Source organism: Herbaspirillum sp. Her2, from assembly GCF_057961375.1.
Genome location: NZ_CM176331.1, coordinates 1315945 through 1373308, shown reverse-complemented (window position 1 = coordinate 1373308; position 57364 = coordinate 1315945). Strand labels below are relative to the sequence as shown.

The following is a 57364-nucleotide window of genomic DNA, read 5'->3' as shown; positions in this document are numbered from 1 at the left end:
GCTCCATATGAAACTCCTTGTCTGAAGTGCAACCGGACCATGGCGTCAGCCTGATCTCGCATGTTTCCACATCCCCCCACCATGGTTGATCAGGCTTTACGTCATGGGTAAATGTGTTAGCGGCAGGCAAGCAGACAGTCTTGACGGGAGTTGCCCAGTCCTTACCTGCTTTTGCATGTGTAAACCTCAAGTCGGAACAAGGTCCGCCGTAAGGTGCTCAGCGTGACGGCGCGGGCGGCAATGGCACCAGTTGCTCGTAGACCGAACTGGCAATGCGCGACAGTTCCGCGCGTGCAACGCCGCCCGACAGCGCATAACCGAACTGGCCATCGATCCAGTAGAAGACGTTGACCTTGCCTTCCTGAGCGAAGCGGAAGCCGGTCTCGCTGTTCTGCACCTGGTCGTGCGAGACATACAGGGTCAGCCGCTGTCCGGCCGCATCCTGATACATGAACTGCGCCACCGGACCGCTCTGCCCCGGCAGCAGCCGGCCACCGATCAGGTCGTACCCCAGCGGCGCCAGCTTGGGGGCGCGCACGTTCACGCCCAGCCGGCGCGACAGCCAGGTCACCAGGGCCTGTTCCTGATCGGCTCCGACTTCCACCGGCCGCCGCAAGTCGGCACTGAAGACGGTATGGGCCACCGCGGCCTGACGTGCCAGCATCACGGGCGCGGATGCCAGCGTGCGGGCGCGGCCGCCGCCGGTCAGGTCATGCGCCAGCCAGCCGCCCGCAGCCCCCGCCAGCGTGAGCAACAGCATGGCCGCATAACGCCACCAGAACGGTCCATTGGCCGCCCCCTCGCCAGCCTCATCGCGGCGGCGGTGCGGTTCGCCCGCCCCGGCCAGCACCGCTGCAGCCAGACGCGGCGGCAGGGGCTCTTCGAGGACCGGGTCGTAATGGGCATGCAAGGCGCGGTTCTGGGCGCGCCAGGCGCGCACGCGGTGCAGATCCCCGGCGTGTGCCGGGTCTTGCTCCAGCCAGGCGGCCATCTCGCTGGCACGCGCCGCCGGCAGCTGGCCGTCGGTGTAAGCGTGCAAATCTTCTTCGGGGAATGCCGGGGTCTTCATTTCACCACCTTCAGGGTCGCACCGGCTTCACCCTGCCCGCCGGGTCCCTCCATCCATTGCCGCAGACGCTCGCGGGCGCGCGACAGGCGGGACATCACGGTCCCGGTCGGAATGCCCAGCGTGGCCGCGACTTCTTCATAACGCATCTCTTCCAGCACCACCAGCAGCAGGACTTCCCGCTGCTCCGCCGGCAGCAGCTGCAGGGCCGCTTCCAGATCCAGGGCCAAGCCGTGTTCGGCCAGCGACGCCGGGGCCGCAGCGTCTGCCGCCTGCTCCAGGTCCACCGTGACCAGCGTCGGCTGGCGGCGCTGGTCGGCGTGCAGGTTGTGCATGATGGCAAACAGCCAGGGCCGCATGTCGCTGCCGCGTTGCCAGCTGTCGAGCTTCTGCCAGGCGCGCTCCAGGGTGTCCTGCACCAGGTCGTCGGCACTGTCGCGCCCGCCCGTCAGCGCGCGGGCGTACCGCCGCAGGCGCGGCAGGCAGGCGAGCATGGCTTGCTCGTCGGCCTGACGTTCCCGTTGCTGGCGCTGCAGCCTGGCGGTGCGTCCGAACATGGCGGGCCGGAGGGTCTGAAGGACGATCAGGGCTTGACGACGTGCCAGACGTCCTTGAAGTTGTCGCCGGTACGGTCACCCGGCTTCTTGTCGGGCTCGTACAGGTACAGCGGCTTGCCCTGGTAGGCCAGTTGGGCGCTGCCATCGTCGCGCGTCACCGTGGAATACGGCGCAGCCGGCATGCCCATCGGTGCGACCGGCGGCCACAGCTTGGCACAGGGGCCGTTGCAGACGCTCTTGCCGCTGTTGGCGGTGTCCTTGTCGAAGGTGTAGACGGTCATGCCGCTGGCGTCGACCAGGATGCCGTCCATGGTCTTGACACCGGCGCTCTGGGCCGAGGCGGTGAAAGAAACCGAGGCGCAGGCCAGCGCCAGCAGGGAAGTTGCGAGCAGTCTCATGATGTTTCCTTTTCGTGGTCGGGTTGCGCGATGTGCCATACCCATGCCGACGTATACGGAAGGCGGCCCTGCTTTATTCCCGCCGCCACAAAATATTTTTTGCTATCGGCTGACCGTCTCGCGCTGCATGGGTGCCAGCAGCGCCAGCAGGCGGTTCTGGGTGCGGGAGGGGATGCCATTCTTGTCCATGGCCAATTGCAGATCTTCCACCAGGGCATTGAAGTCGGCATTGCTCAGTTTGAGACCCTGGTGCACTTCGCGCATGGGATCCCCGGTGTAGATGCAACCACCGCCGCTGAGCTGGCAGAACTGCTCCACCAGCTTTTCCCTGACGCGCTTGACGCTGGAATTGTCGAAGGTATGGCGGATGCGGGCATCCGCCAGCATGTTGTCCATGAAATCCTGCACCACCCGCTCAATCACGGGCAAGCCGCCCAGTGCGCGAAACAGGCTGTCATCGGGCGTGGCCGGAGTCCGGGTCTGGGCCTGGGCCTGCGCCAGGCCGAGGGCACAGGCCAGGGCCAGTCCGAGCGCGGCTTGCTGCATTCTGAACTTGTTCATCGCGGCTCCCGTGCGCTCAGAAACCGGCCTGCAGCGACAGATAGACGCCGCGTTGCCGCTTGGGGTTGTAGACGGTGATGTCACCCAGCGCCACGTAGGCCAGGGTCATCGACAGGTTCTTGCTGGGGAACCAGGCCAGGAAGGCATCGTAATAATCCTTCTCATGGTCGGCCGCCAGGTTGCGCGGCTTCATGCGGTATTCCATACCCAGCGCCAGCTTGCGGTTGATCATGTAGGCCGCCGAAAACTCGCCCATGGCCTGGTAGCGGTCATTGAGGTCGCCGCCGAAACCGAGCAGTCCCATCTGGTTGGCCTTGGTCAGCCGCAGCGTACCGTTGAGCAGCAGGCTCTGCTCCAGCAGCAGCTTGGTGGCCGAGAGGTAATAGTCGATGCCGGCATCACTGGCCGCGCCAAGCTGCTTGACGCTGGTCACCGTGCCCAGCCCGCCGATGCCGTTGTTGTGCTTGAACATGGCACCGACGGCGATCTGGGGCAGCCAGCGGTCCTGATCATAGACGGCGTCACCGGCCAGCTTGAGCTTGATGCCCACGATGTCCTGCGTGATCTTGAGATCGGCCAACGGGGCCAAGCTGCCGTAGAACTCCTGCTTGGCCAGCGACAGTTCCAACCGGTCCAGTATCCCCACGGCCACGCCGTAGGATTTGAGCGTGTAGTCCTGGGTCGACAGATAGGTGTAATGGGCGTTGGCACCATAGCTGTCGCGCGTGCCATAGCCGGTGATGAGCGCCCAGGGCGTCAGACCACCGCCGCCGGCCCCCTCGACCTGGATCACGCCGCCGGTGGCGGTGAGCTTGCCGAGATCGGGCATCCAGCGTGTCTTGTCCTGATCGGCAGCGGGTTCGGGGGCAGTGGCTGCCGCGCCGGAACTGACGGGGCCCGGCGCGGCGCGCATGGCTTGGGCGGCTTTGCGCTGCTGGGCCTGCATCCAGGCCTCGCGGTCAGCATCGCTGAGCTGCGCCAACGCCGGCGCAGACAGTGTCGCCAGCAGCGCGAACGCGCCACTTTTGGTGATTTTCTTCATGCTGTCCCCTGCCCCCTCTTGGTGATTCTTTGCTGGCGCGACCCCTCGCGCCATCCTTCATATTGCGACGTTTTCCGACTGATCCAGCATCTCCGGCGCCCGCCATTGCTGCAGCCACTCCAGGAAGCGCTCCACCGGCATCGGCTTGCCCATGAAATACCCTTGTCCCTGGTCGCAGCCCATCTGTCGCAGCAGGAACCAGACCTCTTCGCTTTCCACCCCTTCGGCCACCACCCGCAAGCCCAGGTTGTGGCCCAGGTCCACGGTGGAGCGCACGATCTTGGCGTCATCCTGATCCTGCGCCATCTTCATGACGAAGGACTTGTCGATCTTCAGTTCATCCACCGGCAAGCGCTTGAGGTAGGCCAGCGAGGAATAGCCGGTACCGAAGTCATCGATGCTCAGGGCAAAGCCCATGGCGGCCAGCCGGTCCAGCGTGCTCTGGGCGCGCGCCGGATCATCCATGATGGCGCTCTCGGTGATTTCCAGGCAGAGCGCGGCGGGCGTGAGGCGATGGCGTTCGAGGATGGCCCCGAAGGCAGTCGGCAATTCCTGATCCAGCAGATCGCGCGTGGAGAGGTTGACCGAGAACTTCAGGCGCAGCCCCTGCGCCTGCAACCGGGCCGACAGCTCCGCCACCTTTTCCATCATCCAGATGGTCAGCATGCGGATGAAACCGGTGGTCTCGGCAAACGGAATGAAGTTATCCGGACCGATGAAGCCCTTCTCCGGATGCACCCAGCGCACCAGGGCTTCGCCGCCGACGACGGCACCCGTGGCCAGGTCCAGCTTGGGTTGGAGATAGAGCATGAATTCGTCGCGTTCCAGCGCACGGCGCAGTTCGGACAGCAGCGACAGGCTTTCCTGGCTGCTCTGGTCGATGGCCGGATCGTAGATCGTCACGCCATTGCCCTTGCGCTTGGCGGTATACATCGCGACCTCGGCCCGGCTGAGCAGCACTTCGCTGCTGTCACCGTGGGCCGGATAGCCGGCCACGCCGATGCCGGCCCCCAGGTCCACGGTCTGTTCCTGCAGCGACAAGGGCTGTTCCAGCGCACGCAGGATGTGTGCCGCCTGATCCAGCGCGCCAGCGAGATCGACGCCCGGCAGCAGGATGGCGAACTCATCCCCGCCCAGGCGCGCCACCTTGGCCCCCGGATACAGTAGCTGCGCGTCCAGGCGTGCCGCTACCTGGCGCAGCAGGTCGTCGCCGAAGCTGTGGCCGAGCACATCGTTGACCTGCTGGAAGCGGTCCAGGTCCATCATGAGGATGTGGCAGCTGCCTCCCGGCAGCGCCTGCGCCTGGCCAATCGCTTCGCGCAGCAGGTCGCCGAATTGCACCCGGTTGGGCAGGCCGGTCAATTGGTCCTGATACGCCAGCCGGCTGATCTTGAGTTCGCGGCTGGCGATTTCCGAGCGCATGGTTTCGAAGGCCGCACCCAGACGGCCGATTTCATCCTGCCGGCGAATGTAGAGCCCTTCGCTGTAATCGCCCTCCCCCAGCCGCTTGGCCACAGTGGCCAGGTCACGCAGGGGACTGGTGATGCGGCGCGCCATCACGGCGCTGGCGACCGCCGCACCGAGCACGCCCAGCACGGTGATGCTGAGCAAGATCAGTTGCAGACGCTGATATGGAGCCACCGCCTCGCTCACCGAGCGCTGCAATACGGCCACCGCTTCCTGGCCATTGCTGGCGCGTGCCAGCGGCAGCACGCGGGCACGATACTGGTTGCCGTCGATCTGCAGGTCGGTGGCACCCGCCTGGCCCATCTGCGGGCTGCTGGCCTCCTTGGCCATCATCTGCGCTTCTGCCTTGGGCAGGGTCGATACATCGGCCGTCCAGCCCGCGCTGCCACGCTGGCGCACCAGGATGGAGACCTGCAGTTGCGACAGCGCACGCATGTCGTTGACCAGGTCGCGGTCCACGGGGAAGCCCATCACCACCCACGCGATGGTGACCGGAGCCTTGATCGGCACCGCCACGATCTGGAACAGGTTGTCGCCGACCACGGCACTCTCGGCCGCACCATTGCCGTTGCCGGCCTTGCGTACCAGTTCCAGGCTGCTGCGCTGCAGGTCGGTATCGGGATATTCGAGGGTGGACGCGTGGATGAGGCCATCGGTGCCGACCAGCATGCCCATGGTGGCACCGATGCGCGCCCCGTGGTTGGCCAGTACCGAGGCGATGGTGTCGCGGTCATCGGTGCCGATGGCCTGCCGGAAGCCGAAATCGGAGGCCAGCAGACGTGCGCCCTGGGTCAGCTTCTGGGCATTCTGGTCCAGCAGGCGCGTGAAGACGCGCTCGCCAATGATCAGCTCCTCGCTGATGGCGCTGCGCGCATTGCGATCAATGGCGGTACGGATCGCCACGAAGCCGGCCAGTTGCACCACCACGATGAGGATGATGAACAGCGCGACGATCTTGCTTTCCAGACGGTAAAGACGCACCCCGGCCCCGATTCCTGTTGTTCAGATTGGCATGATGCCGCCGCTTCAGAGCGGCACCGCCTTGACGTTGAGTTTGATGACGGCCCGGCCGTCTCCCTGTACTTCCAGTGGCTGCTCTACGGCGGCCTGGTTCGGTCCCATGGTGAAATACCAGGCCTTGAGCGTGTAGCGGCCATTGGCGATGCCCTCCAACTTCACCACGCCGTTACGTTCGCTCACGCCGAAATGCGGAGTGTTGACCACCTGCACGTAGGCCACCATTTCATCGTGGATGTTGCAACCCAATACCACGGTACCGGCCTTGTCGAACACTACCGGACTGCCCGGCACGCCCGAATACAGCTTCAGTTCGAAGGTCTTGGCCGGGGAAAACGAATAGACATGGTGCCGGACGTTGTCATGGTTGGGGAACAGGATCGCTGTCCCGGTCTGCACCACCGTCACCAAAGGAATGAAGGTCTTGTTCTTCTGCTCGATCTCGACCTGGCGCGCCGCCTTGATGGCTCCTCCGCCACCCGCCGGTTCGGCATAGACCACGGCATTGGGCACGGGCTGGCCGGCGCTGTCGAGCACCTGCACAGAGACGGCGGCCTGAGCGCTCAGGGCCCACGTTCCTGCCCACAACAGGAAGAGAGCCAGGAGGGGGGCGCGGCGCATGTTCTTTTTCTGCATATCGCTGTCATTGAAAAATAAGGGCAATGAAGATGACCGGCGGCGACCGTGGCAACAGCGCATCCTGCCATCCATCCCCGCACTATACGGAAACCCTGAGAGTTGCATATCGGGGAGTTTCTGACTTGCTGCCGTGCAATATTTCAGGATCAGCGGCCTTCCCTCCCTCGGTGGCCGCCTCGATTCGCCGTTTTAATCTTCACTCTGACAATTATGCCCGTGAATTTCAATACTGGATGCCCCTCAGCAACCAGATCATTTGATGTCGCGCTACTGACTGCGCGGAGCGGTCAGATAGCCGATCACTGCGGGCAGGATCTCGGTCCGCACGCTGGCCGGGGAGACACCGCCATAACCGGTCAGCACCACCGCCTTGATGAGCGCCTTCAGCATGCGCTGGACCACGAAGGTCGCCACATCCAGATCGGGGGGCGTGATGGTGGCGCGGTGCTTTTCCAGCACCCGGCGGATGGAATCGAAGAAGCCCTGGCGGATTTCCTGCGAGACCGGCAGGTTGAAGGCCGGAAATTCCTCTTCGAGAATGCGATTGAGTTCCGGCTCCAGCAGGTGCGCCGCTACCAGTGCGTTGATCAGTTTCTCGAAATCGCCCGAGAGCGTCCCGGAGGCATCGATGTGCGCCACCACGTCTTCGAACAGCGTAAGCATGCGCGTGCTGTGGCGCTCGCGCAGCGCGAAGATCAGCGCATCCTTGTTGGGGAAATACTGGTACAGCGAACCGACGCTGATGCCGGCCGATTCGGCCACGAGATTGGTATTGGTCTTGGCATAGCCACGCTCGACGAGCACGCGCGACATGGCATCAAGGATGGTATCGACCATCGCCCGGGAACGTGCCTGGCGTGGTTCTTTTCTGGGTTGCAGTTTCATTGGCAGCTTTGGTGAGGAATTCGCCCGCCCCCGACGCGAATTCGCAACGTGAGTGATTGTTCGTATATCGAAGTATAATACGAAAAATGAGTTTTTACTCGCCCGACCCCGTCATGGTACTCGTAAATCCAGGCAAGCGCTGCCTGCCCCATCGGCCCGGTCCTGCGAGTCTTCGCGACTGAAGGCTGTCGGAACGTCGCGGCGCGTATCGCAAAACTCGAAAAACAACTCGTATCGCCAAACATTCTTCGTGGAGAATTCTATGCAACGCATCATCTCGCCCGCCACCCGGCCGCGGGCGAAGGCAGCCCGCGCCGTGCTGGCCGCGCTGATCGGGGCCATCGGCCTGGCGGGCTGTGCCAGCTTCGAGGGCATCGGCAGCGACAAGCAGCTGGCTCAGGCGCGCGACTTCAGTACCACACGCAGCCTCTCCGATCCAAATCCGGGCGCCCCCAACGGGCAATGGCCGGGCAGCGACTGGGTTCGCCAGTTCGGTGACGCCCAGCTCACCGCATTGATCGAGGACGCTCTCGCCGCCAATCCCGGCCTGCAACAGGCGCGCGCCCGCATCGGTGCAGCGGCCGCACTGGCTGAGTCACGCGGTGCACCGCTGCTGCCGACCGTGAACGCCGAAGCCTCGGTCATCCGCAATCAGTTTTCCAGTACCTCGATCTACCCGCCGCCTTACGGTGGCAACTGGTACAACGAAAAAAAGGCTGGCCTGAACGTCGGCTATGAGCTTGACCTCTGGAACAAGAACCAGTCTGCCCTGGAGCAAGCCATCTCCAGCGAGAAGGCGGCCCAGGCCAGCGAGCAGGAAGCACGCCTGGCACTCACGGCCTCGATCGTCTCGGTCTACAGCCAGCTGGCGGCGCAATATGCGGTACAGGACATCCTGCAGCGCACGGTACAGCAGCGCAGCAATCTGGAGACCATCACCGCCGACCGCGTCAAGACCGGTCTGGACAGCCAGATCGAACGCAACCAGTCGCGCACCAGCAGTGCCGATGCCCGCGCCCAGCTGGAACAGAATGCCGGCCAGATCGTGCTGCTGCGCCAGCAGCTGGGCGCGCTCAGCGGCAAGGGACCGGACCGCGGCCTGCAACTGGCCCCGCCCGCCCTGCAGAACCTGGCCACGCCGGGCCTGCCGGCCGACCTGCCGCTGAACCTGCTGGGCCGCCGTCCCGACATCGTGGCCGCGCGCTGGCAAGTGGAAGCCGCCAGCCGTGGTGTGGATGTCGCCAAGGCGCGTTTCTATCCGGACATCAACCTGAGCGCCATGATCGGTTTCGACAGTCTGGTCGATGCCAATCCCTTCACGGCCGCCAGCAAGAGCATCGCCTTCGGTCCGGCCATCACGCTGCCGATCTTCGAAGGCGGCGCACTGCGGGCCGGGCTCAAGGGCGAATACGCCAACTATGAGCTGGCCGTCGCCACTTACAACAAGACCTTGAACGATGCCTATGCCGATGTGGCGCGCCAGATTGCGGCAATCCACTCCATCGAGCGCCAGCTGCCGATCCGCCGTGAAGCGCTGCAAGCCGCCGAGCGTGCCTACGACCTGGCGCGCGAACGCTATCGCCTGGGCCTGGTGTCGCAACTGACGCTGCTGTCCTCAGAAACCGGCGTGCTGGCCCAGCGCCAGTCGCTGGTGGCGCTGGAAGCCCAGCGCCGTGAACAGCAGGTGGCGCTCTACAAGGCCCTGGGCGGCGGTTTCGACGCCCAGCAGGCCGGACTGGCGGCAGCCCCCCCGCCGTCGCGATGAGCCTGCCCCAAGACGACCTGAGCCAATGAACTGAACCCAGCCCGCCACCGGCTTCTCCACCCTGCCGCCGGTGACCGGGACGGCCCCGCTGCTGCGGCGGGGCTGATCGACCGACTACAAAAAGATAGAACGGAGTCCTCCATGAGTGACAGCACCACCCAACAAAACCCGCAAGCCAACAGCAATGGCAATGGCAATGGCAACGGAAATGGCAACGGCAAGCGCAAGCGTCAGCTGATCCTGCTCACGCTGGTCCTGCTGGTGATCGCCATCGCCTGTTTCCTGTACTGGTTCCTGCATGCCCGCTTCTTTGAAGAAACCGATGACGCCTATGTCGGCGGCAACGTCGTGCAGATCTCCGCCCAGGTTGGCGGCACCGTGGTGGCCGTCAAGGCCGACGACACGCAAGTGGTCAAGGCCGGCCAGCCGCTGGTGGCACTCGATGCAGCTGACACCAAGCTCGCGCTGGAGCAGGCCCAGGCCGCACTGGCCCAAGCCGTGCGCCAAACGCGCCAGCTGTTCCTGAACAACGACACGCTCGCCGCCAATGTGGCCGCAGCCGACAGCAACCTGGCCCGTGCCCGGGAAGACCTGCAGCGTCGCCAGGCTGGCCTGTCTTCCGGTGCGGTCTCGCAGGAAGACGTCTCGCACGCGCGCGACGCCGTCAAGAGCGCCGTCGCCGCACTCGACCAGGCCCGCGCTGCTGCAGCCGCCAACCGCGCCCTGACCGACCACACCAGCGTGACCGAGCACCCCAACGTGCTGCAGGCGGCCACCGCCGTGCGCAATGCCTACCTGAACTATGCCCGCGTGAACATCGTGGCACCGGTCTCCGGTTTCGTCTCCAAGCGTTCGGTGCAGGTCGGCCAGCGCATCGCGGCCGGCAATCCGCTCATGGCCATCGTGCCGCTGGAACAGATCTGGATCGACGCCAACTTCAAGGAAAGCCAGTTGCAGCACATCCGCCTGGGGCAGCCGGTGGAAGTGATCGCTGACGTCTACGGTTCCAGCGTCAAGTACAAGGGCACCGTGATCGGCTTCTCGGCCGGGACCGGTGGCGCCTTCTCGCTGCTGCCGGCACAGAACGCCACCGGCAACTGGATCAAGGTGGTGCAGCGCGTGCCGGTGCGCATCGCGCTCGATCCGGAACAGGTGCGCGCACATCCGCTGCGCATCGGCCTGTCCACCACCGCCACCGTGGACATCCATGGCGATGGCCGTGCGCTGGAAGCGGTGCCGACCAATTACCAGACCAATGTCTATGACGACCTCGGCAAGCAGGCCGATGCCATCGTCGAGCGCATCATCAGCGACAACGCCAGCGGCCTGCCGCAGGCGCGCAAGAGCAAGGCGGCCGCCGCACCGGTGGCGGTGCCGCACACCTGATGGGGTGCGGCTGTCCCTACCCGACCTTCACCGGACATTGATCAAGCCTTATGGCCACTACTCCCCCCAAACCCTACACGCCGCCACCGCCGCTGACGGGTGCCAACCTGGTGCTGGGCACCTTGTCGGTGTCGCTGGCGGTGTTCATGAACGTGCTGGATTCCTCCATCGCCAACGTCGCCATTCCGACCATCTCGGGCAACCTGGGTGTATCGGTCGATGAGGGCACCTGGGTCATCACCTCATTTGCCGCAGCCAACGCCATCTCGATCCCGCTGACCGGATGGCTGACGCAGCGCCTGGGCGCGGTGCGCCTGTTCGTGACCTCGGTGCTGCTGTTCGTGCTGGCCTCCTGGCTGTGCGGCCTGGCGCCCACCCTGCCCATCCTGCTGGCCGCGCGCGTGCTGCAAGGCCTGGTGGCCGGCCCCATGGTGCCGCTGTCGCAATCGCTGCTGCTGGGGGCCTACCCCAAATCGAAATCCTCCTTCGCCCTGGCGCTATGGGGCATGACGGCGGTGGTGGCACCGGTGGCTGGCCCCGCGCTGGGCGGCTGGATCACCGACAGCTACACCTGGCCCTGGATCTTCTACATCAACATCCCGGTGGGCCTGATTGCCGCCGGCGTCACGCTGGCCATCTACCGCTCGCGCGAGACGCCGACCCACAAGCTGCCCATCGACAAGATCGGCCTGGCGCTGCTGGTGACCTGGGTCGCGGCCTTCCAGATCATGCTCGACAAGGGCAAGGACCTGGACTGGTTCTCCTCGCCCACCATCGTCACGCTGGGCATCATCGCGCTGATCGCCTTTGCCTACTTCGTCGTGTGGGAACTGAACAATGACCATCCGGTGGTGGACCTGCGCCTGTTCGGCCGGCGCAATTTCGCCGGCGGCACCATCGCCATTTCCATCGGCTACGGGGTCTTCTTCGGCAACCTGGTGATCCTGCCGCAATGGCTGCAGCAATACCTGGGCTATCGCTCGATCGACTCGGGGCTGTCGACCGCACCGATCGGCATCTTCGCGGTGATCCTGATGCCGCTCATCGGACGCTTCCTGCCGCTGGTGGATGCGCGCAAGGTGGCCACGGCGTCCTTCATCGGCTTTGCCATCGTGTTCTGGCTGCGCTCGCGCTACAACCTGCAGGTGGATCAGATGACGGTGATCCTGCCCACGCTGCTGCAGGGGATTCCGACGGCCATGTTCTTCGTGCCGCTGACGGTGCTGCTGCTCTCCGGCCTGCCACCGGAACGCATCCCGGCGGCGGCCGGCCTGTCGTCCTTCGTGCGCGTGTTCTGCGGCGCGGTCGGCACCTCCATTTCGACCACGGCCTGGAACAACCGCACCATCATGCACCACGCACAGCTGACCGAACACGCCACCCCCTACAGCCCCTGGCTGCAGGAGACCGTCAACAACATCAGCAGCACCTTGGGCCTGAACGCCGAGCAGACGGCCGGCATGCTGGAGCGGACCATCACCTTCCAGGCGGCGATGCTGGGCATCAATGACATCTTCTATGTCTCGGCGGTGATCTTCATCGTCATCATCCCGCTGATCTGGATCATCAAGCCCTCCAAGGGCGGCGCGGGTGCGGCCGAAGCGTCGGCGGCACACTGAACTGGCCGGCCTGTGGCGGCTACCGCAGCCGCGACAGGCCGTGCTGCAGGCGGATGATGTCGATGAGCTTGCGCAAGGCCGGATGCGCATGGCGGCGGCTGCTGTAGTACATGTGAAACGGCTCGCTGGGGGCCGCCCATTCTTCCAGGATGGCTTCCAGCGAGCCTTCATCGATTTCCTTGCTGATCCTTCCCTCCAACAGATAGGCGATACCCACCCCGGCCTTGGCCGCCGCGATGGTGGCTGCCGTATTGTTGATCGTCACCAGGCCCGGCACGCGAATGCGCTGGCGGTGCTTGCCACGGCCGAATTCCCACTGGTAGCTCGAGTTGTCGCCCAAGAGCAATTGCAGGCAGGTGTGCTGCTGCAGGTCTTCCAATGTGAGTGGCCGTCCATGCCGATCCAGATACGCCGGCGAGGCCGCTGCCACCCAGCGATGCGCGCGCGTGAGCGGCGCGGTCACCATGCCCTCCGGCACGTAGTGGCCGTAGCGGATGCCGGCGTCATAGCCTTCGCTGACGATGTCGATGGGCTTGTCATCGACCACGATGGTGAGCTTGACCTTGGGACATAGCCGCACGAATTCGGGAATGGCCGGTTCGATCAGCAGATGGGCGGCATCGGCGAAGACGTTGATGCGCAATTCGCCCAGGCTCCCCTCTGCCGAGCTTTCCAGCTGGCCCAGCGCCTGCGCGATCTGCTCAAACCCTTCTTCCAGCCGGGCCGCCAGTTCACTGCCGGCCGCCGTGGGCGAGATCGCGCGGCTGGACCGGTACAGCAATTGGGTCGACAGCCGCTCTTCCAGCCGCTTCATGGCATGGCTGGTGGCCGAGGGCGTCAGGCCAAGCTGGATCGCGGCGGCCTTGAAACTGCCGGTACGCAGGATGGTGACGAAGATCCGCAGATCGGAAAATTCGATATGGTCGAGGAGGGACATGAATGAATTGAAATCACTTCAGGAATGAATCTGGCTCATCTTAAACCAGCCACCTTCGCGCGTGGTGCGCGGTATAACTACGGCTTTTGGAATGCTCAAAAGGAGTACCGGCATGAAAACAAGACGCTTTGGCCGCACGGGTGCGGAAGTTTCCGAAATCGGATTTGGCGCATGGGCCATTGGCGGTTCGTGGGGTGACGTTTCCTCCCAGGATGCCAAGGCCGCGCTGCACGCCGCACTGGATGCGGGCGTCACCTTCATCGACACGGCCGATGTCTATGGCGATGGCCGCTCCGAGCAGTTGATTGCGCAAGTCCTGAAGGAACGCGGCGGCGCACGTCCGTTCGTGGCCACCAAGGCCGGCCGCCGGCTCTCGCCGCATGTGGCCAGCGGCTACAACAACAAGGACAATCTCACCGCCTTCGTCGACCGTTCGCTCAAGAACCTGGAGGTCGATTGCCTGGACCTGGTGCAACTGCACTGCCCGCCCACCGAGGTGTATTACCAGCAGGAAGTGTTCGCTTACATGGATGAGCTGGTCGCGGCCGGCAAGATCCGCCATTACGGCGTCTCGGTGGAGAAGGTGGAAGAAGCGCTCAAGGCCATCGAATATCCGAACGTGAAATCGGTGCAGATCATCTTCAACATCTTCCGCCAGCGCCCCATCGGGCTGTTCCTGCAGGAAGCGCAGCGCCGCGACATCGCCGTGATCGCCCGCGTGCCGCTGGCCTCGGGCCTGCTGACCGGCAAGATGAATGCGCAGACCACCTTTGCCGCCGACGACCATCGTCAGTTCAACCGCCACGGCGAAGCCTTCGATGTCGGCGAGACCTTCTCGGGCGTGCCATATGAGGTCGCACTGGCCGCCGTGGAGAAGATCCGCGCGCTGCTGCCGCAGGGTGTTCCCATGGCGCAATTCGCGCTGCGCTGGATCCTGATGGAAAGCGCCATCAGCACCGTGATCCCCGGTGCACGCAACGTCGCGCAGGCGCAGTCCAACAGTGCGGCCAGCGCCCTGCCGCCGATCACGGATGAGGTGATGCAGGCGCTGCGCGAACTCTATCTGCATGACATTGCACCGTACGTGCATCAACGCTGGTAATCTGTGGCCCCTCCCCTTCATGTAACCAATAATAAGCAAGGACACCATGACACCCATCCAGCTCGCCATCGCCGGCGTCGGCAAGATCGTTTATGACCAGCATGCCCCGGCCATTGCCGGCAATGCCGATTTCAAGCTGGTCGCGACCGCCAGCCGCAACCACAGCATCGAGGGCGTGACCGCCTACAAGAGCATGGCCGAGATGCTCGCCTCGGGCACGGCCATCGAGGCCCTCTCCCTGTGCATGCCGCCGCAGTACCGCTATGAAGCCGCACGAGAAGCACTGAGCGCGGGCAAGCACGTATTCCTGGAAAAGCCGCCCGGTGCCACGCTCTCCGAAGTCGAGTCGCTGAAGAACCTGGCGGCGGACAAAGGCGTGACCCTGTTCGCCAGCTGGCACTCGCGCCATGCGCCGGCGGTGCAGGTGGTCAAGCGCCATCTGCAGGAACATGCGCCGCGCCAGGTCAAGGTGATCTGGCGTGAAGACGTGCGCCACTGGCACCCGGACCAGGAATGGATCTGGCAGCCGGGCGGCCTGGGCGTGTTCGATCCGGGCATCAATGCCTTGTCGATCGTCACCGAGATCCTGCCGCAGGCGATGTTCCTGAAGCAGGCCACGCTGGAAGTGCCATCCAACCGCCAGACGCCGATTGCCGCGCGCCTGGGCTTTACCGATGCCCTGGGCACGGATGTACAAGCGGACTTCGACTGGCGCCAGACGGGTGAACAGACCTGGGACATCGTCATCGAGACCGACAGCACCCGGGTCCACCTGAAAAAGGGCGGACATGAACTTTGGATCAACGATGCGCCGTGCGAGCTGCCGGTGGAGGGGGAGTATCCCTCGCTGTATGCACATTTCTGCCAATTGATCCGCAGCGGATCGTCCGATGTGGATGTGGCGCCGCTGCGGCATGTGGCCGATGCGTTCATGCTGGGGGAGCATGTTGTGACGGATGCTTTCGTCTGATCATGTACAGGCGGGTTGGCCGCCTTGTTTCCATGGAACCGGTCCGATTGGGCCGGTTTTTTTCATGAATGGGCTGAAATTGTCTCTAGCATTGGCGTATTCGCTAGGGACGTCCATGATTTCAACCGCGCTCGATATCACGGGCATTGGAGAAAGATCAAGCCAGTCTTTGTTCGGCTCTATGCCCTGGGCGAATCAAGAGGAACTTGTCCTCATGATTAACAAACTCAGAACGTTCTATTGAATCAGTACTTGTTTTAAGCCATGCCATTTAGACGTTCTACAAAACTGTTTGCTTTAGTTACCCTCGCACTCCTGGCGAGCTATCTCCTTTTGCGCAAATTCCCTCAACTGATCCGCCCCGCCATCGAACCGCAGACCATTCTGGTCAATCCGGGGGCCAAGTGCGCCCTGATCGAATACGCATTCCGCGGCGGCGAAAGGTGGTCTTGGCTGGATCCTTACGCCCTGTTCACGCTCTCCGACGGCGATGCGTTTTACACCGTCGTTGACCTGCGCTCCAAGAAAGTCGTGAGAGACAGTACCTGGCCCATCATTCCGATTACCGCGTATTCCCAAGGGTCGGTCGGGATGGGCCGCTCCGTATTTTTCTGGAGTGCCGATGGGAGAAGCGCAGCTTTTCCCGGCGGCGAAGGTCCAGCCTATATTTGGGAGCACATCCACGAGTGCGCGGGCGAGAAATCGGCATCACCTTATTCCAATCTCGAATGCTCCCTGGACAAGCAATCGCCCCAATGCAGCGCTATCAGAAACATGATTGAGTGAATTTTCAATCTCACGCACAACCAGAATCGCCGGCCATTCCCTTGATCTTGTCTGCGGCAACTGTGCTGCCCGCGGCAGCGGGTGGAGCCTGCCGCGATACAAACAGCACAGCCCGGCAGAGCGTGTGGAAGGCCGCAGAAAAAATAAGGGCTGACGATGTGGATCGTCAGCCCTTCATTCCAGCTCAAGCGAGTTCAAGCCATCAAATTGGCATGATGGAAGCGCAAATGATCTTCCACAAAACTCTCGATGAAGTAATACCCATGGTCATACCCCGCATGCCGACGCAAGGTCAGCGGCTGTGAGGCTTCCTTGCAGGCTGCCTCGAAGCGTTCCGGCTGCAGCTGCTCGATCAGGAATTTGTCTGCAAGCCCCTGATCGATCAGGATCCCCTGCGGGAAAGGCGCATAGAGCTTGCGCATCAGCTCGCTGGCGTCATGCGCCTGCCAGCTTTCCTGATCCTCGCCCAGATAGTGACTGAAGGCCTTCTGCCCCCACGGGCAGTGCACCGGCGCGGCGATCGGCGCGAAGGCCGATACCGAGCGGTACAGATCACGATGTCGCAAGGCCAGCGTCAGTGCGCCATGCCCGCCCATGGAATGACCGAAGATGCCCATGCGCTGCGGGTCGGCCGGGAAGTGCTCCAGCACGGCAAGGCGCAAATCCTCGACCACGTAACTTTCCATGCGGTAGCGCTGACTCCACGGCGTCTGTGTGGCATCCAGGTAGAATCCCGCACCCACGCCAAAGTCCCAGCTGTCGCTTTCACCGGCAATGCCCGCGCCACGCGGACTGGTGTCGCAACTAACCAGGATCAGCCCCAGCTCGGCCGCCACACGCTGCGCACCAGCCTTGATCATGAAGGTTTCTTCGGTGCAGGTCAGCCCGGCCAGGTAGAACAGCACGGGCAACTTGCCACCGCCCTGCCCCGCCTGCGGCGGCACGAACACCGAAAAGCGCATATCCAGCCCGATGGCGGGCGAGGCATGGCGATAAAAGCCCTGCACGCCGCCAAAACAGCCGTGCTCGGAGAGAGTCTCCAGCATCGCGCTCTCCTCAGAACTCGACCACGGAGCGGATCGACTCGCCGCTCTTCATCAGGTCGAAGCCCTCATTGATGCGCTCCAGCGGCAGCTTGTGCGTGATCAGGTCATCAATGTTGAGCTTGCCTTCCATGTACCAGTCGACGATCTTCGGCACGTCGGTACGGCCACGCGCGCCACCGAAGGCCGAGCCCTTCCACACGCGGCCGGTCACCAGCTGGAACGGACGGGTCGAGATCTCCTGGCCGGCTGCGGCCACGCCGATGATGATGGACTGGCCCCAGCCCTTGTGGCAGCACTCCAGCGACTGGCGCATGGTGGTGGTGTTGCCGATGCACTCGAAGCTGTAGTCGGCGCCGCCATCGGTCATGCCGATGATGGCATCAACCACGTTGGGCACGTCCTTGGGATTGATGAAGTCGGTCATGCCGAACTTGCGCGCCATGGCTTCACGCGCCGGATTCAGGTCGACGCCGATGATCTTGTTGGCCCCCACCATCTTGGCCGCCTGGATGACGTTCAGGCCGATGCCGCCCAAACCGAACACCACCACGTTGGCACCCGCTTCCACCTTGGCGGTGAACAGCACCGCACCTACGCCGGTGGTCACGCCACAGCCGATGTAGCAGACCTTGTCAAAAGGCGCATCCGAACGGATCTTGGCAAGAGCGATTTCCGGTACGACGATGTAGTTGGAGAAAGTCGAGGTGCCCATGTAGTGGAACAGCGGCTTGCCGTCCAGCGAAAAGCGGCTGGTGGCATCCGGCATCAGGCCACGGCCCTGGGTGGCGCGGATGGCCTGGCACAGGTTGGTCTTCTGCGACAGACAGAACTTGCACTCGCGGCATTCCGGCGTGTACAGGGGGATGACATGGTCATCCTTCTTGAGCGACTTCACGCCCGGGCCGACATCGACCACCACGCCCGCGCCTTCGTGGCCGAGGATGGCCGGGAAGATGCCTTCCGGGTCGGCGCCCGAGAGCGTGTAATAGTCGGTATGGCAGATGCCGGTGGCCTTGATCTCGACCAGGACTTCGCCGGCCTTGGGGCCGCCGAGTTCGACTTCCTCGATGGTCAAGGGCTTGCCTGCCTGCCATGCTACCGCTGCTCTTGTCTTCATAGGGATGGGTCCTTTGCGTGATGATTGAAGTAAAACTTCCCGACCGACCAGTTGGGCCTCGTCAGGAAAATTCAGTAAAACTGGTGATGCCTGTGAAACTTCCGACTGAGCGGTATTATCGCATTGCAAACGAAAACGCATCTGCCACGCTTAACATCCTTCATGTTGATGCCAGAACAAGTGAAAATTTCCATCTGACATGAAAATCACGCTGTCGCGTTGCAGCGACGTTGCGCGCAGGATGACAAAGCCCTGAGCTTGCGGTAAGGTTGCTACAAAACAAACGGTGAACGTGGCTGGCGCAGCGGCCATTGATCAGCGCACAACAAGGGCACAAAGCAAGGACAAGCGCCAACAAAGCGCAGCAGGACACGAGGTGGCATACTGACACCTCGCGTATCACGAAGTGGGGGCATCCACGTAATTTTGGCGTAAGCGCGATCACACCGTGTGAACGCGCGCGGCTTGCCGCACTGACAAGGGCTATCCACCATGCCCGCGTCAGCCGCCGCCGTTCCGCTGGCAGGAACGTGCCGATTGCGTGCGAGGGCTGTCGAAACGGTCGTCCGGCATCTTTCCGGGCCAAGGGACGTGCAGCAATCTGCTGCCTAACGACAGGTAATGTGATAGTGGGTCACATGGGAAAACAGAACAAATCGCCAGGACGCCCAGGCTACACCCTGAAAACCTTGCTGCTGTTCGTCGGCTTCGTCGGGTCGTTCATTGTCGTGCAGACCTGGTGGGAAATCCGCCAGGACCGCCAGCTGACCATCGATGCCGAGCGCGCCAGCTCGATGGCGGCCGTGCGCAGCGTGCAGGAACACGCTGAACGCATCTTCGGCGAACTCGACAAGTTGCTCTGGTCCGCCGCCGAGCAAATCCACGTCGCCGGCCCCGACCTGCTGGACGACGACCAGGCGCTGTACCGACTGCTGTCGGACACGCAACAGCGGCTGTCCACCGTGATGGTGCTGCGCTACATCGACCGCAACGGCAACACCCGTGCCAGTTCGCTGCGCCCCTTCGACACCACCAGCATCCCCGAAGACCACAAGCTGACCCACGTGGACGGCAATCCGGCCCGGCCCAACCTGTTCGTGGGCCAGCTCATGCGCAGTCGCTACAACCGCGACCTGGTGCTGCCGGTGGCCATGAATCTCTACGACCGCAGCAGCCGCCCGATCGGCCTGCTGGTGGCCGAACTGAAGGCTGCAACCTTCTTCGACTTCTACAAGCGCATCACCAATTTCGAGGCCATCGTCTCGCTGCGCACCGACAGCGGCTCGATGATGCTGCGCTCGCCTTTCGAAGAGCGCTGGCTCAGCGTCAGCCTGGCCGATGCCAAAAGCATGGCACGCATCCGTGCCGGGGCCGAGGAAGGGTCGTTCGAAGAGATCTCGCATCTGACCGGCGAACCGCTGTCGTTCTCCTACAAGCGCCTGGACAAATGGTCATTGGTGGCGGTCTATGCGCGGCGCATGGAAGACGTGCTCTCGCCATGGCGCAGCCGCACCGAAAACCGCATCCTGCTGACCACCGGCATCCTTGGTTTCATCCTCATCGCGCTCATTGCCTTCCTGGTGTACTACCGCTACCAGCGCCGCCTGGATCACGCCCTCTCGAGCAGCGAATACCGCTACCGCAAGCTCTACGAAGAAGGCAGCGATCCCATCGTGCTGATCTCCTCGGAGCTGCGCTACCTCGACTGCAATGCGGCCGCGCTGCGCTTCTTCGGCGTGCCGGACAAGGACCGCATCATCGGCCGCAAGGTCGGCCTGTTTTCTCGCCACAAGGCGCGCCAGCCCGACCAGCCGGACATCGATGAGCTGGTCGGCCGGGTACTCGCGGGGCAACCCCAGCAGTTCGAATGGGTAACGGTCCGCCGCAACAAGATCATCCATACCGACGTTACCCTCAACCGCGCCGAATTCGATCGTGGCTATGCGATCTTCGCCATCCTGCGCGATATCAGCGCCCGCAAGCGCGCCGAGCTGCTGCAGAGCGAACAGAACCGGGTGCTGCACATGGTAATGGCCGACGATGACCTGGACGGCATCCTCAACGAGATCATCGGCTTTGCCGATGCGCAGATTCCTTATGGGGCCAGTTGCGTGATGCTGGTCAATGAGCAAGCCTCGCATTTCACTTCCGTGCTGAGCAAGCGCTATCCGCCACGCCTGCTGCGTGCCTTGCAGGGCATGCCGATCCGTCATGGCTGCGGCGTCGGCGCTGAAGCGGCTTTGCGGCGCGGACCCTGCATCGTCACCGACATCGCGCGCGATCCGGTGACCGAACACCTGCGGGTGCTCATCGATGTAGAGATCTACCCGTCCTGCGGGGCCTGGCCCATCATGGGCAAGGAAGGCCAATTGCTGGGCGTGTTCGCTGCCCTGCTCAAGGAAAACCAGGCCCCCAGCAATGAATACCTGCAGCTGGCCAACATCGCCGCCGACCTCGCCAGCGTGGCCATCGAGAGCCGCCGCGCCGACGAGCGCATCCGCCACCTGGCGCACTATGACGAGCTGACCGGCCTGCCCAACCGCTTCCTGTGCACCCAGCACGTTTCCAATGCCATTACCCACGCCGAGCACCGCAACGGCATGGTGGCCGTGCTGCTGATGGACCTGGATCGCTTCAAGAACATCAACGATACCTTCGGTCACGAGGCCGGCGAAGCGGTGCTGCAGGAGATCGCCCAGCGCTTCCGCAATACCCTGCGCGAGCTGGATATCCTGGCGCGCGTGGGCGGCGATGAATTCATCGTGCTGGTGGATGACTTCGACGATCCGCTGCAACTGGGCGAGATTGCACAGAAGCTGCTCACCGAGGCGCGCAAGCCCTTCATCATCGACGGCCAGGAAGCCATGCTCTCGGCCAGTATCGGCATCGCCACCTATCCGGGCGATGGCGACAATGCGCAAACGCTCATCAAGAATGCCGACATTGCCATGTACCGCGCCAAGCACCATGGCAAGGATGACTATCGCTTCTTCTCCGACGAGGTCAACACCAATACGGTAGAGCGCATCGCGCTGGAAGCCGAACTGCGCCGCGCCATCGAACGCGCCGAGTTCGTGGTGCACTACCAGCCCAAGATCAACCTGGCCACCGGCGGCATCGTCGGTGCGGAAGCCCTGGTCCGCTGGCAGCATCCGGTGCGCGGCCTGGTGCCGCCCGGTGAATTCATCCCGCTGGCTGAGGAGACCCGCCTGATCGACCAGATCGGCCTGGTGGTGCTGGACGTGGCCTGCCGCGACATCGGCCTGATGCTGGAACGCGAACTGGTGTGCGGACGCATCTCCATCAATCTGACCGGCAGCCAGTTCGGCGATGAACGTCTGCTGGAAGACATCAAGAGCGTGGTCCAGCGCCACGGCACGCCACCGGCCTGCCTGGAGTTCGAGATCACCGAAAGCATGGTGATGCACAACCGCGACCGTGCGATCGCGATCATGGATGGCATCCGTGCAGAAGGCTTCACCATTTCCATTGACGACTTCGGCACCGGCTATTCCTCGCTGGCCTATCTCAAGCGTTTCCCGGTCAATACGCTGAAGATCGACAAATCCTTCATCAACGACATTCCCGACGATGCCAACAGCAGCGCCATCGTGCAGGCCATCATCGCCATGAGCCATGCATTGAACCTGAAGGTGGTGACCGAAGGCGTGGAGACGGAGAAACAGTTGCAGGCGCTGCGCGAGTTCGGCTCGGATGAGTACCAGGGCTATTACTTCAGCAAGCCGGTTCCCTATGCGCAGTTCCTGCAGATGCTGGTGATGCAGCAGGAGCTCACGCGCCAGTCCAGCCAGATGCTGGTGACCGAGGGCGATCCGCCGTGAGCGCGCGACTGCTTGCCGCCGGCTTCAGGACTGGCGTGCGGCCAGCCGGTCGACCTGATAGAGCGAGGGGAACAGGCGCATCCACAGCAGCACGATCAGCAGCGTGCCGATCCCGCCGATGAGCACGGCCGGCACCGCACCGAACCAGGCGGCGGTGAGGCCCGATTCGAATTCTCCGAGCTGATTGGACGTTCCGATGAAGACCGAATTGACGGCCGAAACGCGGCCGCGCATGGCGTCCGGCGTTTCCAGCTGAACGAAGGACGAGCGCACCACCACGCTGATCATGTCGGCTGCGCCCAGCACCGCCAACGCGGCCAGCGACAGCGGGAAGGAGCGTGACAGGCCAAACACGATGGTGGCCAATCCGAACACGGCCACGGCGATGAACATGGTGCGCCCTACCCTGCCGCCCAGCGGAAAGCGCGCCAGCAGCAGCGCCACGATCAAGGCCCCGGCCGCCGGTGCCGAGCGCAGCAGACCCAGGCCGACCGCACCGGTATGCAGGATGTCGTTGGCGAAGACCGGCAGCAAGGCGGTAGCACCGCCCAGCAGCACGGCAAACATGTCCAGCGAGATGGCACCGAAGATGGCGGGCTTGCTGCGGATGAAAGCCAGTCCTGCGAACACCGACGACAGACTGGCCCCGGTCGGCTTGGCCGGTGCAGTCTGGGCCGCCGCGACCTGGGCCGGACGCCGGATCAGCGACAACAATACGCTGCATGCAATGAACAGCGCGCAGCTGCTGGCATACACCACCGCTGGTCCCGCCACGTAGAGAAAGCCCCCCAGCGCCGGGCCGATGATGATGGCGAACTGGGTCGCCGAGGCCGAGCCCGCCACCGCGCCCGGCAAGGCCTTGGGCGACATCAGGCTGGGCAGCAGCGCCGACATGGTCGGCTTGGAAAAGGCCCGGCCCGCACCGATGATGGCCACGATCACGAAAATCATCTCGCGGCTGAGCCAGCCATGCAGGCTGCCCAGCGCCAGCGTGGCGGCAGCGGCGGCTTCCACCAGCGAACTGACGCGCGCAACGTTGCGGCGATCAAAGCGGTCGGCCACATGGCCCACCACGAACACCAGGATCAGCGACGGAATGAACTGCACGAGGCCCACGATACCAAGATCGAAGGCGCTGTGGGTGAGCTGGTAGACCTGCCAGCCAACCGCCACGATCTGCATCTGCAGGGCAATGGTGGATGCGACGCTGGCGCACCAGAAGAGCTTGAATGGGGTGTGATGGCGCAGGGATTCGGCGGCTTCATCAGGGGGGATGCTGGGGGAAGGAACTGACATGTCTCGTGGATGGGAAGGAAGTGTTCTGGCGTTATCGAGTCCGGGCACTGCAAGCGGCAACCGGCCTGGCGCGAGCGGTCTTGGCGCCGCTGCGGCCCTGCCCTGCAAGGCAGGACGAGCGCCGCTATACTACCCGATCCCGCGCCAGCCGGCAGGACACGCCCCGGTCCCTGCCTGCGCATCACAAGGAGAATCCGCATGCAGTACCGCCAACTCGGCCGCACCGACCTGAAGGTCAGTCTCATCACTCTGGGTACCATGACCTGGGGCGAGCAGAACACGGAAGCCGACGCCCACTCGCAACTGGACTACGCCGTCGAACGCGGCATCAACCTGATCGACGCCGCCGAAATGTATCCGGTCCCGCCCAAGGCGGAAACGCAAGGACTCACTGAACGCTATCTCGGGACCTGGCTGAAGAAATCCGGCAAGCGCGACCAGTTGCTGATCGCCACCAAGTGCACCGGCCCCGCCCGCAAACCACACAACCCGCGCCACATCCGCGGCGGCGACAATGAGCTGGACCGCAAGGGCCTCACCGATGCACTGCATGGAAGCCTGGAGCGCCTGCAACTGGATCACGTGGATCTGTATCAGTTGCACTGGCCCGACCGCAGCGTCAACAGCTTTGGCCAGTTGGGCTACGAGCATGTGGAAGATGAAACCACGGTGCCCATCGAAGAGACGCTGACGGTGCTCTCTGAATTCGTGAAGGCCGGCAAGATCCGCACCATCGGCTTGTCCAACGAAACCGCCTGGGGCGTGGCGCAATTCCTGCGCGCGGCCGAGCAGCATGGACTGGAGCGCATCGTCACCATCCAGAATCCGTACAACCTGCTCAACCGCAGCTTCGAAGTGAACCTGGCTGAATTCGCCCATCGCGAGCAAGTCGGCCTGCTGGCCTACTCGCCGCTGGCTTTCGGCATGTTGAGCGGCAAATACCTGGAAGGGGCACGTCCTGCAGGCGGACGCCTGACGCTGTTCGAACGCTTCGTGCGCTATAACAATCCACAAGCGGAAAGCGCCACCGCGCAGTACGTCGCACTGGCGCGCCAGCACGGACTGGATCCGGCGCAGATGGCGCTGGCCTACGTCAACAGCCGCCGCTTCCTGACCTCCAACATCATCGGCGCGACCACGCTGGAACAACTGCGCAGCAACATCGACAGCGCCCAGGTGCAACTGAGCGACGAGGTGCTGGCGGGCATCGAAGCCATCCACCGCAAGCAGCCCAATCCGGCGCCCTGAGCCGAAACGGGCGAACCGCCAAAGCAAAAAAAATGACCGGCTTGCCGGTCATTTTTTTTGTTGGCGGATACAGCGCCCGGGACTCTCAGTCGCCGCCACTTTCAGTAGCCACGGCCGCCTTCACCTGTTCGTCACGCGCACCATACCGCGCAGCCATGACGGCACACACCATCAGCTGGATCTGGTGGAACAGCATCACCGGCAACAGCACCATGCCGATGGCACCGCTGGAAAACAGCACCTTGGCCATGGGCACGCCCGAGGCCAGGCTCTTCTTGGAGCCGCAGAAGACGATGGTGATCTCGTCCTCCTTGTTGAAGCCCAGGCGGCGGCTACCGAAGGTGGTCAGCCCCATGATGATGGCCAGCAGCACCGCATTGATGACCAGCAAGGCCACCAGCATCGACACCGGCACCTGGTGCCACAGGCCCTGCACCACTGCCTCGCTGAAGGCCACATAGACCACCAGCAGGATGGAGCTCTGGTCGACGAACTTGAGCCAGGACTTGTTGCGCTCGACCCAGCGGCCGATGAAGGGACGCGCGATCTGGCCGGCCACGAAGGGCAGCAGCAATTGATAAACGATTTTCAGGATGGAATCGAGCGAAGAATGCCCGCCGCCATCATGGGCCACCACCAGCACGCCCACCAGCAGCGGCGTGAGGAAGATGCCCAGCAGGTTGGAGGCGGACGCCGCGCAGATCGCCGCCGGCACATTGCCGCGCGCCACCGAGGTGAAGGCAATCGAAGACTGGACGGTAGAGGGCAATACGCACAGGAACAGCAAGCCCAGATACAGCTCGGGCGTGATGAATTGCAGCAGCACCGGCTTCAGTGCCAGGCCGATCAGGGGGAACAGCGCAAAGGTACACAGCAGCACGGTGACGTGCAGCTTCCAGTGCGTGAACCCGGCCACCACGGCTTCCCGCGAGAGCTTGGCCCCGTGCATGAAGAACAGCAGGCCGATCATGAACGTGGTCAGCCCGTCGAAGGCCTCGGCCACCTGGCCGGTACAGGGAAGGAAGGATGCGGTCAGCACGACGGCCAGCAGCATCAGGGTCATGTTATCGGGCAGGAAGCGGGGACGGGCCATGGCGGTTTCGTTGTTGTCGTGATCGGGAAACCCGCAAGCTTATGTATACATAGGCTGCGGGCAAACCGCCATTCTACGTGAGAGCGGGCCCGGCTTGCAGGGCTCCGCTCAGGATGCAGGCCAGGATCAGGCCTTGCGCACGAATTCGGTCTTCAGGCCCATGGAGCCGAAACCGTCGATCTTGCAGTCGATATCGTGGTCGCCCTCAACCAGGCGGATGTTCTTGACCTTGGTGCCCATCTTGACCACGCCACCGCCGCCCTTGAGCTTCAGGTCCTTGATGACGGTGACGGTATCGCCATCCTGCAGCACGTTGCCCGAGGCATCGCGCCAGACGCGGGCCTGCTCGGCGGGAGCAGCCTGGGCACTCCATTCGTGGCCGCATTCGGGGCAGACGAACTGGCTGCCATCCTCATAGGTGAATTCGGACTGGCATTGGGGACAGGCGGGCAAGGTGCTCATGTAAATTAAACTCCGGCAATTGGCTTGAAAAGGCAGCGATTGTACTGCTTCGGTCGCCAACTTCACATAGCTTGCGGGACCCAAGATCAAATAAGACGCAAATAAAAATGGCAGGCTTGCGAGCAAGCCTGCCATTTTCCTTCATATCACGGCTGCGGAAGACGCTTTACCAGCCCCAGAACATCAGCCACCAGGCGGTATTGACCAGCGCCAGGCCACCGATCAGCGGCAGCATCGCCAGCACTTGCTGAACCCAATGGGTGGCATGGCGCGCCACCACTTTCCAGCACAGCCACAGGCTCCACAGCGTCATGACCGTCAGGAGCGCCGCGCGCACGTCATTGGCCCAATAGACCGGCCAGTGCTCGGCCCGCAGCAGGCTGATGGTGGTCGCCGACAGGCCGATGAAGACGCCGCAGCCCGCCAGCGGTATCAATGCCTGTACCAGGTGGTTGAAGCGGCTCCACTCCCACTTGCCCAGCAGGCGCGTGGCCAGCCCGAACATCAGCGCCACCCCGGTGCCCAGCACCAGGCCGGTGGCGAGAATGTAGCCCACGACCATGGCGCCATCGAGCCAGGTGAAGACATCGCTTTGCTGCGGGTAATTGGTCAGCAGCCACCACGGTGCCTGGGTCCCGAAAGGCCACATGATGTCGCGGTCAATCAGCCAGGTGGCGATGTCCTGCTTGATGGCGATGAACCAGGGGCTGACCGTCCAGTGGAAGGCACCGATGGCGATGCCCAGCAGGCCGTAGAGCACCAGGGCGCTTTCCCACAGGTTGTTCTGAGTCTTGCCGAAGTGCACCACCTCGACGGCAGGCGGACGGAAGCTCAGGGCAATCGCATCGCGGTGGCCACTGCAGCGGCCGCACATATGGCAGTCGGAAGCACCCTTCATATTGCGCAAGGGGACCAGCGGCGCGCAATTGATGGGAATGATCTTGTGCTCGGGATGATAGGAGGCGCGCCATGCATCTTCGTTCACTTTGTAGTGAACCGGGGCCAGTTTGGCCAGCAGGCCGAAGACGCCATTGACCGGGCACAGGTACTTGCACCAGACGCGCTTGTCGCGGCCATAGAGGTAGCCGATGATCATGGCACCAACGGTGGAGCCGCCCAGCACCAGCAGCACCGCCTTCGGATACTGGTACACGCTGACCATCTGGCCATAAACGGTGGTCAGGGCGAAGGCCACGAAGGGCCAGCCGCCCCAGCGTACCCATTTGGGAATCGCACGTCCGCGTCCATGGCGGCTGGCGAACTCGGTCAGCGCCCCTTCCGGGCATAGAACGCCGCACCACACACGGCCCATCAGCACCATGCTGACCAGCACGAAGGGCCACCAGATGCCCCAGAAGGCGAACTGGGCGATCAGGGTGAGGTTGGACCAGAGATGCGCGGTTTCATCAGGCAGCGGGAGGAACACCGGGACCAGGATCAGCAGCGCATAGACAGCCACCACGATCCATTGCAGGCCTCGGATGAATGCGCCATGACGGCGCATCCAGTCTCCGGTACGCGTGAGCAGAGTCGGCGATTGCGTACAGGTTGTCATGAGGTTCAGACGGCTTCCTGCCTCTTGCTCTTGAGCTGAGGCTGGGGTTTTCGATAAAGGAACGAACATACCACGACCCAGTAGAGGGCGTAGACGATCACCGACAGCAGCGCCGGACGGGCGCGGTAGCCGGTCAGGGTCGAGACCAGGCTGCCCAGGGTGGTGGAGTCATCCAGCAGCGCCGAGGTATCCCAGATCTGGCCAGTCAGGGTCATGGTCCAGTTGGCCGAGGCCAGCATGTCGGAGCTTTCCAGCAATACGTCGAACAGCTTTTCCACGCCGGTGACCAGCAAACCGGCCGCCAGCAACAGCAGAATCACTTCGGTGACCTGGAAGAAACGCCGCCAGGAGAAAATCTTGCCGCCCAGCTGCAGAAGATAGAAGGTCAGGAAAGCCAGCCCGAAACCGATCGCGCCTGCCAGCACCAGCGACGCCGTGCTGGCATCCTGCTGGCCCAGGCCAATGCCGTACAGGAAAACGGCAGTCTCGCTGCCTTCGCGGGCGATCGCCAGCATCACCAGCACGAACACGCCCCACCAGTTGCCGCTTTCATAGCTGGACTGCATGGAGCTTTCCATCTCCTTCTTCAAGGTGCGGCCGTGCTTGCGCATCCAGAACACCATCTGCACGATCAGAACCGCCGCAATCAGGACGATGGCAATCTGGAAGTAGGTCTGGGCGTCGCCCGAGAGCAGTTCCGAAAAGCCCAGCAGCGCTGCACCCAGGGCACCCGCCAGCACCACGCCGGCAACCACGCCGCCCCACAGATAGGGAATGCCGCGCCGTGCGCCGACATCACCGTTCTTCAGCCAGGCATACAGAATGCCGACCACCAGAAGCGCCTCGACGCTTTCGCGCCAGACGATGAACATGACCTGTCCCATGAAACTCTTCCCTTCCTGAAAACCTGGACTTCCCTGCTTCGATACTGCTTGCGCGCATCCCCTCTTACTTGGCGACGATCACGCCGGGCGGCATGTTGAGGTGGAAGTCATCGAAAAACTTGTATTCGCCCGGACGCAAGGGAGCGATCACCACGAAGGACTGGGCCCCCGGTGCCAGCACCTTTTCCTTGCGCAGTTCGACGCTTTCGAACTCGGCAGCAGACTTGCCGATGTTGTGCACTTCGATCTTGATGCGCTGTCCGGCCGGCACCTCGATGCGCGGCGGGATGAGCTTGCCATCCTGCATCTCCAGCTTGAAGGTCAGCAGGTCGGAAGCGCTGGCCTGCACGGCGCTGCCCAGCATGGCCATCGCAGCCAGGGACAGGCAGATCAGTCGGACGATTCTTGCGATCATGAAAACTCCGGAACTCTCAAAACGGTGAAGCCGGTCCGCCATCACGGCGCGGACCGGCATCGCATCACTGCAAACGTGCGGTCTGAATCAAGACCAGGCGACCTGCTTAGTAGCCACCCTTCTTGCCGATACCGGCGAAGGTGAAGTCGTAGTTCAGCTCGAAGGTCTTGAACCACGGACCGACGCCGGTTTCCTTGTCGACGTGACGGCCGAAGTGGGCGTGTTCATTGGCTTGCGGCGAGGAGATCGTCAGCTTGAGCTTGTACTTGCCCGGGCCTTCCAGCTTGACGTTGTCGCCGTAGTGCGGACCGTCGTTGGCCACCATGGGCATCATGTCGCCCTTGATGGACTTGGTGGAACCGACCTTGGTCAGTTCGTACTTGATGACCATGTAAGGCATCCAGTCGCCTTCGGCGAAACCATTGGGGTTCTTGGCCACGGCGCGGATATCGGCTTCGAGGTGGATATCGGATTCCTCTGCCTTGCGCATCATGCCGTCCGGCTCCATCTTCACCGGCTGCAGGTAGACGGCGTTGACTTCAAAGCCGTTCTGGATCTGCGGCTTGCCGATGGGGTATTCGGCGGCCGAAGCGGTACCTGCAAAGCACAGTCCGAGTGCTGCGGCGACCGCCAGTTTCTTGAAACCGATCATTGCATATTCTCCTGGTGACAAATGATAATGATTAGCATTAAGTATATCACCCTTTGAGGCAGCCGACGCCGCACCTTAGTGCAATCCTTCACAGCAATGCTGACCAAAGCGCAAAAACAGGTGAAGAATGAAAAACCGCCCGGCGTTGAAACCGGGCGGTTTTTCAGGGTGCGGAGTGCGCCGGTAGCGGCAGGCTGCCACCGGTGCCGGCTTCAGAATCCGGGAGTCAGGATTCGGAACTCAGCGCTCAGAATTCTTCCAGCTCAGGGACTTGGCCGGACGCTACCGGCGCTCGCGGAGCCGCAACGGGCTTCACATCCACGCTGCGCACCGGCATGGCTGCGCGCCCCTCCAGCTGGAAGACAGCGACCACGCTCTCCAGCTTTTCAGCCTGGCCCTGCAAGGCCTGGGCTGCTGCGGCCGCCTCTTCCACCAGCGCCGCATTCTGCTGGGTGCCCTGGTCCATTTGCGAAATGGCCTGGTTGACCTGGGTGATGCCGGCGCTCTGCTCCTCGCTGGCGTCGGCGATGTTGCCCACGATCTGGGTCACGCGCTGCACGCTGTCGACGATATCGCTCATGGTGGCGCCCGCCTGCTCGACCAGCTTGCTGCCGCTGCCGACCTTGTCCACGGAGTCGTCGATCAGCTCCTTGATTTCCTTGGCAGCGGCGGCCGAGCGCTGCGCCAGCGAACGAACTTCAGAGGCAACGACGGCAAAACCGCGTCCCTGCTCTCCGGCACGGGCCGCCTCCACTGCCGCATTGAGCGCCAGGATATTGGTCTGGAAGGCAATGCCATCGATGACCGCAATGATGTCGACGATCTTGCGCGAGGAGGCATTGATGGAGTTCATGGTATCGACGACCTGGCGCACCACGTCACCGCCTTGCGAGGCGATGTGCGACGCCGATTGCGCCAGCTCATTGGCCTGACGGGCGTTCTGGGTGTTCTGGAGCACCACCGAGGTCAGCTCCTCCAGGCTGGACGCGCTTTCCTCCAGCGCTGCCGCCTGCTGTTCGGTACGGGCCGACAGGTCGGCATTGCCGGCGGCAATCTGGCGCGCCGCCACGGTTACCGAATCGGTCGAGGTACGGGTCGTCGCCACCACATCGACAATGCGGGCCAGCAGCTTGTTGAAGGCAGCAGCGGTGCGGCCGATTTCATCCATGCGTTCCACCGGCACCGGACGCGACAGGTCCAGCGTCTGGCTGACATGCTCGAAGGTCTGCTGGATCTTGCCCAGGCTGCGCGTGACGCTGCGCAGGGTGCGGATGCCCAGCACGCCGGTCAGCAGCACCGCCACCACGATCACGGCGATCATCGCGCGCAATGCGAAGGCATAGGCGGCATCGCTCTCCTGCTTGAGGGTATCGATCATCTGGCGACCCACCAGAATGTGGTCGTCGAAACCCTTTTTGGCAGCAGCCGCCGACACCGCCAGCGGTGTCCCGGCCTGCAGCGTGGCGCGCACGCCGTCCATGTCATTGGCATAAGCCGCGGCGAAGAATGGCACCAGAGCCTTGCGGTAGGCCTCGATGTTGGCCTTGTCGGCCTGGATCAGGGCGCGGTCCTTCTCATCGAAGATGAGATCGCGCTCATAGTGGGCGAATTCCTCATCCAGCGCCTTGTTGGAGGCATCGACCGCCTTCTGCAACGCGGTCTTGTCGGGCAGGTTGGCAAAGACCGAGAGGCGATAGCCGGCCAGGCGTGAATCGGCCAGATAGCCCTTCAGCAGGTTGAGGCTGTCCATGCCCGGAATGATGCGGTTCTGGATCAGTTCCAGACGCTGCTGGGCGCGCTGCAATTGCCAGAGTCCGTCGGCACCGACGAACAGCAGCGCCAGCAGGGCTGTCGAGAGAGTGAGGATGAGGCGCTTGGTAATGGTCATGATGGAAAATTCACCGGAGAAAGGAAAGCGCGCCGCAGCGCGCCGGTTCAGCTACGCAACAAAACAAGGAGATGAAGAAACAGGCCCGCTGGCCAACCCGCCCGCCTACGCGGCCAGCGGCGCATCCTGCGCCACGGCACCCAACAGCTCGCCGTGCTGGCGACAGAAGTCGACGCCGGCGCGATATCCCACGCCGAACAGCAGCTGCATGTTGGAAGCGGACCAGTCCAGCACCTGCGGCCAGTGATCCTGCGGCACACCGGCCATCAGATCGACCTTGAGCACCTGGCGCAGCGGCGCGCCGGTCGCGGGATCACGGTTGTGTTCCAGCTCGAAGAGACGCTGCTCGGTCTGGGAGATCTTGACCAGCGGCGTGATGATGGAACGCACCCAGGCGTCATACAGGTTGCGCGGCTTGCGGATCAGGCGATCCTCGCCCAAGATGTCCAGCACCACCAGAGTATCGACCTCACCGGCCGGCGCCACGCCGGTGGCCGGATCGGTGATGAAAGGCGTGAAGTTGAGCGTATCGAGCGCCGCGCCTTCGATGTAGTGCTCGCCATCGATCTCGGTGGGTGCATACAGGAAGGGAAAGGACAGCGAGGCCCGCACATGCGCCGCCGTGATCTGCTCCTTGCTCCAGATCTGCATCTGGTGGCGGTCGAGGTTGTAGGCGTTGATGTAGAACTCGGGGCGCATCTGCGGCACCGCCGAAAAATCGATCGATTGCTCGAGGAAGGGAAGATGGGCGCACAGTCCCAGGCTGCCCGAATGCAGGTCGGAAGGTGACAAGGCCGACATCATCAGATGCATCCAGTCATTCCACTTGGCCGAGGCGTCGGCGAAGTGTTGATTGAACATGGCGGCGAAGGGCGAGGCGGCCAGGCCCGGCATCTGCTGCCATTGCGCCAGCATGGCATCGCGGTAGTTCTCCGCCTGCGCCCCCGGCTTTTTGAAGACCTTGTAGTTGACCGGGAACAGCTTGTAGATGCTGTCGGCCACACCCACTTCCGCCCATTGCATCAGTGCGTCCTGCGGCGCGGCGTCGCGTGGTGCGGTCGCCAGCAAGCCCATGAGCACCCCGGCACCGGAGGCCGAGATGACATCGAACTCCACCCCTTCCGCGAGGAAGGCCGCCAGTGCCCCGGCGATCAAGGTCGAATTGGGCGCCCCGCCCCCGATGACCAAGGCCTTTCTGTTTCGTCGTGGCGACACCTTCATTGCACTCCCCTTGTTGAATGCCTGTCCTGATTTTTTTGGATTTTTTGTGCGACGCACCGGAAGCATCGCCGCCACGTACGCGATGACGGTTTACGACGTAATTTCGTCTCAAGCTGTGACGCGGCTGTCAGGAATATAGCCGAGCAGCAATGAAAAAATGCTGCAGTGCGAGATTTTATTCACGCATATCTGGCATTCAGAAATTGAATGATCCAGTATCGAGGCCGAGGAGCGCGGCAAAAGGCGTCGGGAGGGGGCAGTCAAGCTTGCGTTGTAATTCTCACGTAAGCTCACTGCGGTATCACGCGCTCGCGGCGGAATGCGTCGTATCGGGGAGACTCAAGCACTGCCGGGCTTGGCGAGCGTATTCAATAATGGATTTCTGCACCCTGCTATGTCAAACTTGCCGGAAATCAGAAATGCAACATTCAAAAAACAATACCCAGTCCCGCACATAACGCATGTCTCGCCCCAGCATATTGATGGTCGATCCCAGTCCGGAGTCGGTGGAACTGGCGCGCTTCAGCCTTTGGCGCAGCAAGCTGGAGTGCGACTTCGGCTGGTTCGAAGATGCGGAACGGGCCATGGAATCGCTGTTCAGCCCGCAAGCACAACACCACCCCGACACCCTGCCCTGCCTGATCCTGCTGGAACCCCGCCTGCCGCGCATGGAAGGCCTGGACCTGCTGCACATGCTGCGCAGCCAGCCACATACGCAGGCCCTCCCGGTCATCATGTTTGCCACGTCCTACGACGAAACCGACGCCACCCGCTCGCGAGAAGCGGGGGCCAATGACTATCTGGTCAAACCGGTGGATGCAAGGGAGTTCATGCAGTTGATCAACCAGACCGTGAATTACTGGCTGCAACATCCTCCGGTGACAACAGAACCAGGCTGATCCTGCGACGACACCCTGCCGGCCGCACGGAGCGGCACCACAGAGAAGACACCGGAAAAACAAAAACGGAAGCAGAAAAGACAAAAGGGTCCATCTTGCGATGGACCCTTTAAATCTGGTGCGGCTGGCAGGAATCGAACCCACGACCCCTTGGTTCGTAGCCAAGTACTCTATCCAGCTGAGCTACAGCCGCGAAAAACAAAATTATAGCAGCATGTTTTCCCGTTTGGGAAGGCCCTTTTTGAAATTTTTTTGCCTGACGAGAAATTCGGCTTTTCTTCCCTCTTCATCCGATGGGTCCTGAACGCCACGGCCACCGAACGCCAACGGCGCATCTACGCTATTGATGCAGGATGGATGACCAGCCGGTCCCTCACAGCTATTATGAAGGAATATTCACCACCGTTGACCTGATCCGCCCCGAATGTCCGATCCAGCTGCCCCCGCCCTGTCCGCCGCTTTTCGCCTACGTGAAGAAGAACGCACGCGCATCGCCCGCGATCTGCATGATGAGCTGGGCGCGCAGCTGACCGGCATCGGCATGGCGCTGGGCCAGTTGCGCGAACAGCTGGCCTTGGAGCGCCATGCCGCCCTGCCCCAAGCCGACTACGCGGCGCAATTGCTGCAGCAGGCACGCGAGGGCATGGAGCGCATCATTGACGATCTGCATCCGCCCATCGTCGAGTTCGGCCTGGCCGATGCCCTGCGCTGGCAGTGCCGCCACTTCAGCCGCCAGAGCGGAGTGGATTGCCGGTTCCTGGCCACGGATCAGTTGGCAGTACAGGACGACTTCCTGGTACTGAGCCTGCTGCGCATCCTGCGGGAGGCACTCAACAATATTGCGCGGCACGCTGCCGCCAGTCAGGTCGAGGTTCGCGTGGAGCAGACCGGCGACAGCCTGCATCTGCACATCGACGACAACGGCCGTGGCTTCGACCCCGCCGCTACCGGGCGCGATGGCAGGCGTGGCCATGGCCTGGGCAACATGCGCCAGCGCGCCGCAGCCCTGGGCGGCAGCGCCGCATGGGAGGCGCGCGCAGGACATGGTTCTCGCGTACATATCTGCATACCTGTCGCACACTGAATGAACGCTATAGAATACGCCCTCGCCTTCAGCAGCATGCAGCAAGGCTTCCAGAGGAGTGTCGCCGTCCGCCCATGAGCAAGAAATCCACCGCCGCCATCAAGGTCCTGATCGCCGACGACCACGCCATCGTGCGCGAAGGCCTGCGCCAGATCTGCGCCGGCAGCAAGGACATCGTCGTGGCCGGCAATGCCGCCAACGGGCTGGAGGCCATCAAGCTGGCCCGCGAAGGCAATGGCGATGTCATGTTGCTGGACATCGTGCTGCCCGACCGCAGCGGTATCGATATCCTCAAGCAGATCCGCAAGGAACAACCGGACCTGCCGGTGCTGATCCTGTCCATCCATCGCGAAGACCAGTACGCGATCCGCTCGCTCAAGGCGGGGGCCGCCGGTTTCCTGAACAAGCAGGCCAGCCCGGGTGAGCTGCTGGCCGCCATCCGCCAGGCGGCGGCCGGGCGCAAGTACGTGAGCCCCTCGCTGGCGCAGGAACTGGCCAACCAGATCGGCTTCGACCACGACACCCCGCTGCATGAAACCCTCTCCGACCGGGAATACCAGACCATGGTCATGATCGCCTCCGGCAAGACCGTCAGCGACATCGCCAGCGAACTGCTGCTGTCGGTCAAGACCATCAGCATGTATCGCTCGCGCGTGCTGGCCAAGATGAAGATGCGCCACAACGCGGAACTCACCCACTACGCACTCAAGAACAATCTGGTCGAGTAAGCCATCGCCACGCTCCCGTCACGCGGGAAGCGCTGGCTTCCCAGTTGGAAAGGGGCTTTTCTCCTCCTATTAAATGCATCCAGAGAACAGGCGCTGACGTACAATTAGTTGTCATTTTTGCCTCTCCCTTCCGGGCGAGCGGCAACGGACTGCAACTGAGGGGGGAGACCAGGCTGCGTCCGCACGATGATCGGGGTGGAAGGCCGTGCTCAAGCAATGCCTACCTGCGCCGATACCGTAGGAAATTCCCCGTGGCACACAGACAATCACACCAACAATACAGTCACCAGCCGGCATGTCCAAGAAACCGACCACGCTCACGCCCGTCGAGATCGCCCGAGAAGCTTTCCAGAGGCTTGGGGCGCGTCGCATCTCGCCTACCCCGGATGCCTATCGCATCGCCTACGAGGAAATCCAGGGGGGCATGCCCGGCGTGACGGCCGAGTCGGCACTGAGCACCTTCGCCACCAAGCTCTCGCGCCAGCCAGGGGAAAACGGATTGCTGGGCACGCGCCTCGTGCGCGCCCGCGAGAATGGCGACTGGACCGAGTTCGAGCGCCAGTTGATCGAGTTCGCTGACGCCAACTGGCAGAGCCGACCCATCGTACCGGCCAAACCGGCCGTGCCGCATGGTGAACTGGTGCCGATCGATCTGGAACGGCAATTCATCCGCGACAGCATCAAGGAGAAGATGCTGCGCGAAATGCTGGCGCGCATCCTGGTCTTCAACCTGCCCTCGCTGCTCTCGACCGCACCGGAACTGGCCAACGAGTCGCGCAACAGCGGCCAGGATCTCAAAATGGCGTTCTCCGAGCAGGCGATGAACGAGATCATCACCCGCGTCAAGCAGCTGAGCTTCCAGATCGAGCTCAAGACCGACGACATGGCCCAGCAGCAGGAATTGCTGATGCGCCTGTTCCAGCTGCTGCTGGAAAACATCAACGGGCTACTGGAACAAGGCTCCTGGCTGTCGAGCCAGATTGAAACCGTGCAAAGCCTGATCGCCGGTCCGCTCAGCAATACCTCGCTGGCCGACGCCACCAAGAACCTCAAGGAAGTGATCTACAAGCAGGGCCTGCTGAAGAACACGCTGTCCGAAGAAAAAGTGGTGGTCAAGAACATGATGCTGACCTTCGTGGACCGGCTCTCGGCCATGGTCTCCACCACCGACAACTACCAGCGCACCATTCGCGGCTTCTCCCAGCAGATCAGCCAGGCCGGTAACATCGCTGACCTGAACAGCGTGCTCAGCGAAATCATGACCGAGACGCAGAAAGCCCAGGAAGAAGCCACCCGCTCGCGCGACGCCATGGTCGATGCGCGCCAGGAAGTGGAAAAAGCCGAAGAACGTATCCAGGCGCTGGAACAGCAATTGCAGCAGATGGGTGAACTGGTGCGCGAAGACCAGTTGACGGGCAGCCTCAACCGGCGCGGCATGGATGAATCCCTGGATCGCGAGATCGCCAACGCCCTGCGCCGCGAAACGCCACTGTGTGTGGCCTTGCTGGACCTGGATGATTTCAAGCGCATCAATGACACGCATGGTCACGCCACCGGCGACGAAGTGCTGGTGCACCTGGTGCAGGTGATCCGGGAAACCTTGCGCAAGCTGGATGTGATTGCGCGTTTCGGCGGCGAAGAGTTCGTCATCCTCATGCCGGAGACCAGCCCGCAGGATGCGGTGCAGATCATCACCCGCGTACAGCGCGAACTGACCAAGCGCATCTTCATGCATGAAAGCCAGCGCCTGCTGATTACCTTCAGTGCCGGCGTGTCGGTCTATCATCCCGGCGAGAGCCAGGCCGAATTGCTCAAGCGCACCGACGTGGCGCTGTACAAGGCAAAGAATGCCGGCAAGAACCGCATCGTCTTTGCCGATCCGCCGGCGGACGCTCCCAGCCTGCCGTCGCCGGACTGAAGGGATCCGCTGCCGGCGCTTCAGCGCCGCATGTCCGCCAGCGCACGCTGCCAGCTGCGCCAGCCGGCCATCGCCATCAGCACGAACAGTGCGTACAGGATGGCGGTGAGCGTCAGGTGCTTGTAGAGATACAGGCCGACGTAGAGCACGTCCACCGCGATCCAGACCAGCCAGTTTTCCAGCTTCTTCCGAGACAACAGGAACTGCCCGACCAGGCTGCCCGCCGTGAGGAAGCCATCCATATGCGGCACATCGGTGTCGGTATAACGCTGCAGGAACCAGGACAGCAGCAGCCACCCGCCCAGCCAGGCGACTGCCATGATTGCCCAGCCACGTGCGGCCAACTGCGATACCTGCAAAGCCTGGTGCTGGTCGCCGCCACGCAGCCACTGCGTCCAGCCCCATACTGACACTGCCACGAAGACGAACTGCAAGCCGGCGTCGCCATAGAGGCGCGCATCGGCGAAGACGGCCGCGTACAACAACGAAGAGAGAATCGAAAACAGCCATGCCCAGTGATTCTGGCGAATATTGAGCCAGACCGTGATCACGGCCAGCGCGAAGGAGACCAGTTCCAGTGGCGTGGTGCTCAGGCCAAGCCACACCAGCGGGGTATCAGGACGCATGTGAAGGAAAAAACTGCAGGTGCTCAGCGCGAGGCGACACGGCCACCGGCGGCGGGCGCATTGGCCGGCACGGAGACACTGTTGGGCTGCCCGGAACCAGGCATGTAGGGATTCGGATTGACGGCTGCCGCAGGCTTGCCGGAGCTGCCATCGAGCAGCTGAATGAAGATTTCGTTCTGGCGGATCATGCCCAGCTCAAAGCGTGCACGTTCCTCGACGGCCCCCTTGGACTGCTTCAGGTCGTCCACTTCAGAGGACAGCTTGGCGTTGCGTTCCTTGAGTTCGTCGTTCTTCTTGTGTGCCAGTTGAACCTGGCGGTCGAGCTCCCAGACCTTGAACCAACCACCCTTCCCCAGCCAAAGAGGATACTGGATCACGACCAGCAGGAAGGACAGGCAAAGGATGATCAGGCGCATAGCCGGGAGCTCTCGATGCGGTGCCTGCCTTCAGGGTCGGCACCGCAAGCTTGTTTACTTCAGGTTGTAGAACGCAGCGCGGCCGGGATAGCTGGCGATGTCGCCCAGATCTTCTTCGATACGCAGCAGCTGGTTGTACTTGGCCATGCGATCCGAACGCGACATGGAGCCGGTCTTGATCTGCAGAGCGTTCATGCCCACGGCGATATCGGCGATGGTCGAGTCTTCAGTTTCGCCCGAACGGTGCGAGATCACGGCGGTGTAGCCGGCGCGCTTGGCCATTTCGATGGCGGCGAAGGTCTCGGTCAGGGTGCCGATCTGGTTGATCTTGATCAGGATCGAGTTGCCGATGCCCTTGTCGATGCCTTCCTTGAGGATCTTGGTGTTGGTGACGAACAGGTCGTCGCCCACCAGCTGCACCTTCTTGCCCAGGGTTTCGGTCAAGAGCTTCCAGCCGGCCCAGTCGTTCTCGGCCATGCCGTCTTCGATGCTGATGATCGGGTACTTGTCGCACCACGATGCCAGCAGGCCGGTCTTTTGCGCCGGGGTCAGCACCATGTTTTCACCGGCCAGGTGATAGTTGCCGTCCTTGTAGTACTCGGAAGCGGCGCAGTCCAGGCCCAGTGCAATCTGGGTGCCCGGCTCGTAGCCGGCCTTCTCGATGGCTTCGATGATCAGCTTGATGGCTTCTTCGTGGCTCGAGACGTTCGGGGCGAAGCCGCCTTCGTCGCCGACGGAGGTGGCGAGGCCGCGGTCGTGCAGGATCTTCTTGAGGGTGTGGAACACCTCGGCGCCGTAGCGCAGGGCTTCACGGAAGCTCGGTGCGCCGACCGGGATGATCATGAATTCCTGGATATCCAGGTTGTTGTCGGCGTGGGCACCGCCGTTGATGACGTTCATCATCGGCACCGGCATCTGCATGGAGCCGCTGCCACCGAAGTAACGGTACAGGGGCAGGCCCGATTCTTCGGCAGCGGCCTTGGCCACGGCCATCGAGACGGCCAGCATGGCGTTGGCACCCAGGCGGCTCTTGTTCTCGGTGCCGTCCAGGTCGATCAGGGTGCGATCCAGGAAGGCTTGCTCATTGGCGTCCAGGCCCATGATGGCTTCCGAGATCTCGGTGTTGATGTTTTCGCAGGCTTGCAGCACGCCCTTGCCGAAATAGCGGCTCTTGTCGCCGTCGCGCAGTTCGATCGCTTCGCGCGAACCGGTGGAGGCGCCCGAAGGCACGGCAGCGCGGCCCAGCACGCCAGATTCCAGCAGCACGTCGCATTCCACGGTCGGATTGCCACGCGAGTCGATCACTTCGCGGCCGATAATATCAACGATTGCACTCATTCCAGATCTCCATCGAGGTTTTAAAAATTGTTGGCGGGTGCAGGCCCGGTGGCCGGGGGCGCCCATGTTGAAACGGCCGCCCGACGGCAGCCGTTTCACGCATCAGGCCAGCAGCTTATGCCTGGCCCTTCAAGGCCGCGTGGTGCGCCAGTGCTGCACGGATGTACGAAATGAACAGCGGATGACCATCACGCGGGGTGGACTTGAACTCCGGGTGATACTGCACGCCGATGTAGAACGGGTGAGCGTTCTCGCCGGTGCGCGGCAGTTCCATGATTTCGCACAGGTCTTCGGTCGGCGTACGGGCCGAGACCACCATGCCGGCTTCTTCCACGCGGGTCAGATAGAAGTTGTTGGCTTCATAGCGATGGCGGTGACGCTCGGTCACGCTGTCGCCATAGATCTCGGCCGCCAGGGTACCCGGCTTGACCGCACAGGTCTGCGCGCCCAGGCGCATGGTGCCGCCCAGGTCGGAATTGGCATCGCGACGCTCGACCTTGCCATCATGATTCTGCCATTCGTCGATCAGAGCGACCACCGGTTGCTCGGTATCCGGATCGAACTCGGTCGAGTTGGCCTTGGACAGGCCGGCCTTGTTGCGGGCATATTCCAGCAGCGCCACTTGCATGCCCAGGCAGATGCCCAGATACGGGACCTTGTTCTCACGGGCGTAGCGGGCAGCGGCAATCTTGCCTTCCACGCCGCGCTTGCCGAAGCCGCCCGGGACCAGGATGGCATCATACTTGTTCAGGCTATCGGTGCCGTTGGCTTCGATCTCTTCCGAATCCAGGTACTCGATGTTGACGCGGCTGCCGGTATGGATGCCGGCGTGGCGCAGCGCTTCGGTCAGGGACTTGTAGGACTCGGTCAGGTCGACATACTTGCCGACCATGCCGATGGTGACTTCGTGCGACGGATTGTTCTGCGCATCGATCAGCTTGTCCCACATCGACAGATCGGCCGGCTTGGGCGACAGGCCCAGCTTTTCGCAGATGATGGTATCCAAACCCTGGTCGTGCAGCATCTGCGGAATCTTGTAGATGCTATCGGCATCCCACACCGAAATGACGGCGTCGGCGGCGACGTTGGAGAACAGGGAGATCTTGTCACGTTCGTCGTCAGGAATGCGGCGGTCGGCACGGCACAGCAGCGCGTCGGGCGAAATGCCGATCTCGCGCAGCTTCTGCACGCTGTGCTGGGTAGGCTTGGTCTTGAGTTCGCCGGCCGAGGCCAGGAACGGCACCAGGGTCAGGTGGACGAAGGCGGTGGCGTTGCGGCCGGAGCGCAGGCTCAGCTGGCGCGCAGCTTCCAGGAAGGGCAGCGACTCGATGTCACCGACGGTGCCGCCGATTTCCACCAGCGCCACTTCGAAACCTTCGGCGCCGCGATGGATGAATTCCTGGATCTCGTTGGTGATGTGCGGGATCACCTGGACGGTCTTGCCCAGGTATTCGCCACGGCGTTCCTTGCGGATCACCGATTCATACACCTGGCCGGTGGTGAAATTGTTCACCTTCTTCATCTTGGCCGAGATGAAACGCTCGTAGTGACCCAAGTCGAGGTCGGTTTCGGCGCCGTCATCGGTGACGAACACTTCACCGTGCTGCAACGGGCTCATCGTGCCGGGGTCGACGTTGATGTAGGGATCGAGCTTCAGGAGGGTGACTTTGAGGCCGCGCGATTCGAGGATCGCAGCCAGGGACGCGGCGGCAATCCCTTTACCCAGGGAAGACACGACGCCGCCAGTGACAAATACAAACTTGGTCATTACAGATGAGTGCCGAACGGCACATGCGGGAAATTCAAATTATACCCCAAAACCGGCTCGTTTTTTAAGCCTGCTTGCGATTAGTGTCTCGCCATCGACAAACTTGCAGCAGGAAAACATGCCCGGCCGCCGGGAATGGCTTCTTGACCATCATCCCGGCAGATTGGTTCATCTCCGCGCTATTCAACTTCAAGCCCCCTGCCCTGCAACAGCTGCCCGATCATGGCGTGCGTGGCTTGGGCCGCCTCCACCGGCGACTCCATCGGGAACAGGTGCCCTCCGGCGATCTGCAGGAAATTCGGTCCGACCAGCCGGCGCGTGGCGTCCAGTCCGGCCAGGCGGCACTCGACCGAATCGACGCCACCGACGAAGCCCACCGGCACCGGATAGGTCTGGCGCGCCAGACGCCCGAGGTGATGCGGAATGGTGCGGTAGACCGCCGTTTCGGTCTCGCGCGAGAAGCGCAGCCTGACGCCCCCGCCCGGCTGGGGCACCAGCCCATGCTGCACGTAGTCGCGCAGCACCTGCTGCGGCCACGCAGCAAACAGGGACTTGGCCGCGTAATGCTGATAAGCCGCTTCCATGTCGGGCCAGTTGTCGCGGCGGCGCGCCGAGGCCACCGAGGGCGAATGGCGGCTCTCGTATTTGAGGATCTTAGCCAGACGCAGCAGGTGCGCACGCCAGCCAGCCACGATGGGCGAATCCAGCAGCACCACGCAGCGCACCAGCGCAGGCCGCTTGCGCGCAGCCATCAGCGCCAGGATACCGCCCATGGAATGGCCGACCAGGATCACCGGTTCGGTGTAGCTGCGCTCCAGCTCCTCGCGCAGCTCGCGGGCCAGGGTACGCCAGCCGTCATCGACCGGGAAGCGCGGATTGTGGGCGTGGATCGGCAAGGCACGCACATCGTAATGGGCGCGCAGCTGCTCGAAGAACATGCCGTAAGTCCCCGCCGGATAGCTGTTGGCGTGGGCGAAATGAAGAATAGGATGGCTCATGGAAAGGCACAGGCTGGGCAATGGCCGCAGCATAGCAAAACGGCCAGCGCCGCGAGCGTGCTATTTTCCCGCATCGCGAAATGAAGGATCAGGCAGGACCGACCCCGCCCAAGGGCATCACTGCTCGTACCAGTAACGCGCGTGCTGCTTGCGGTATTGCTCCACCTGCAACTGGTCGCCCAAGGTCATGGTCAGCGCGCCGGTTTCGTCAGTGCGTAGGCGGCGAATGCCGAGTCGGCCATAACGTTCATAGACTTCCGGCTTGGGATGATTGAAACGGTTGCGATAGCCGACCTGGAACACCGCCAGTTCCGGCCGCACCGCGCGCAGGAAAGGTTCGGTGGACGAAGTACCGCTGCCATGATGCGGAGCCAGCAGCACCGTGGAGGGCAAGCGATCGGCCAGCGGCCCGCTCACCAGCTCATCTTCCTGCACCGCCTCGATATCCCCGGCCAGCAGGACCGATTGCCGTCCGATCTGCACCTTCAGCACGCAACTGCGGGCATTCGGCCGCCATTTGTCGCTGTCATAGCTGGCTGCATCCGGATGCAGCACGGTAAAGCCGATGCCATCCCAGTTCCAGGTTTGTCCGGCCTGGCAGCGCGTGTGCTCGGGGGCGGCGCGCAGGATCGGGCTGTCCGGCGACAGCAAAGAATAGACGCTGTCAACCGGCAAATGCCTGAAGAGCGATACCGCCCCGCCGGAATGATCGTTGTCATTGTGTGAAATCACCACGCGATCCAGATGGTCGATCCCGCGCGCACGCAGGTATGGCAGGATCACCCGCGTGGCCCCGTCCGACTCGGCCGTGTAATACGGGCCTGTGTCGTAGAGCAGGCGATGGCCCGGCGTCTCCACCAGCACCGCCATCCCCTGCCCGACGTCGAAGGCAGTCACACGCATGCTTCCTTCCGCCGGCGCTACCGGGGCATTGAGCAGCAAAGGCAACCAGCCGAACAGGCCCAGCCAGCGCACCGGCCAGCCGCGCGGTGCCAGCACCAGCAGGGTTCCGCCCAGGGCCAGGGCAAACATCCAGGTGCTGGGCAGCGGCGTTTGCCACACGGCCCAGGGCATGGCATTGAGCCCCTGCAGGAATTCGGCCAGCCAGACCAGCAGTTGATGCGGCACCTGCAGCACGAATTGCGCGAGCACGGCCGGCAGGATGCTGCCCAGCAGCGCCAGCGGCGTGATCACCAGCGAGACCAGCGGAATGGCCACCGCATTGGCAATCGGGCTGACCAGCGAATATTGTCCGAACAAGAGCACCGTCAGCGGCACCAGTCCCAGCGTGACGACGTATTGGGCATAACCGGCTTGCTTGATCCGCTGCAGCAGCGCCGACCACCAGTGCTTGTGCGAAGCGGCAGCGGCCATGGCCTGCGGCGGCTGCATGCGCCCGACCGAGCCATACAGCAACAAGGCCACCGCACCGAAGGAAAGCCAGAAGCCCGGCCACAGCACCGCCCAGGGATCCAGCAGCAAGACCAGTGCCAAGGCCAGGCACTGCACCACCGAGACGCGCACGATGCGGCCGCGCCAGAAAGCGATCCCGACCACGATCAGCATGTACAGCGTGCGCTGCGCCGGCACCCCGAACCCGGCCAGCAACACGTAGATGAACGCCGCCCCCATCCCGACGATCACCGCCACCTTCTGGGCCGGCAGCCGCAGCGGCAATTGCGCCCCCGTGAAGAAGGAGCGCCGCCACAGCCAGCTTGCCAGACCGCCACACAAGGCAGCCAGCATGGTGATGTGCAGGCCGGAGATGGCCATCAGATGGCCGATGCCGGTGCGATTGAACACGGTCCAGTCCGCCTGGTTGATGCCGCGCTGGTCGCCCATGACCAGCGCTGCGATCACGCCGGCATAGGGGGCGCCGGGCAGCGCCGAGTAGATGCGGTCGCGCAGCCAGCCGCGGGCGCTGTCGATCATATGGGAAGGCGTCCAAACGAAGTCGTCGACACGGCGATTGAGCGCCGTCAGCGCAGCACCCGAGGCCGCCGGACGGCCCACCACGTAGCCGGTGGCTCGCACATCGTCCTGCAGCAGCCACAGCTCGTAGTCGAAGCCATCCGGATTGGCATTGCCATGGGGACGCTTGAGCCGCAGCTGCAAGCGCCAGCGCTCACCCGGCCGCAGGTCGGGCACGGCCATCCTGGGCGGCGCGGCCTGCTCGCCATCCTCGGAGGGCTGCTGGTAGCGCTGGTTGCCGTACCAGGACAGCGCCAGCCGGGGCGGCACCGGCGGCTTCACGCCCCCCTGTACCACCACCTGCTCCACATCGAAACGGAAGCGCACGCCCTGCTCGGTATGCGCAGGCAAATCCGCGACGGTACCGATGACGGTGATATCACGTCCTTCCCAGGCTTTGGGGAGCTCCTGATCGAGGTAATACAGGGCAAAGGAAGCCGCCCACAGGAAGCCCAGCCAGGCACCACAGGTCAGCAACAGGGGCACCCGCAGCCAGGGCTGCCAGAACTTCCAGGCCGTCAAACCCAGCAAGAGCGCCAGCACCAGCCCGACCGCATACCATTCGGTGCCCGGCAACTGGCCCTGCACCTGCAGCAATCCCACGCCGATGGCAAACCCGATGATCAGCGCGCGCATCAGAGCGGCAATCCTGCATGCGCCAGGCGCGGCAACGCGGCCCGGGCATTGGCGGTGGTGGCGGCGGCGATCTCCTGCAGCGGCAGCTGGCGCAGCTCGGCCAGGACTTCACCGATGCGCGGGATCTGGTCCGGGGTGTTGATGCCGGGATGCCGCCAGGCCGGTGAAATATCCGGCGCGTCGGTTTCCAGCACGATCGAGGACAAGGGCAATTCGGTCGCCAGCCGGCGGATCTGCAGCGAACGCGGGAAAGTCATGGCGCCGCCAAATCCCAGGTGCAGCCCCAGCTCAACGAAGGTCCGGGCCTGCTGGTCGCTGCCATTGAAGGCATGGGCGATGCCACCCGGCACGCGGATGCGGCGCAGGTATTTGAGGATGATGTCCTGCGAACGCCGCACATGCAGCAGCACCGGCAGGTCGAAGTCGCGTGCCAGCTTGAGCTGCTCGGCAAAGAAGAATTCCTGCTTCTCGCGCAGCGGCGCTTCTTTCAGGGCCGGCACGAAGAAATCCAGCCCGATCTCACCGATCCCCACGAACAACGGATCGTCCAGCGCCTCGCCGATGGCCGTACGCAAGATCTCCAGATCGGATTCCTTGGCAGTGGGGACGTAAAGCGGATGAATGCCCAGCGCATAGACGGCATTGCCGACTTCGCGCGCAAGCCGTCCGACTTCCTTGAAGTTCACTTTGGCGATGGCGGGAATGACGATGGCGCGCACGCCGGCCTGCGCAGCCTCGGCGGCCACGGCAGCGGAACGTTCGCCGAATTCCCCGGCGTCGAGATGGCAGTGCGTATCGACCCACATGTGCTGGCTTGGCGAAAATCGGAAGACCGGCCTCAGGGCAGCGGTTCCGGATAACGACACCCGCCGCAGGGGCCGCGATCGCATGATTCAGCCAGGCTGCTGATGCGGCTCGCTTCCCCCGAAGCGTCTTGTTGTTTGAACAGCATAGCCGGTTTGAACCGGCTTCAACCCGCGCAGTTTACCGTCTAACGCCCTCTTGCAGTAATTAACAATGGTAAAGAAATACCAGATCCTTCACGCGCGGACATGAAAAAAGGACGCGATCGCTCGCGTCCTTCGTCTAGCACGCTACCCGGCCGCACCGATCAGGCTTGATCAGGCCGGCTGCAGCGACTTGCCCAGCTTGCGCAGGAACTGCTCGCAGCGCTCCATCTGCGACAGTGTCACGAACTCGTTGGGCTTGTGGGCATTGCCGATGTCGCCAGGACCGCAGACGATGGTCGGGATGCCGATCTGCTGGAACAGGCCTGCTTCGGTGCCATAGGCCACCTTGCGGGTTTCGCGATCCCCCGTCAGTGCGCGCACCAGCTCGGTGATGGCCGCCTGCTCGACCGCTTCCAGCGCCGGGCTGCCGGCGAAGTTGTCGATCTCCACGCGGGCTTCCGGGAATTCGCTGCGCATCTTGGGCAGCAGCACCTCGGCGATATACTTGTCGATCTGCGCCTGGATGTCGGCCACTCTCATGCCGGGCAGGTTGCGGAATTCGTAAGTAAATTCACACAGCTCGGGAATGGTGTTGACCGCGATGCCGCCACGGATCTGATTGGTGGTCATGGTGCTGAAGGGCACATCGAAGAATTGGTCATACGGGCCATTGGCCTTGTAGCCATCGGCGAAATCGCGGATGGCACAGATCAGGCGTGCGGCGTGCTCGATGGCGTTGCAGCCCTGCGGGGTCAGCGACGAGTGCGCGGACTTGCCGTGCACCTTGCAGGCAAACACGTTGATGCCCTTGTGCGCCACCACCACGTTCATGCTGGTGGGCTCACCCACCACGCAGCCATCGACCTTGATGCCGCGCTTGACGATTTCTTCCAGCATCACGGGCGCGCCAATGCAGCCGATTTCTTCATCATAGGAAAACGCCAGGTGAATCGGCTTTACACGCGGCATGGCCAGGAATTCCGGCACCAGCGCCAGCGAGGTCGCGATGAAACCCTTCATGTCGCAAGTGCCGCGGCCGAACAGGCTGCCATCCTTCTCGGTCAACTTGAAGGGATCGGTATCCCATTTCTGGCCATCCACCGGCACCACGTCGGTATGGCCGGAGAGCACGATGCCGCCTTCAGTGCTGCCGGCATTGGCGCCGGCGGTAGCGGGCAAGGTGGCGAACAGGTTGGCCTTGGTCTGCTCCTTGTTGTGCGCCAGCCAGGAGGAGATGCCTTGCTTTTCCAGGCTGTCACGCACGGTGGTGATCAGTTCCAGGTTGGAGTTGCGGCTGGTGGTATCGAAGGCGACCAGGGTCTCTAGCCATTGGCGGGTGTTCATTGTCTTGCTCCAGTTTCCGTCTGTACAGGTATTCGTGTCTTCAAAAGCACACCGCCGTCTTGTATCAAGACGGCGGCGTCAAAGGCGATAGCTTACCCGGAATGCATCAAGGCTGCTGACCGGCCACTTTCAGGCCCTGGTCGGACAAGCGCAATACGCGCGCGCAGCGGCCTGCCAGTTCGATGTCGTGGGTCACGATCACGAAGGCCGTGCCCAGCGTGCGCGAGAGTTCGATCATCAGTTCGAAGGTGCGATCGGCCGTGCTGCGGTCGAGATTGCCGGTCGGCTCATCGGCCAGCACGCAGGCCGGACGCGTCACCAGCGCGCGCGCCAGGGCCACCCGCTGGCGCTCGCCCCCGGAAAGCTCGCCCGGCACGTGCGTCACGCGCTGCGCCAGGCCGACCTTCTCCAGCATCTCGCGCGCCTGCTCCTGCGCCTCGGCCCGCTTGACGCGGCGAATCATCAGCGGCATGGCCACGTTGTCCAGCGCCGAGAATTCCGGCAGCAGATGGTGGAACTGGTAGACAAAGCCCAGCGACTGGTTGCGCAGCGTGCCGCGCTCGCTCTCGCCCAGGCTGGCGAAATCCTTGCCCAACAGGCTGACGGTGCCGGTGCTGGGCGTATCGAGCCCGCCCAGCAGGTGCAGCAAAGTCGACTTGCCGGAGCCCGAGGCACCGACGATGGCGACTTGTTCACCATGGTAGACGTCGATATCGACATTGCCCAATACCTTCACCGAATACTTGCCCTGAGTGAAGGTCTTGCCCAGGCCGCGCGACGACAGCACGGCCTGGCGATTCTTGATCGGATCGTTGTTATTCATAGCGCAGCGCCTCCGCCGGTTTGACACGGGCCGCTGCCCAGCTCGGATACAAGGTAGCCAGGAAGGCCAGCACCACGGCCAGACCGCCGATGGTATAGACGTCCGACCAGATCAGTTCGGATGGCAATTCAGAAATCACGTAAATGCTCTTGGGCAGGAACTGCACGTGGAAAGCCCGCTCGATGGCCGGTACCAGCACGTCGATATTGAGTGCCACCACCACTCCCAGGCCGACGCCGATGGCCGTACCGACCAGGCCCACCAGGGCCCCCTGAATCACAAAAATCTTCATGATGGAGGCGGGAGAGGCCCCCAGCGTGCGCAGGATGGCGATGTCAGCCTGCTTGTCGGTGACCGTCATCACCAGCGTGGACACCAGATTGAAGGCCGCCACGGCGATGATCAACGCGAGGATGATGAACATCATGCGCTTTTCAGTCTTGACGGCCGCGAACCAGTTGCTGTTCTGCTGCGACCAGTCGCGCAGGTACAGGTCGCCGCTCAGGGTGCGCGCCAGCTGCTGGGTCACTTCCGGGGCCTGCAGCATGTCGCGGATGCGCAGGCGCACGCCGGTGGGGGCATCCATACGGAACAGGGTTTCGGCATCCTGCAGCTGGATGAAGGCCAGCGACGAATCGAATTCATAATGGCCGGCCTCGAAGATCCCGGTCACCGTGAATTGCTTCAGGCGCGGCAAGACCCCGGCCGGGGTCACCTGCCCTTGCGGCACGATCACCGTGACCTTGTCGCCCAGGCCCACGCGCATGCCGCGCGCCAGCTCACCGCCGATCACGATGTTGAATTCGCCGGGTTTCAGAGAATCGAAACTGCCCTGCTTGACCTGCTTGGCCACGTCCGAGACCTTGGGCTCTTCCTCGGGCAGCACGCCGCGCACCAGCACTCCGCGCAGGTTGTCGTCACGCGTCATCATGGCCTGGCCTGATACATAGGGCGCAGCGCCCAGCACCTCGGGGTTCTGGAAGGTCTGCTTGGCCACCGCCTGCCAGTCCTTCATGGAGCCGGAGGCATCGAAGACTTCGATGTGGGCCAGCACGGAAAGCATGCGGTCACGCACTTCCTTCTGGAAACCATTCATGACCGACAGCACCACGATCAGGGCAGCCACGCCCAGCGCGATGCCGGCCATGGAAATGAGGGAAATGAAGGAAATGAAACTGTTGCGGCCGCTGCGCTTGCCGGCCCGCGTGTAGCGGATGCCGACCAGCCATTCGAACGGCAGGTTTTTAATCAGACTCAAAATTGCTCCGGGAGAGGGCCTGCACAATGTGCTGCCAGTGGCCTCGCCTCCCGGTTCCGGGACGCAATCCTCTGGCCGCACGCCAACACGGGCGAAGACAAAGCGCGAAGTTTGCCACAGTTTGCAGTCATGGCCCATCCCTGGCCGTCTGCTCCATACTCGCGCCGGACCCGTCGGTCGTCTGCCGTGAAGCCTGTAGATTCACTTCTACCGCAGAGGTTCGCGCCAAGATGTTTCATATAGTGGATGTGCCTGATGTTGCATCCGGGACTGGTTATATATACAGTACCTCCTTGCCCAGCCATCGCCGATATGAATTTCCCCGCACCATGCCACCCGAACTCGCCCAGGACGTCCCCGACACCAGCAGCCCGCCCACCGGCGAGCGCGACCCGTTTGCGCGCCTGAACGCACAGCAGCGCGAGGCGGTCGAGCATGGCAGCGCCTTGCCAGCAGCACAGCAGCCGCCGCTGCTCATCGTGGCCGGTGCCGGTTCGGGCAAGACCAATACCCTGGCGCACCGGGTGGCCAGGCTGATCCTCGACGGGGCCGACCCGCAACGCATCCTGCTGCTGACCTTCTCGCGCCGGGCGGCGGCCGACATGGGCCGGCGCGTGGGCCAGGTGATCCGCCAGGTGCTGGGGCTGGCGGCCACCGACAGCCCGCCGCAACTGCCCTGGTCAGGCACCTTCCACGCCATCGGCGCGCGGCTGTTGCGCGAGTACGCGGCCGTCATCGGCCTGGAAGAAGACTTCACCATCCAGGATCGCGGCGATTCCGAAGACCTGATCGGACTGCTGCGCCACGAGATGGGGCTGTCCTCTACCGACAAGCGTTTTCCGCTGAAGGGCACTTGCCTGTCGATTTATTCACGTGCGGTCAATACCCGGCAAGACCTGGGCACCGTGCTGCAGACACAATTCCCCTGGTGCCGGGAATGGGAGAGGCTGCTGGGCGAACTTTTTACCCGTTATGTCGAGGCCAAGGAAGCACAGCACGTGCTCGATTACGACGACCTGCTGCTGTTCTGGGCCGACATGCTATCCGACCACGAGATTGCGCAATCGGTCGGGGCGCGCTTCGATCATGTGCTGGTGGATGAATACCAGGACACCAACCGCCTGCAAGCCGAGATCCTGCAACGAATGAAGCCCGATGGCGCCGGCGTGACCGCCGTGGGTGACGATGCCCAGTCCATCTATTCCTTCCGGGGCGCGACGGTGCGCAACATCCTCGATTTTCCCGAGCTGTTCACCCAGCCGGCGCGGCTGTTGACGCTGGAACAGAATTACCGCTCCACGCAGCCCATCCTGCAGGCCTCCAACGCCGTCATCGCCGATGCGCCGGAACGGCACGTCAAGCAGCTCTGGAGCGACAAGCCGTCCTCACAGAAGCCGCAACTGGTGGTCATCCCGGATGAGGCCGAACAGGCGCGCTGGGTCGCCAACCGCATCCTGGCGCATCGTGAAGAAGGGCTCACCCTGAAATCCCAGGCGGTGCTGTTTCGTACCGCCACCCACAGCGCGGCGTTGGAACTGGAGCTGGTCCGGCGCAACATCCCCTTCGTGAAGTTCGGCGGACTCAAATTCCTGGAAAGCACCCACATCAAGGACCTGCTCTCGCTGCTGCGCCTGGCGCACAATCCCAGCGGGCGCATGGCGGGCTTCCGGGCGCTGCAACTGATTCCCGGGGTCGGTCCCGCTACGGCCAGGAAGGTACTGGACCTCATGGCCGCCGCCAGCGACCCGGCCGATGCGCTGCTGAACTTCGGCGCACCCGCCAGTATCGCCCTGCAATGGCAGGACTTTGCCGACACCTACGACCTGATGCGCCGCGCCAGTGCCAGCTGGCCGACCGACATCCAGGCCGCGCGCGACTGGTATCTGCCGCACCTGGAGCAGCGCTATGAAGACGCCGACGCCCGCGCTGCCGACATCGAGCAACTGACCGCGCTGGCCAATGGCTATGCCTCGCGCGAGAAATTCCTGACCGAACTGACGCTGGATCCGCCCGAAGCCAGCAGCGACTTCTCCGCTCCGCCCTACCGCGACGAGGATTACCTGACGCTCTCCACCATCCACTCCGCCAAGGGCCAGGAATGGCGCTCGGTCCACGTGCTCAATGTGGTCGATGGCTGCATCCCGTCGGACCTGGCCACCGGCAGCGAGGCCGAGATCGCCGAGGAGCGGCGCCTGCTGTACGTGGCCATGACGCGTGCGAAGGAGTATCTGCACCTGGTGGTGCCGCAGCGTTTCTACATCACCCAGCAGACCGCGCAGGGCGACCGCCACGTCAACGGCATCCGCAGCCGCTTCATCACGCCGCGCATGCTGCCCTTCTTCGAAGACAGCCTGTGGCTCTCGGCCGAGACCAATGGCGCGCGCACGCCCATGCCCGACAGCGTGCGCATGCTGGTGCGCCAGCGTGCAAAAAAGGCCTGGAACAATGGCTGACCCCGCTTTGAAGTGAAGCCTTGTTCAGGCAACCGGGGCCAAGCGGCGCGCCAGCCGCTAAAATAGCGCCCCATGAATCAACTCGACATCCTCATTCCCTTTGCCCTGCCCCCGGCTGAACTGGCGCGCGACCTGTTGCGGCAGAGCCAGGCACCGGCCCTGGCCATGCTGCTGGGCCGTGGCAAGGCTGCGCCACGCCTGGCGCATGACCCGTTTTCGCGCGCCCTGCCGCATGAGCACTGGCTGGCCCGGCGCTTCGGCCTGCCGCCCGCGCCCCAGGATTCCAGCCCCGCCGCCGCCAGCGCGCTGATGCAGCGCCTGGGTCACACGCCTGCGGCCGGTCACTGGTTCGTGCTGCATCCGGCCCACATCCACGTGGCGCGTGACCACCTGGTGCTGACCGACATCGGCCAGCTGCAGTTGGAAGAGGACGAATCGCGCCGCCTGTTTGCCGCCGCCCTGCCCCTGTTCACCGAGATCGGCCATGAGCTGGTCTATGGCGATGCCCGCACCTGGTTCATCCGGGCCGACGCCTGGGCCGGGCTGCGCACCTCCACGCCCTCGGCCGCGAGCGGGCGCAACGTCGACATCTGGATGCCGGAAGGACCGGGCGAACTGACCTGGCGCAAGCTGCAGAACGAAGTGCAGATGCAGTGGTTTGCCGAGTCGCTCAATGAACAGCGCGAAATGCGCGGCCAGAAGGCCATCAATTCGATCTGGATCTGGGGTGGAGCCGATGCTGGCGTACGCGCCGACGCCACTTACGCCGCCCGCTTCGGCCTGCGCGGCTGGCTGCGCGCCTTCGGCGAAGAGCGCGCCGACGGTGGTGCGGCCCAAGTGGCCCAAGGCAGTGGCCATCGCCTGCTGGTACTGGATGCGCTGGCCGAAGCGGCACTGGCCGAGGAATGGGGCCTGTGGCTGCAGCATCTGGAACACCTGGACCGCGACTGGCTGGCGCCCTTGCTGGTGTCGCTCAAGGCCGGCAGCCTGGAATCGCTGAACCTGATCCTGACCGGCGCTGACCGCAGCCAGGAAGTGGCGGTCACGCGCGGCGCACTGCGCCGGTTCTGGCGTAAAGCTTCACTGGCGGGGCTGTCGGCATGATTCGCGTCACCACCCGTTCCTATGACATCTCCCAAGCCGAGCAACTGATCGCCGAAGGCGTGCATCCGGTGCTGGCGCGGGTCTACGCGGCGCGCGGGCTGTCCACTGCGCGCGAACTGGCCAGCGAGCTCAATGCCCTGATTGCGCCTTCCGGCTTGCTGCATATCGAGGCGGCCGCCATTTACCTGGCCGACGCCATCGCCGAGCGCAAGAAGCTGGTCATCGTCGCCGACTACGACTGCGACGGTGCTACCGCCTGTGCCGTCGGCCTGCGCGGCCTGCGCCTGCTGGGCGCGCAGGTGGACTACATCGTGCCCAACCGCTTCGAATACGGTTATGGCCTCACACCCGAGATCGTCGAACTGACCGTGCGCGAGAAGAATCCCGACATCATCGTCACCGTCGACAACGGCATCGCCAGCATCGACGGCGTGGCCGAAGCCAAGCGGCGCGGCATCGACGTCGTCGTGACCGACCACCACCTGCCGGGCGACGCCCTGCCGGACGCACGCGTGATCGTCAACCCCAACCAGCCGCAGTGCGGCTTCCCCAGCAAGAACCTGGCGGGCGTGGGGGTGATGTTCTACGTGCTGCTGGCCTTGCGCGCCGAGATGCGCAAGCGCGGCCTGTTCGATGCCCAGACCCAGCCGCGCCTGGACAGCCTGCTGGACCTGGTGGCCTTGGGCACGGTGGCCGACGTGGTCAAGCTCGATGCCAACAACCGCATCCTGGTGGCCCAAGGCTTGAAGCGCATGCGCAGCGGCAAGATGCATCCCGGCATCGCCGCCCTGTTCCGCGCCGCCGGCCGTGAAGCCCGCCGCGCCACCCCGTTCGACCTCGGCTTTGCCGTGGGCCCGCGCCTGAACGCAGCCGGCCGCCTGGCCGACATGTCGCTGGGCATCGAATGCCTCACTACCGATGACGAAGGCCGGGCCTGGGCCATCGCCCAGCAACTCGATGCCATTAACCGCGAACGGCGCGACATCGAGGCCGGCATGCAGGACACCGCCCTGCTGCTGCTGGACGATTTCAATCCGGCCGACCGCCGTACCATCGCCATCTTTGATCCCTCCTGGCACCAAGGCGTGATCGGCATCGTGGCCTCGCGCCTGAAAGACAAGTTCTACCGCCCCACGATCACCTTCGCGCCCGGCGATGAAGGTTTCATCAAGGGCTCGGGCCGCTCGATTGCCGGCTTCCACCTGCGCGACGCGCTGGACCTGGTATCCAAGCACGCGCCTTCGGTGATGACCAAGTTCGGCGGCCACGCCATGGCGGCCGGATTGACCATCCATGCCGACGCCTTCGATGCCTTCTCCCAGGCCTTTGAGGCGGTCGGCCGCGACTGGCTCACGCAGAACCAGCTGGAACGTGTCATCGAGACTGATGGTGAACTGGAGGACAGCTATTACTCGGTCGAATTCATCACCCTGATGGATCAGCAGGTCTGGGGCCAGGGCTTCGCCCCGCCGGTGTTCTGCGACCATTTCCGCGTACTCAGCCAGCGCATCCTGAAGGAAAAGCACCTCAAGCTGCAGCTGGAAAAGGGGGGCCGCAAGTACGATGCCATCTGGTTCGGCCATACCGATGCCCTGCCCGATCACGCCCAGGTTGCCTTCCGGCTCGATGCCAATGAGTACAACGGCAAAACCACGGTGCAGCTGATGGTGGAGCACGCTGAGCCGGCCTGATCGGACACAGCCGCTTCCTGCTGGAAAACTGACGGATCATCACACCCTTGTCTGGCCGCGAACCCGCGCCAGACAAGGATTGCGGCATGGAAACAAGCGTAAAAAAAGCCAACAATCGCAACGTTGCAGTGGCACAATGTTGGCTTGGAGCGACTTCCGAATCGATTTGAGGGAAGTGGACAACACGGGCGCTCCGAGGAATAACAACAACAGCAAACCCCTGAATGAAGCTCAAGCGCATCCATTGCAGCCTGGTGACTCGTCTCGTCCTCTTCGGCCTCCTGCTGATCGTGGGCAGCGCGCTCCTGCGCTATCACATCCTGATCGGCTTTCTCGAAAAGGAGCAGGCCCAGGTCGCCGCCGACCAGCAAAGCACCATCGCCAGCTATCTGGCCGAAGACATCGGCTACCGCGTGCAGGAACGTGCGCGCTATCTGGAGCGCCTGGCGCAGCACATGCCCTCGCCGATGCTGGGCGACCGTACCGCCATCCGCGCCTGGCTGCAGGACCACCAGGAGCTGCAGCCGCTGTTTGCCCAGGGCCTGTTCGTGGCCGATGCCAATGGGCTCATCGTGGTCGACTACCCCACGCTCAATGGGCGCCGCGCCCTCTCCCTGACCCAGTACACTGATTTCGAAAGGGTGCTGCAAGGGGCGACCGTAATCTGCCCGCCCCTGGTCAGCCCGGCCAGCGGCAAACCCATCATCGCCATGCTCACCCCGCTGCGCAATGCCCAGGGCCAGATCGTCGGCGTACTGGGGGGGAGCACCGAACTCAATGCCCCGGGCTTCCTTGACCATCTGCAACGGGCCCGGCTGGGGCCGACCGGCAGCTTCCTGCTGATTTCACCGAGCCAGCGCTTGATCATCGCCTCCAGTGACGAAGCCCTGGTCTACAGCCAGTTGCCCCCGGTCGGCAAGGACCTGCTGATGGACCGTGCCCTGCAACAGGGTTTCCGCGGCAATGGCGTCGGCCTGGCCGCCAATGGCATCAATGAAATCAAGGCTTTCGCGTCGATCCCCGGTACCAGCTGGCTGGTGGCCGTGACGCTGCCGCTGGCCGACGCCCTGCCGACGGTGGAGCGTACACGCGCGCTGATCGGACGCGGCGGGCTGATCCAGGGAGCGATGGTGATCCTGCTGGTGACGCTGGCCTACTTGTGGTTCTTCCGTCCCCTGCGCCGCGCCGCCGCGCTGGCTGACCGCATGACGCGCGGCGAACTGCCCTTGTCGCCGCTGCCAGTGGAACGGCGCGATGAAGTCGGCCACCTGACCATGGCCTTCAACGGCTTGCTGTCGCGCCTCAAGCTGCACCAAGCGGAATTGCAGCACCAGGCGCATCACGATGTACTCACCGGCCTGCCCAACCGCATGATGCTGGCCGAACGCATGGAAGCCGCACTCACTCACGCCTGCCGCGAACGCAATGGGGTGGCGCTGCTGTTCCTCGACCTGGATGGCTTCAAGCCGATCAACGATACCCTCGGCCACAAGGCCGGTGACCAGGTGCTGCAGGAAGTCACGCGGCGGCTGCGCCAGGTGGCCCGCCACGGCGACACGCTGGCGCGTGTGGGCGGGGATGAATTCGTGCTGCTCATCACCGACCTCGGCCAGCCCTATGAAAACGGCGCGCAGGTACTGGCCGAAAAATGCATCCGGGTGGTCTCCGAACCACTGCACCTGGCGCAGGGCGAGTACCAGCTGGGCGTATCAGTGGGCATCGCCGTGTGTGATGGCAGCTGTGACGCCGACAGCCTGCTGCAGGCCGCTGACAAGGCCATGTATGCCGCCAAGGGCAATGGCCGCGGTTGCTACGTGATTGCACCGGCTTGGCCGGGAGTGCCAGGAGAACTCAGCGCACCGGGAGGAACTGCAGGAATGACCCGCCCAGCAGGTTCTGCACATAGCTGATGCCGGCGCGGCGATAGCGCTCGGTCATGAATTCGGCCATCAGGTCGAGACGGCCGACGATCTTGCCGAATTCCCGTTCAAAACTCAGGTTGCGTGCCTCGCTGCCGATCTCGTCGGACAGCAGCAGCGGCGCACCGGTGGCGTTCCTGCGGCTGGAGAGAATCCAGGCGGCGATTTCCACATTGCGCGCGGCATTGTAGAGATGCTGGGCGTCGAGCCCGTCGACCAGGAAGAATTCGATCTTGTTGCCATGCGCGACGATGATCATGTCGGCAGTGGCATCGATGAAAGCCGCGACCCGATCCCCCTTGAACTCCGGTGACAAAGCCAGCGTCATGGCCTGGATGTCGCGCTTGCCCTGCAATTCGGGCCAGGCCTGGCGCTGCTCGATGGCTTGTTTGACCTTTTTCTCGGCCTCGTCGCGGCTGCCAGCGGTTTTCTTCCACTCGGCCGGATTGCGCCGATACAGCTTGGACATCAGCAGGTACAGGCTATCGAGATTGGCGCGCATGGCCAGGGTGGCCACACGGTTG

Annotated in this window: 48 protein-coding genes and 1 tRNA gene (2 of these 49 running past the window's edge); 16 read left to right on the top strand and 33 right to left on the bottom strand. The window is 63.2% G+C overall.

The window, feature by feature from the left end; all coding sequences use genetic code 11:
* The 9 genes from ACWHXP_RS06255 to ACWHXP_RS06215 form a co-directional block, all read right to left on the bottom strand.
* On the bottom strand, nucleotides 1-7 hold the start of the coding sequence (locus ACWHXP_RS06255) for a hypothetical protein (protein ID WP_034331488.1). Its footprint begins 182 nt before the window's first position; the window shows 7 of its 189 coding nt (coding positions 1-7); it begins with the start codon at nucleotides 5-7; its stop codon lies off the left edge, out of view.
* A 210-nt stretch (nucleotides 8-217) separates the two neighbouring features.
* Entirely contained in the window at nucleotides 218-1069 is an 852-nt protein-coding gene (locus ACWHXP_RS06250) for an anti-sigma factor family protein (RefSeq protein ID WP_134222659.1), read from the bottom strand.
* On the bottom strand, nucleotides 1066-1623 hold the full coding sequence (locus ACWHXP_RS06245; RefSeq protein ID WP_051156335.1) for an RNA polymerase sigma factor: 558 nt from the start codon (nucleotides 1621-1623) through the stop codon (nucleotides 1066-1068). The genes ACWHXP_RS06250 and ACWHXP_RS06245 overlap by 4 nt, the downstream gene beginning before the upstream one ends.
* A 26-nt stretch (nucleotides 1624-1649) precedes the next feature.
* A complete protein-coding gene (locus ACWHXP_RS06240; RefSeq protein WP_134222660.1) occupies nucleotides 1650-2021 on the bottom strand; it encodes a COG4315 family predicted lipoprotein in 372 nt (123 codons plus the stop codon).
* 102 nt (nucleotides 2022-2123) lie between these two features.
* Entirely contained in the window at nucleotides 2124-2582 is a 459-nt protein-coding gene (locus ACWHXP_RS06235; RefSeq protein WP_489634225.1) for a group I truncated hemoglobin, read from the bottom strand.
* A 16-nt stretch (nucleotides 2583-2598) separates the two neighbouring features.
* Entirely contained in the window at nucleotides 2599-3624 is a 1026-nt protein-coding gene (locus ACWHXP_RS06230; protein WP_489623071.1) for a DUF3034 family protein, read from the bottom strand.
* A 57-nt stretch (nucleotides 3625-3681) separates the two neighbouring features.
* The gene (locus tag ACWHXP_RS06225) at nucleotides 3682-6072 is read right to left on the bottom strand and encodes a putative bifunctional diguanylate cyclase/phosphodiesterase (protein WP_489634226.1); all 2391 of its coding nucleotides are present in this window, start codon (nucleotides 6070-6072) and stop codon (nucleotides 3682-3684) included.
* A 45-nt stretch (nucleotides 6073-6117) separates the two neighbouring features.
* A complete protein-coding gene (locus ACWHXP_RS06220) occupies nucleotides 6118-6729 on the bottom strand; it encodes a methylamine utilization protein (protein WP_232729613.1) in 612 nt (203 codons plus the stop codon).
* A 285-nt stretch (nucleotides 6730-7014) separates the two neighbouring features.
* Entirely contained in the window at nucleotides 7015-7632 is a 618-nt protein-coding gene (locus tag ACWHXP_RS06215) for a TetR/AcrR family transcriptional regulator (RefSeq protein WP_039785668.1), read from the bottom strand.
* Between the two features lie 262 nt (nucleotides 7633-7894).
* Here ACWHXP_RS06215 and ACWHXP_RS06210 point away from each other — a divergent pair, with 262 nt between their 5' ends.
* The 3 genes from ACWHXP_RS06210 (at nucleotide 7895) to ACWHXP_RS06200 (ending at nucleotide 12402) form a co-directional block, all read left to right on the top strand.
* On the top strand, nucleotides 7895-9397 hold the full coding sequence (locus tag ACWHXP_RS06210) for an efflux transporter outer membrane subunit (RefSeq protein ID WP_489634227.1): 1503 nt from the start codon (nucleotides 7895-7897) through the stop codon (nucleotides 9395-9397).
* A 141-nt stretch (nucleotides 9398-9538) separates the two neighbouring features.
* Entirely contained in the window at nucleotides 9539-10783 is a 1245-nt protein-coding gene (locus tag ACWHXP_RS06205) for an HlyD/EmrA/EmrK family protein (protein WP_121041638.1), read from the top strand.
* Nucleotides 10784-10833: 50 nt separating this feature from the next.
* Nucleotides 10834-12402, top strand: coding sequence for a DHA2 family efflux MFS transporter permease subunit (locus tag ACWHXP_RS06200; RefSeq protein WP_134222666.1), 1569 nt, complete (start codon nucleotides 10834-10836; stop codon nucleotides 12400-12402).
* A gap of 19 nt (nucleotides 12403-12421) precedes the next feature.
* Here ACWHXP_RS06200 and ACWHXP_RS06195 read toward each other — a convergent pair whose 3' ends face one another.
* Complete coding sequence (locus ACWHXP_RS06195) at nucleotides 12422-13339, bottom strand: LysR family transcriptional regulator (RefSeq protein ID WP_489634228.1); 918 nt, start codon at nucleotides 13337-13339, stop codon at nucleotides 12422-12424.
* A 112-nt stretch (nucleotides 13340-13451) separates the two neighbouring features.
* On the opposite strand from ACWHXP_RS06195, the gene ACWHXP_RS06190 reads away from it, so the two are divergent.
* The 3 genes from ACWHXP_RS06190 (at nucleotide 13452) to ACWHXP_RS06180 (ending at nucleotide 16197) form a co-directional block, all read left to right on the top strand.
* The gene (locus ACWHXP_RS06190) at nucleotides 13452-14441 is read left to right on the top strand and encodes an aldo/keto reductase (protein ID WP_311433671.1); all 990 of its coding nucleotides are present in this window, start codon (nucleotides 13452-13454) and stop codon (nucleotides 14439-14441) included.
* Nucleotides 14442-14487: 46 nt separating this feature from the next.
* The gene (locus ACWHXP_RS06185) at nucleotides 14488-15411 is read left to right on the top strand and encodes a Gfo/Idh/MocA family protein (protein WP_489623075.1); all 924 of its coding nucleotides are present in this window, start codon (nucleotides 14488-14490) and stop codon (nucleotides 15409-15411) included.
* A gap of 264 nt (nucleotides 15412-15675) precedes the next feature.
* A complete protein-coding gene (locus ACWHXP_RS06180; protein ID WP_311433670.1) occupies nucleotides 15676-16197 on the top strand; it encodes a hypothetical protein in 522 nt (173 codons plus the stop codon).
* 194 nt (nucleotides 16198-16391) lie between these two features.
* Here the strand turns inward: ACWHXP_RS06180 and fghA are convergent, their stop codons facing one another.
* Nucleotides 16392-17243, bottom strand: coding sequence for an S-formylglutathione hydrolase (gene fghA / locus ACWHXP_RS06175; protein WP_489623077.1), 852 nt, complete (start codon nucleotides 17241-17243; stop codon nucleotides 16392-16394).
* 10 nt (nucleotides 17244-17253) lie between these two features.
* Nucleotides 17254-18360, bottom strand: a complete 1107-nt coding sequence (locus tag ACWHXP_RS06170; RefSeq protein WP_013234687.1) for an S-(hydroxymethyl)glutathione dehydrogenase/class III alcohol dehydrogenase — start codon at nucleotides 18358-18360, stop codon at nucleotides 17254-17256.
* Between the two features lie 638 nt (nucleotides 18361-18998).
* Between ACWHXP_RS06170 and ACWHXP_RS06165 the strand changes: the two genes are divergently transcribed.
* Complete coding sequence (locus ACWHXP_RS06165; RefSeq protein ID WP_489634229.1) at nucleotides 18999-22202, top strand: EAL domain-containing protein; 3204 nt, start codon at nucleotides 18999-19001, stop codon at nucleotides 22200-22202.
* 24 nt (nucleotides 22203-22226) lie between these two features.
* On the opposite strand, the gene ACWHXP_RS06160 is transcribed toward ACWHXP_RS06165, so the two are convergent.
* Complete coding sequence (locus tag ACWHXP_RS06160; protein WP_489623079.1) at nucleotides 22227-23498, bottom strand: MFS transporter; 1272 nt, start codon at nucleotides 23496-23498, stop codon at nucleotides 22227-22229.
* 198 nt (nucleotides 23499-23696) lie between these two features.
* Here ACWHXP_RS06160 and ACWHXP_RS06155 point away from each other — a divergent pair, with 198 nt between their 5' ends.
* The gene (locus ACWHXP_RS06155; RefSeq protein WP_489634230.1) at nucleotides 23697-24746 is read left to right on the top strand and encodes an NADP(H)-dependent aldo-keto reductase; all 1050 of its coding nucleotides are present in this window, start codon (nucleotides 23697-23699) and stop codon (nucleotides 24744-24746) included.
* An 85-nt stretch (nucleotides 24747-24831) separates the two neighbouring features.
* Here the strand turns inward: ACWHXP_RS06155 and ACWHXP_RS06150 are convergent, their stop codons facing one another.
* From ACWHXP_RS06150 to ACWHXP_RS06115, 8 genes are all read right to left on the bottom strand, one after another.
* A complete protein-coding gene (locus ACWHXP_RS06150) occupies nucleotides 24832-25839 on the bottom strand; it encodes a bile acid:sodium symporter family protein (protein ID WP_088753629.1) in 1008 nt (335 codons plus the stop codon).
* 126 nt (nucleotides 25840-25965) lie between these two features.
* Complete coding sequence (locus ACWHXP_RS06145; protein WP_034330597.1) at nucleotides 25966-26301, bottom strand: zinc ribbon domain-containing protein YjdM; 336 nt, start codon at nucleotides 26299-26301, stop codon at nucleotides 25966-25968.
* 166 nt (nucleotides 26302-26467) lie between these two features.
* Complete coding sequence (locus ACWHXP_RS06140; protein ID WP_121041658.1) at nucleotides 26468-27805, bottom strand: 4Fe-4S binding protein; 1338 nt, start codon at nucleotides 27803-27805, stop codon at nucleotides 26468-26470.
* 56 nt (nucleotides 27806-27861) lie between these two features.
* Complete coding sequence (locus ACWHXP_RS06135; RefSeq protein ID WP_134222675.1) at nucleotides 27862-28740, bottom strand: FTR1 family iron permease; 879 nt, start codon at nucleotides 28738-28740, stop codon at nucleotides 27862-27864.
* Between the two features lie 64 nt (nucleotides 28741-28804).
* Nucleotides 28805-29155, bottom strand: coding sequence for a cupredoxin domain-containing protein (locus ACWHXP_RS06130; protein ID WP_039785565.1), 351 nt, complete (start codon nucleotides 29153-29155; stop codon nucleotides 28805-28807).
* Between the two features lie 106 nt (nucleotides 29156-29261).
* The gene (locus tag ACWHXP_RS06125; RefSeq protein WP_039785564.1) at nucleotides 29262-29807 is read right to left on the bottom strand and encodes an iron transporter; all 546 of its coding nucleotides are present in this window, start codon (nucleotides 29805-29807) and stop codon (nucleotides 29262-29264) included.
* A gap of 247 nt (nucleotides 29808-30054) precedes the next feature.
* Nucleotides 30055-31695: a methyl-accepting chemotaxis protein gene (locus ACWHXP_RS06120; RefSeq protein ID WP_489634231.1), complete on the bottom strand. Its 1641-nt coding sequence runs from the start codon at nucleotides 31693-31695 to the stop codon at nucleotides 30055-30057.
* Between the two features lie 105 nt (nucleotides 31696-31800).
* Nucleotides 31801-32916 (bottom strand): patatin-like phospholipase family protein, encoded by a 1116-nt coding sequence (locus tag ACWHXP_RS06115; protein ID WP_121041664.1) that lies wholly within the window; start codon nucleotides 32914-32916, stop codon nucleotides 31801-31803.
* A gap of 461 nt (nucleotides 32917-33377) precedes the next feature.
* Here ACWHXP_RS06115 and ACWHXP_RS06110 point away from each other — a divergent pair, with 461 nt between their 5' ends.
* The gene (locus ACWHXP_RS06110; protein WP_489634232.1) at nucleotides 33378-33815 is read left to right on the top strand and encodes a response regulator; all 438 of its coding nucleotides are present in this window, start codon (nucleotides 33378-33380) and stop codon (nucleotides 33813-33815) included.
* A gap of 116 nt (nucleotides 33816-33931) precedes the next feature.
* Here the strand turns inward: ACWHXP_RS06110 and ACWHXP_RS06105 are convergent.
* Nucleotides 33932-34008 (bottom strand) — tRNA-Arg (locus ACWHXP_RS06105).
* 231 nt (nucleotides 34009-34239) lie between these two features.
* Between ACWHXP_RS06105 and ACWHXP_RS06100 the strand changes: the two genes are divergently transcribed.
* From ACWHXP_RS06100 to ACWHXP_RS06090, 3 genes are all read left to right on the top strand, one after another.
* The gene (locus ACWHXP_RS06100; RefSeq protein ID WP_489623083.1) at nucleotides 34240-34899 is read left to right on the top strand and encodes a sensor histidine kinase; all 660 of its coding nucleotides are present in this window, start codon (nucleotides 34240-34242) and stop codon (nucleotides 34897-34899) included.
* 74 nt (nucleotides 34900-34973) lie between these two features.
* On the top strand, nucleotides 34974-35627 hold the full coding sequence (locus ACWHXP_RS06095; protein ID WP_121041669.1) for a response regulator: 654 nt from the start codon (nucleotides 34974-34976) through the stop codon (nucleotides 35625-35627).
* 295 nt (nucleotides 35628-35922) lie between these two features.
* Entirely contained in the window at nucleotides 35923-37545 is a 1623-nt protein-coding gene (locus ACWHXP_RS06090) for a GGDEF domain-containing protein (protein WP_489634233.1), read from the top strand.
* Nucleotides 37546-37565: 20 nt separating this feature from the next.
* On the opposite strand, the gene pnuC is transcribed toward ACWHXP_RS06090, so the two are convergent.
* The 10 genes from pnuC to ACWHXP_RS06040 form a co-directional block, all read right to left on the bottom strand.
* Entirely contained in the window at nucleotides 37566-38171 is a 606-nt protein-coding gene (pnuC, locus tag ACWHXP_RS06085; RefSeq protein ID WP_134135877.1) for a nicotinamide riboside transporter PnuC, read from the bottom strand.
* A gap of 23 nt (nucleotides 38172-38194) precedes the next feature.
* On the bottom strand, nucleotides 38195-38587 hold the full coding sequence (ftsB, locus tag ACWHXP_RS06080) for a cell division protein FtsB (protein ID WP_121041673.1): 393 nt from the start codon (nucleotides 38585-38587) through the stop codon (nucleotides 38195-38197).
* Between the two features lie 54 nt (nucleotides 38588-38641).
* Nucleotides 38642-39925, bottom strand: a complete 1284-nt coding sequence (gene eno / locus ACWHXP_RS06075) for a phosphopyruvate hydratase (RefSeq protein WP_039785546.1) — start codon at nucleotides 39923-39925, stop codon at nucleotides 38642-38644.
* Nucleotides 39926-40040: 115 nt separating this feature from the next.
* Entirely contained in the window at nucleotides 40041-41693 is a 1653-nt protein-coding gene (gene pyrG / locus ACWHXP_RS06070; RefSeq protein WP_310837392.1) for a CTP synthase, read from the bottom strand.
* A gap of 179 nt (nucleotides 41694-41872) precedes the next feature.
* Nucleotides 41873-42691, bottom strand: a complete 819-nt coding sequence (locus tag ACWHXP_RS06065; protein WP_286863835.1) for an alpha/beta fold hydrolase — start codon at nucleotides 42689-42691, stop codon at nucleotides 41873-41875.
* 117 nt (nucleotides 42692-42808) lie between these two features.
* Nucleotides 42809-45298, bottom strand: a complete 2490-nt coding sequence (locus ACWHXP_RS06060) for a DNA internalization-related competence protein ComEC/Rec2 (RefSeq protein WP_489634234.1) — start codon at nucleotides 45296-45298, stop codon at nucleotides 42809-42811.
* Entirely contained in the window at nucleotides 45298-46104 is an 807-nt protein-coding gene (locus ACWHXP_RS06055; RefSeq protein ID WP_034341257.1) for a TatD family hydrolase, read from the bottom strand. Before ACWHXP_RS06055 ends, ACWHXP_RS06060 begins: the two co-directional genes overlap by 1 nt.
* Nucleotides 46105-46419: 315 nt before the next feature.
* Complete coding sequence (argE, locus tag ACWHXP_RS06050; RefSeq protein WP_489634235.1) at nucleotides 46420-47592, bottom strand: acetylornithine deacetylase; 1173 nt, start codon at nucleotides 47590-47592, stop codon at nucleotides 46420-46422.
* A 106-nt stretch (nucleotides 47593-47698) separates the two neighbouring features.
* Entirely contained in the window at nucleotides 47699-48415 is a 717-nt protein-coding gene (gene lolD / locus ACWHXP_RS06045; protein ID WP_039785536.1) for a lipoprotein-releasing ABC transporter ATP-binding protein LolD, read from the bottom strand.
* Nucleotides 48408-49673: a lipoprotein-releasing ABC transporter permease subunit gene (locus ACWHXP_RS06040; protein WP_134135884.1), complete on the bottom strand. Its 1266-nt coding sequence runs from the start codon at nucleotides 49671-49673 to the stop codon at nucleotides 48408-48410. The genes lolD and ACWHXP_RS06040 overlap by 8 nt, the downstream gene beginning before the upstream one ends.
* 329 nt (nucleotides 49674-50002) lie before the next feature.
* On the opposite strand from ACWHXP_RS06040, the gene ACWHXP_RS06035 reads away from it, so the two are divergent.
* The 4 genes from ACWHXP_RS06035 (at nucleotide 50003) to ACWHXP_RS06020 (ending at nucleotide 56831) form a co-directional block, all read left to right on the top strand.
* On the top strand, nucleotides 50003-52126 hold the full coding sequence (locus ACWHXP_RS06035) for an ATP-dependent helicase (RefSeq protein WP_489634236.1): 2124 nt from the start codon (nucleotides 50003-50005) through the stop codon (nucleotides 52124-52126).
* Nucleotides 52127-52198: 72 nt separating this feature from the next.
* The gene (locus ACWHXP_RS06030; RefSeq protein WP_489634237.1) at nucleotides 52199-53230 is read left to right on the top strand and encodes a hypothetical protein; all 1032 of its coding nucleotides are present in this window, start codon (nucleotides 52199-52201) and stop codon (nucleotides 53228-53230) included.
* On the top strand, nucleotides 53227-54921 hold the full coding sequence (gene recJ / locus ACWHXP_RS06025) for a single-stranded-DNA-specific exonuclease RecJ (RefSeq protein WP_121041691.1): 1695 nt from the start codon (nucleotides 53227-53229) through the stop codon (nucleotides 54919-54921). The genes ACWHXP_RS06030 and recJ overlap by 4 nt, the downstream gene beginning before the upstream one ends.
* A gap of 224 nt (nucleotides 54922-55145) precedes the next feature.
* Nucleotides 55146-56831 (top strand): diguanylate cyclase domain-containing protein, encoded by a 1686-nt coding sequence (locus ACWHXP_RS06020; RefSeq protein ID WP_489634238.1) that lies wholly within the window; start codon nucleotides 55146-55148, stop codon nucleotides 56829-56831.
* Here ACWHXP_RS06020 and ACWHXP_RS06015 read toward each other — a convergent pair.
* Nucleotides 56773-57364 carry the 3' portion of a hypothetical protein gene (locus ACWHXP_RS06015; RefSeq protein WP_489634239.1) on the bottom strand. Its footprint extends 17 nt past the window's final position, so 592 of the gene's 609 nt are visible here — the last part of the coding sequence; the start codon falls outside the window, past its right edge — the gene reads right to left on this strand; it ends in the stop codon at nucleotides 56773-56775. The two genes, ACWHXP_RS06020 and ACWHXP_RS06015, sit on opposite strands and share 59 nt — an antisense overlap.

What these genes read in the sequence shown, in the direction of transcription:
- ACWHXP_RS06250 (WP_134222659.1), bottom strand. Translation starts at nt 1,069, where the DNA reads ATGAAGACCCCGGCATTCCCCGAAGAAGATTTGCACGCTTACACCGAC.
- ACWHXP_RS06245 (WP_051156335.1), bottom strand. Translation starts at nt 1,623, where the DNA reads ATGTTCGGACGCACCGCCAGGCTGCAGCGCCAGCAACGGGAACGTCAG.
- ACWHXP_RS06240 (WP_134222660.1), bottom strand. Translation starts at nt 2,021, where the DNA reads ATGAGACTGCTCGCAACTTCCCTGCTGGCGCTGGCCTGCGCCTCGGTT.
- ACWHXP_RS06235 (WP_489634225.1), bottom strand. Translation starts at nt 2,582, where the DNA reads ATGAACAAGTTCAGAATGCAGCAAGCCGCGCTCGGACTGGCCCTGGCC.
- ACWHXP_RS06230 (WP_489623071.1), bottom strand. Translation starts at nt 3,624, where the DNA reads ATGAAGAAAATCACCAAAAGTGGCGCGTTCGCGCTGCTGGCGACACTG.
- ACWHXP_RS06220 (WP_232729613.1), bottom strand. Translation starts at nt 6,729, where the DNA reads ATGCGCCGCGCCCCCCTCCTGGCTCTCTTCCTGTTGTGGGCAGGAACG.
- ACWHXP_RS06215 (WP_039785668.1), bottom strand. Translation starts at nt 7,632, where the DNA reads ATGAAACTGCAACCCAGAAAAGAACCACGCCAGGCACGTTCCCGGGCG.
- ACWHXP_RS06210 (WP_489634227.1), top strand. Translation starts at nt 7,895, where the DNA reads ATGCAACGCATCATCTCGCCCGCCACCCGGCCGCGGGCGAAGGCAGCC.
- ACWHXP_RS06205 (WP_121041638.1), top strand. Translation starts at nt 9,539, where the DNA reads ATGAGTGACAGCACCACCCAACAAAACCCGCAAGCCAACAGCAATGGC.
- ACWHXP_RS06200 (WP_134222666.1), top strand. Translation starts at nt 10,834, where the DNA reads ATGGCCACTACTCCCCCCAAACCCTACACGCCGCCACCGCCGCTGACG.
- ACWHXP_RS06195 (WP_489634228.1), bottom strand. Translation starts at nt 13,339, where the DNA reads ATGTCCCTCCTCGACCATATCGAATTTTCCGATCTGCGGATCTTCGTC.
- ACWHXP_RS06190 (WP_311433671.1), top strand. Translation starts at nt 13,452, where the DNA reads ATGAAAACAAGACGCTTTGGCCGCACGGGTGCGGAAGTTTCCGAAATC.
- ACWHXP_RS06185 (WP_489623075.1), top strand. Translation starts at nt 14,488, where the DNA reads ATGACACCCATCCAGCTCGCCATCGCCGGCGTCGGCAAGATCGTTTAT.
- ACWHXP_RS06180 (WP_311433670.1), top strand. Translation starts at nt 15,676, where the DNA reads ATGCCATTTAGACGTTCTACAAAACTGTTTGCTTTAGTTACCCTCGCA.
- fghA (WP_489623077.1), bottom strand. Translation starts at nt 17,243, where the DNA reads ATGCTGGAGACTCTCTCCGAGCACGGCTGTTTTGGCGGCGTGCAGGGC.
- ACWHXP_RS06170 (WP_013234687.1), bottom strand. Translation starts at nt 18,360, where the DNA reads ATGAAGACAAGAGCAGCGGTAGCATGGCAGGCAGGCAAGCCCTTGACC.
- ACWHXP_RS06165 (WP_489634229.1), top strand. Translation starts at nt 18,999, where the DNA reads ATGGGAAAACAGAACAAATCGCCAGGACGCCCAGGCTACACCCTGAAA.
- ACWHXP_RS06160 (WP_489623079.1), bottom strand. Translation starts at nt 23,498, where the DNA reads ATGTCAGTTCCTTCCCCCAGCATCCCCCCTGATGAAGCCGCCGAATCC.
- ACWHXP_RS06155 (WP_489634230.1), top strand. Translation starts at nt 23,697, where the DNA reads ATGCAGTACCGCCAACTCGGCCGCACCGACCTGAAGGTCAGTCTCATC.
- ACWHXP_RS06150 (WP_088753629.1), bottom strand. Translation starts at nt 25,839, where the DNA reads ATGGCCCGTCCCCGCTTCCTGCCCGATAACATGACCCTGATGCTGCTG.
- ACWHXP_RS06145 (WP_034330597.1), bottom strand. Translation starts at nt 26,301, where the DNA reads ATGAGCACCTTGCCCGCCTGTCCCCAATGCCAGTCCGAATTCACCTAT.
- ACWHXP_RS06140 (WP_121041658.1), bottom strand. Translation starts at nt 27,805, where the DNA reads ATGCGCCGTCATGGCGCATTCATCCGAGGCCTGCAATGGATCGTGGTG.
- ACWHXP_RS06135 (WP_134222675.1), bottom strand. Translation starts at nt 28,740, where the DNA reads ATGGGACAGGTCATGTTCATCGTCTGGCGCGAAAGCGTCGAGGCGCTT.
- ACWHXP_RS06130 (WP_039785565.1), bottom strand. Translation starts at nt 29,155, where the DNA reads ATGATCGCAAGAATCGTCCGACTGATCTGCCTGTCCCTGGCTGCGATG.
- ACWHXP_RS06125 (WP_039785564.1), bottom strand. Translation starts at nt 29,807, where the DNA reads ATGATCGGTTTCAAGAAACTGGCGGTCGCCGCAGCACTCGGACTGTGC.
- ACWHXP_RS06120 (WP_489634231.1), bottom strand. Translation starts at nt 31,695, where the DNA reads ATGACCATTACCAAGCGCCTCATCCTCACTCTCTCGACAGCCCTGCTG.
- ACWHXP_RS06115 (WP_121041664.1), bottom strand. Translation starts at nt 32,916, where the DNA reads ATGAAGGTGTCGCCACGACGAAACAGAAAGGCCTTGGTCATCGGGGGC.
- ACWHXP_RS06110 (WP_489634232.1), top strand. Translation starts at nt 33,378, where the DNA reads ATGTCTCGCCCCAGCATATTGATGGTCGATCCCAGTCCGGAGTCGGTG.
- ACWHXP_RS06100 (WP_489623083.1), top strand. Translation starts at nt 34,240, where the DNA reads ATGTCCGATCCAGCTGCCCCCGCCCTGTCCGCCGCTTTTCGCCTACGT.
- ACWHXP_RS06095 (WP_121041669.1), top strand. Translation starts at nt 34,974, where the DNA reads ATGAGCAAGAAATCCACCGCCGCCATCAAGGTCCTGATCGCCGACGAC.
- ACWHXP_RS06090 (WP_489634233.1), top strand. Translation starts at nt 35,923, where the DNA reads ATGTCCAAGAAACCGACCACGCTCACGCCCGTCGAGATCGCCCGAGAA.
- pnuC (WP_134135877.1), bottom strand. Translation starts at nt 38,171, where the DNA reads ATGCGTCCTGATACCCCGCTGGTGTGGCTTGGCCTGAGCACCACGCCA.
- ftsB (WP_121041673.1), bottom strand. Translation starts at nt 38,587, where the DNA reads ATGCGCCTGATCATCCTTTGCCTGTCCTTCCTGCTGGTCGTGATCCAG.
- eno (WP_039785546.1), bottom strand. Translation starts at nt 39,925, where the DNA reads ATGAGTGCAATCGTTGATATTATCGGCCGCGAAGTGATCGACTCGCGT.
- pyrG (WP_310837392.1), bottom strand. Translation starts at nt 41,693, where the DNA reads ATGACCAAGTTTGTATTTGTCACTGGCGGCGTCGTGTCTTCCCTGGGT.
- ACWHXP_RS06065 (WP_286863835.1), bottom strand. Translation starts at nt 42,691, where the DNA reads ATGAGCCATCCTATTCTTCATTTCGCCCACGCCAACAGCTATCCGGCG.
- ACWHXP_RS06060 (WP_489634234.1), bottom strand. Translation starts at nt 45,298, where the DNA reads ATGCGCGCGCTGATCATCGGGTTTGCCATCGGCGTGGGATTGCTGCAG.
- ACWHXP_RS06055 (WP_034341257.1), bottom strand. Translation starts at nt 46,104, where the DNA reads ATGTGGGTCGATACGCACTGCCATCTCGACGCCGGGGAATTCGGCGAA.
- argE (WP_489634235.1), bottom strand. Translation starts at nt 47,592, where the DNA reads ATGAACACCCGCCAATGGCTAGAGACCCTGGTCGCCTTCGATACCACC.
- lolD (WP_039785536.1), bottom strand. Translation starts at nt 48,415, where the DNA reads ATGAATAACAACGATCCGATCAAGAATCGCCAGGCCGTGCTGTCGTCG.
- ACWHXP_RS06035 (WP_489634236.1), top strand. Translation starts at nt 50,003, where the DNA reads ATGCCACCCGAACTCGCCCAGGACGTCCCCGACACCAGCAGCCCGCCC.
- ACWHXP_RS06030 (WP_489634237.1), top strand. Translation starts at nt 52,199, where the DNA reads ATGAATCAACTCGACATCCTCATTCCCTTTGCCCTGCCCCCGGCTGAA.
- recJ (WP_121041691.1), top strand. Translation starts at nt 53,227, where the DNA reads ATGATTCGCGTCACCACCCGTTCCTATGACATCTCCCAAGCCGAGCAA.
- ACWHXP_RS06020 (WP_489634238.1), top strand. Translation starts at nt 55,146, where the DNA reads ATGAAGCTCAAGCGCATCCATTGCAGCCTGGTGACTCGTCTCGTCCTC.